Raw genomic sequence first — 57,671 nt, 5'->3', positions numbered from 1 at the left:
TCCGTACATCGCGCTCGCATTCGGACCCGAGCTCTATACCGACACGGGCAGACCTGCCGTGCGGTATCGGCTCGACTATCACGCGGACACAGATCAGTTTACATACGAAGAGGAATAAGCACGAGGAGGTGGTTGGTCGTGATCGAGGCGGCCAAGACATTCGAGGAGTATATTGAAAAGGAAAACATCACCGGTTTTGCCATCCGCGAGGTGGGCGACGACCGCGACACCACCGTCTTTGAGAGCGAGATCGAGGCAGGCGAGCGGCGGCTGCCCATCGCCGTCGTCATCGACAGCACCGCCTATGCGACCATCCGCGTCCGTCTTGCGCAGAACGCCGTCGACGACACGAACGCCATGCTGCTCACGGGCTGGCTCATGCGGCAGAACCAAGACAGCCGCCTCATCAAGTTCTACCTCACCTCCGATACCGCCATCCACGCCGACGTCGTCGTCCCGCATAACCCCGTGGCGTTTGACCCCGAGGTCATGACGAGCGTCCTGCGCGTCTTCATCCGCGACATCACAAAGCTCATGCCCGACCTCGCCATGCTCCTGCCCGAGGAGTGAGCGCGTTTGACAAACGCGGGAGAATCTGCTATCATAGCAATCACTGCGGGCGTAGTTCATCGGTAGAATGAAAGCTTCCCAAGCTTTAGAGGTGGGTTCGACTCCCATCGCCCGCTCCAGCGAAAATATAGCACCATCCAAAAGATGGTGCTTTTTTTGTGTAATATACGTTTTTCCTTTATCTTATCTCTTCCAGTTCCTGCCGATACTGCGCCCATTCATCGGCAGGGACACCAATCAACGAGAGTGCCTCATCGGTCGACATCCCCGACATAAAGACGAGTCGACGGAGGATGGCGAGGCGCTCTTCCCTCTGCCCCTCTCTTCGTCCTTCTTTTCTCTCCTCTGCAAGACTAATCGCGTAGCTCATATAACTCGCCTCCTCTTCTGCGGTAGATTTGATCGCATGAATCTCCCTGTCGATCTCCTGCACAAAGTGATCTGTCGTCACAGCGCCGTCGACGTAGCGGAGAAACGCCTTGATGGATGCGTCGATTTCGCCCGTCTCTCCCTTGGTGTTGAGAAAGATCTTTCGCGTGCCGTCCTTCAGCTGGATGTGATTATCCTCCAGACATTGATTCTCAAATGTATAGATGTACCGACCGGCATCAAATGGATCGAAGGAACAGATAAAAATAATAATCGTCGGGTTCAGACGATCGTAGTCCGCCCCTGCAGCAAGCAGGTCAGCGTCCATCATCGCCTGATAGTAGCGCGTACGCTTTGCGAGACCGTCCCCCTCAGGCTTTCTCACCTGCATCTCGATGTTGCAGACTGTGCCCTTTCCGTCCTTCACGTAGACATCCATGCGGACGCCCTTGCTTCCGTAAACGGGAATGAGTACCTTCTCCGTGCCGACATAGGACAGATCTTCAATCTCGATGTGCAGGATGCGCTCAAGCATTTGCTTGCAGATGCGTTTCCGTTTGATAATCAACTTGAACATATAGTCGTCACTGATCGTCAGGTCTTTCCAGTCCTTCATCCAAGCGCCTCCTTTCCCGTATTTTAACCGACCAAACGCTGTAAATCAACGCCGGCAAACAAATTTCTTCCTGTCGGCTCGCCATCATTTTCCAAAACACACGCTTCATCCTACCCGCGCACCTCGATCTGGCATGCTCGCATCGCGTTGAGTGCGGTCGTGTGGCTCTCGGGCGTGACGCCCGCGCAGCAGGCGGCGTCGACACTGATGCGCTTTTCGGGGCAGAACGCCTTCACGAGGAGCGCGTTCGAGATGACGCAGATATCCGTGCAGAGCCCGACGAACTCGATCTCGTCATAGTCCGCGAGGGCGGCGGGGAGTGCCGTCGCGCCGAACGTGGGCTTTTCGATCACGGCGGCCGCCGCATCGGCAAAGGGGCGGAGTGCCTCCACGATCGCCCAGCCCGCCGTGCCGCGAATGCAGTGCGGGACGGGCAGATGCTCCCCCTCCTGCGTCGTGAGATAGTCCGCGCCGTGCGTATCCATGGTAAAGACGAGTGCCGTCCCCGCCGCACGTGCCGCCGTCAGTTTCTCCACCATACGCGGCAGCATCGCTTGCGCCTCCGCCGTACCGAGTGCGCCGTCCACGAAGTCGTTCTGCATATCCACAACGACGATTGCCTTCTTCATTGTATGCCCTCCATTTTCTGATGCTCCCGCCGCTGTCGGCGCGCGGGAGCTTTTCTGTTCTCTCAGCTCTCAGTGCGCTCTCTGCTCCATCCTATAGCGCGCCTCCCATTCATCATAGATGGGACGGAGGCGGTCGTCGAGATAGGAGAGTGCCTGTTCGCGGATCGCGTCTGGGATGCCATAGTACGCCTCAGCGATCGCGCCCGTGATCGCAGCAATGGTGTCACTGTCACCGCCGAGTGAGATCGCCGTGCGGATGGCATCCTCAAAGGAGCACGACTCGAGGAAGCACTCAATCGCCTGCGGCACGGTATGCTGGCAGGTCTCGTTAAAAATATAGTCCTCCCGAATCCCGTCAATGGTAAAGTCGAGCGCGTAGTAGTGCTCCACGATATGGGCGGCGATCTCCTGCTGCGTGCATCCCGTCCGCGCCCTTGATCCCCTCGGGGTGTTTGTGCGTGACCTCCGTCACCGCCTTGGCGAGGGCGATGGCCTCCTCCATGCTGCGCGCGGCAAATCCCGCGGGACTGACGCGCATCGCCGCACCATTGCCGAAGCCGTCGTAGGGCGCAGGGTTATCGGTGATGAACATCCACCAGTAGAACCGCCCGCCATAGCCGCAGTCAGGATAATGCCGCCCGATGCTCCGCATCCAGTGCACCGCATTCGCGCGCAGGCGCGCATAAAACGCCTCCTCCGCCTCTGCCGCATCCGAGAGCCCCGCGGCATCCGCCGCAGGTGCGTCCGCTGCCTCCCTCTGCGTCTCCATGATCGCCTTCGCCACGGACAGCGTCATAATGCTGTCATCCGTCGCAAAACATCCCTCCGCAAAAAGCTCAAAGTCCTTGCTGCGGTGATTGTCGAACTCAAACCGCGAACCGACAATATCGCCAATGACTGCCCCCAGCATCGTATGGCCTCCTTAAAGGAATTACACAGGTTATTTTTCTTTTCCTTTTCTCACAGGAGCAATCTCGTTGTGCCATCTCCTGTGTGCGATGCTCGGCAGGAAGGCACAGCCCCCTGCTGAGAAAGCGTTCAGCACAGCGCTCTTACCGTACGAACAAAGCCAGCACAATCACCACACCGCCCCTGCCGTGTGCACCTCCTTATACTCCATCACGCTCTCTTCTTATTCTGTGCGTATTTTACTTCATTGCTTCTAATTATAACACAGGTAAAATACGCGCGCCATTATCACAATTTCACAGCTTTATACAGATCGCGGAAAATCCGCAAAAAAGGGTGTTTCCCCCTTGCATTTTTTTTATTTTTCTCTACAATGTGGATACTGTCACACAAGGAAAACACAGATAGGGAGGGATGTATTATGACGATGTTGCCGCGCCAGTACATGATGTTGTTCGGGATTACGATTACGGCGTTTATCTTCAACACGTCGGAGTTCATGCCGATCGCACTGCTCATCGATATCTCCAAGTCGTTCTCCATGACGGAGGCGGCGACGGGTCAGATGATCACGATCTACGCGTGGGTGGTGGCCCTGCTGTCGCTGCCGCTGATGCTGCTGACCTGCCGCATGGAGCTGAAGAAACTGCTGCTCCTGATGGTGGCGCTCTTCGGCATCGGGCAGATGATCTCAGGGATCGCGACAAGCTATGATATGCTGCTCGGGGCGCGTATCGTTGTCGCCTGCGCGCACTCGATTTTCTGGTCGATCGCCGCGCCGCTCGCGACGCGTCTCGTGACGCGCGAGCATCAGCCGACGGCACTCGGTATGATCGTGACGGGCAGCTCGGTCGCGACGATTGTCGGGCTCCCGCTCGGCCGCGTGATCGGGCTCGCCGCAGGGTGGCGCATGACGTTCCTCCTGCTCGCCGCGGTCGCTGCTGCCGCATTCGTCTATCTCGCGATTCTCCTGCCGCAGCGCACGCCGGGGGCGGGGGTCAGTGTCCGCGAGCTGCCGTCGCTCGTGCGTCAGCCTGCGCTTGCGTGCATCTACGTCATGACGGCGCTCTTTGCGACGGCGTATTTCACGATGTACAGCTACATCGAGCCGTTCCTGCATACGGTCGCAGAATTCTCGCCCAATCTGATCACGGTGGCACTCATGCTGCTCGGGGTGAGCGGCATCATCGCGAGCCTCGTGTTCTCGCGCATGTACGGCAGGTGCCGTTTCTCCCTGCTGCGCTGGTGTCTGGTCGGGGTTGCCGCCATGCTCTTTCTCTGGCAGGCGGCATCCATCTCCGTCGGCACGATGATCGTACTCACGATGGTGCTCGGCGTGCTCGCAACGCTCTACAATACGATGTTCCAGGCGGAGGTGCTCGCCACGGTTCCGCGCGACGCATCGACGGTCGCGACGGCGATCTACTCGGGGATCTTCAACCTCGGCATCGGCAGCGGAACGTACATCGGCGGGCTGGCAGCGGGGGCTGACCACATCGCCCACATCGGCTACATCGGCGCGGCCATCGCACTCGTCGCCGCCCTGCTCTGCCGGAAGATCTACCTGCCGGCGGTGGAAGTGCCTCACAGGAATCTGCGGTGAGCTAGAAAAGCACTGATAAAGCATACATAAGGGACATGACGCAGCAGCTTGAGCGACGCGGTATCCCTTTTTTTCCCATCATCTTATTCATGGAAATGTAATCTCTTATCACTAAGCAGCGTCTCGACAAGTCAGTCACTCTCATCGCCGCCGCTGCACCGGCAGCAGCTTCCCTGACAGGACAAAATCTGCACCAATCTGACGGACTTCATTTTATCAGCGGTTCCTAAATGCACACAAAATCCCGCCGCATTCGGAGCATTCCGAACGCGGCGGGATTTTTATGTGGGAATGCAGCGATTCCTTTATTCTGTTCTTTTCTTCCCGCCCATGGTCATAAACAGGAAGAAAATCGAGAGGACACAGGAAGCGAGGAGGCTGATGAAGCCGCCCGTCCAGCCGAAGTGGTCAACGACGAAGCCCATGTAGACGCCCGCGAACGCAGAGCCGACGATGTAGCCCATGAGGCCCGTGAGGCCGGTCGCGCCGCCCGTTGCGACACGCGGCACCATGTCCGCCGCCTGCAGACCGATCATCATGACCGGACCGTAGATGAGGAAGCCGATTGCGATCAGTGCGAGGTTATCCACGAGGACGTTGCCGGGCGGGTTGAACCAGTAGACAAGGATCGCGACGATGACGAACGTCATAAAGATCATCGTTGCGGGCGCACGCCGTCCGCGGAATACGCGGTCACTGAGGTAGCCGCTCACGAGCATGCCCGGGATGCCCGCCCACTCATAGAGGAAGTATGCCCAGCGCGAGCTCTCCTTGGAGAAGCCCTTGACCGCCGCGAGATACGTCGGCGCCCAATCGACGACACCGTAACGGATGAAGTAGACGAAGATGTTCGCAATCGCGAGGTACCAGAGCAGCTTGTTCTTGATGATGTACTTCATCAGAACTTCCTTTGCCGTCATCTGCTTTTCCATGACAGCACCGTGCTCCTTCGGGTAGTCGTGCTTGTACTCCTCGATCGGCGGCAGACCGCAGGACTGCGGCGTGTCACGCAGGAGGAAGAAGGTGATGAAGGCGAGGACGATGGAGATCAGCGCAGGGAAGAAGAAAATACTGTTCCATGTGCCAAAGAGGGCGATACCTGCCGTCGCCAGCGGTGCGATCAGGCCGCCGCCGAGGTTATGCGAGACGTTCCACCACGACCACCACGCGCCGCGCTCGGTCTGGGAGAACCACGTCACCATGGACTTTGCATACGGCGGGTAGCCCATCCCCTGGAACCATCCGTTCATGAAGCTCAGGGCGCACATGATCGGAATGCTCGTCATAACCCCCGGCACAACGCCGAACGCGAGCGTCACGAGCGCACTGAGCAGGAGGCCCAGCGTGGCAAAATACTTTGGATTCGAGCGATCCGAGATGTTGCCCATGACGAACTTGCTCACGCCGTATGCAACCGAAAGCATGGTCAGGACGATACCAAGATCCGCCTTGGAGTAGCCGTAGTCCTGAATCATGTAGGGCATCGCGAGACTGAAGTTCTTGCGAATCAGATAGAAGGTCGCATACCCGATGAACGTCCCGAGAAAGACCTGCCGTCGGAGTGACTTGTACCGCTCGTCAATCTGGTCGGCGGGCAGCCGCTCAATGTGCGGTGCCGGTGAAAAAATTGACATATAACTCCATCCCCCTTGAAAATTTTATGCTGTCTGCAGTATAGCGAATGCCGCATTGCCCGACCATCGGCAAAGTTCTGTTTTTCCCTCGGATTTCCCCCCATTTTTCCATCAGAAATACAAGAACCCCACATCAGAAAAAATCCGATGTGGGTTCTTTTGATATGTCTCGGCACGCTACTGTAAAAGCCCGTTCCGCAGGGCGAGCGTGACAAGATCGCTGCGCCGACTGCAGTGGAGTTTCTCGTAGATATGTTTCTTATGTGTGTCCACTGTCTTTACACTGAGATGCAGCCGCTCGGCAATCTCCGTGATCGTATACCCGTGGATCAGCTCGTCAAAGACCTCCCGCTCCCGCGCCGTGAGCACGCTGCGTGGGTCATCCGCCGCCTCCTCTGCGGGGCGGAACATGATGTCCATGAGTGACTGCTGTGCATTCGGACTGAGGTAACGCCGTCCCTGCGAAAGTGCCTGCAGCGCATCGAACAGCTCGTTGTCCGCCGAGGTCTTGGGCAGATAGCCCATCGCCCCGTACTGCATCGCCTTGTAGATATACTCCTCATCCTCGTGCATGCTCAGCACGAGGATCTTCACCGCAGGATAGTGTGCGCGGATCTCGCGGATGCAGGCGAGCCCGCCCATCCCCGGCATCGAGATGTCCATGATCACGAGGTCGATCGGCTGCGCCGCCAGCAGCCGCAGTGCCTCCTCGCCGCTCTCCGCCTCCGCCGTCACCGTATAGGCGGACGTGTTTTTGAGCAGCAGCTTCATCCCCGCGCGGATCAGCAAATGGTCATCCACAATCATCAGATTCATCCGTCAGCCCTCCCCTTCCACGCAGCTCAATGCGATAGACCGTCGTCCACTCCGGCAGCTCTGCAGAGAGCTCCATCCGCCCCGCGAGCAGGCGCACGCGCTCCACGATCCCGTAGATCCCCATGTGGTTCTCGCGCCGCGCCGCACGGATGCGCTCCTGCGTAATGCCGTCGCCGTTGTCCTTCACATAGAGCACGATGCGCTCCTCTGCGGTCAGGCGAATCTGTGCCCGCGTCGCGTGGGAATGCCGCACGATGTTCGTCAGGCACTCCTGCACGATCCGATAGACCGCCAGACTCTCCACGTCGCCGGGCACCGCCTCGACCGCGCAGACGAGCTCGATGCCCACCGCGTGCTTGCGCCGATAGTCCGCGACCAGCTTCTCAAGTGCCGCCTCAATCCCCAACTCATCCAGTGCCGGCGGGCGCAGCTCCACTGCGAGATTCCGCAGCCGCGCGAGCGTATCCGCCGTCTCGTCACGGATCGCGAGCAGCGCCTTCTGCATATTTTCATCGTCCGTCTCGTTCGCGAGCGCACGCAGGGAAAAGAGCAGTGCCGTCAGCGTCTGCCCGCTCTCGTCGTGCAGCTCCATTGCAATCCGCTTACGCTCCTCCTCCTGCGCCGTGATGATGTGCCGCAGGAGACGGCTGCGCTCCTGCGCACCCTCGCGCAGATGTCGCTCCATATCGTTCATCGCATTCGCCAGACGCCCGATCTCATCTGTCGCGGGGAACGTGATCGCACGCCCCGAGAAATGCCCCTTGGAGATATGCTCCGCACGTTCCATCAGATGATGGAGCGGACGCGTCAGGATCTCCGACAGGCGAAAGATCAGCACCGCCGCGAGGAGCAGGATGACCAGCGTTATCCCCAGCATTTTCAGCACATTGGAGACCAACAGCTCCCGCAGCGCATCCTCGCTCACACCGACGCGAACCGCGCCAAGCGCACCGCCCTCGATCGGCCAGCGGATGTCCTGGATCTGCCCGAGGCTCGTGTCCACGCGCAGCACCTCCGGCTCTGCACCATCCGCTCCGTGCAGCTCGCGCAGATGCAGCGGCATCCCCTTTGGAAAGGTATGCGCCATCACACGTCCGTCCGTGTCCAGCAAAAAGATATACGATACAAAGTCATTGTTGCGCTTCTCTGTGTGAATCAGCTCCTCGAGCGCAAAGAGATTGCCCGTCTGCAGCGCGTCGCTGCTGAGCTCCGCCACCTCTGCCGCCACGCTCAGCCCGCGCCGCTCCAGTGACGCACGCATGATGTCGGACAGCGTGACGAGCATGAGCGCACCCGAGAGAATGGCGAAGAGCAGCACAATCCCCATCACGATCACCGTCAGCTTGCCCGCAATGCGGAGCTTTGCAAAATACTGCATCAGATCCCCTCTTCCGGCGAGAACCGCGGATAGAGCTCCGGCTGCGGCGGTACGAAGCGGTCGATGAGCAGCTGCTCCATCGCCTCCTTTGCCTCCGGATCTCTGTCCAGATGCAGCAGGATCTCCTGCACCGCATCCGCCTCCCTCAGATCGCGCCGCGCCACCACAGGACCCATCCCGCTCCCCGGCAGCACCTGTACGATCCGCACCTGCTCGAGCATCGCGGGCGCATACTCCTGATAGTAGTCATATGTCAGGCTCGCAATCACGCCGCCATCCACCAGACCGTCCGCCACCGCACGCAGCGAGTCGTCGTGACTGTAGGTGAAGTAGGAGGAGCGGAAGAACGTCTCGGGATCCTCGCCCATTTTCCGCAGATATGCACGCAGCTCAAGATAGCCCGAGTAGCTCATCGGGTCCACATAGACGAACCGCCGCCCGCGCAGCTCCGCAAGCGACTCGATGCGGCTCGTACGCGGGACAATCACATACGAGAAATAGTAGTTCGTTCCGCTCCGCTCCGGCATCGCCAAGAGGCGTACATCCTCCTTTTTTCCATACACCATATATGCACCGCTCGACAGAAACGCTACATCCGCATCCCCCTTCGCCAACAGCTGATTGATCTCGGCGTAGCTGCGGCGATGCAGGAGCAGCACCGGCCGTCCGAGCAGCCGCCCGAGACTGCGCACCATCTGACTTTGATAGCCCTCCGTGCGCGCATGGTTCAGCACCGAGATCATCGCCACCCGCAGCGGCGGCTCCCGCATCTCCATCTTGTACCCCGGGATCGGCTCCACCTGCTCGAAATCGATCTGCGTCCGCTGCTCGGCACGGAGGTAGAAGAATACACCGGCCAACAAAGCAAGCACCAGTCCCGTAAAAATATATCGCCGCTGCATGATACACCTCCTTTGCCGCGCACAGTATGAGAAACACTCTCTTTGTTTTCTTCTATTATAACATATTCCGCAGCAAGAGAAAAAAGGACACGTCCAACAGCCCTGGAAAACATAAGAGCTGCTGCACGAAGGTGTTTTTCCCCATGCAACAGCTCGATTCCCTTGGGTATTATGGAAGCACTGGTAAATTCAGCAACGTCATCTTAGCGCATCTTTTTTCCCACATTTCGTTCTCCCCCACTCCACATAGCTCTGGCTATCCATCCGAGTGCCTCCTGAACAGGAAAAAATCTCCACCAATCGGACAGCCTTCATTTTATCAGAGATTCCTTAACGAATTTGCATGCCCTGTGACAAATCCGTATCCCGATCAAAACACTTCCTGTCCGCCGCCGTGAGGGTCTGCCCTTCCTCGTAGATGTAGGCATGGCTACCCGTCTGTGACATCCGTTGCAGCTCATCTACATGGCTTCGCACAGTATGTTCAATATGTGACTTCCATGCAGGCGCATCCATCACCGCACGATTCTCCCCGCAACAGCGCAGCAGCTCACGCACACGTGCAGGTACTGCGTCACCGGAAGAAAACATTGCATTAAAATACATCTGGTACTGTGCCAGTGTCAATGGAACGATCTGCAGCTCTTGCCGCACATCCTCCTTCGTATACCATATCCCATGGCGAAATGTCTCAGCCGTATTCGTATCAATTTTCACCGCAATAAAGAGTCCGTAGACCGGCTTGGGTGCCCATCGGAGAACCGCATCAGAAACATGACGACGCACCGGCTCCCCCTCCATCGCCTCCTGCCGCGAGGACGAGGACATCGTAACCTCCGTGAGAATCGCAAAATCGTCGAACTCGCTGTAGAGATCGCCCTTGCCGCCGCCTGCGGTGCTGACCGGCATAAAATCCGCATCCATCTTAAACCCGCGCACCTCATACGGCATCGTAGTCAGGTGATTGATGGCAAGAATTGCACGCCACAGAATCCACTCGAGATACACAGGCAGCTCATCCCGCGGCACCTCGATTTCGTAGTCCTCATCATAGGTCTTCTTCCCGCCGCCGCGCAGGATGAGTGTCATATAGTCAGAGATCTCACGCCACTCGTGGCATTGGCGCTGCGCATACTGCATCTCATCTGTCTGCGCCAAGAGCTGCTCCAGTCTCTGTCGTGCGACATTGATCTGTACCGCTGTCTCGAGAGGTGGCGCGGGAGGCTCAAATGCGATGTGCCGCTCCTTTAGGAGTTTTTGCAGCGCATCCAACAATTTGCGCGCAACGGGAACATCGTCCGTCGGTAGAGGAGCTCCGGCACACAATACTTTATATGAATGTAGGAGCGAATTCTCCGACACCGATGACTGCGCAAGCTGCTCCGCCAGAACACGCTTCGTCGGCAAGATCATCAGCCCTCTGCCTCTGCGTTGGAAGATGCCTGTGATCCTGAGATAGCGCATATTCATATCTGCGTAGTCGAGAAAATTATCCGCTTTCTTGTGGTAGCACTCCGCACGCCGTTCGATTTCGCCGCGATCAAACTTCCTCTTCGACGCAGCATGTTGACGGCGCTCCCTGAGGTCAAGAATGCGATCCACAACGGCAGAGAGATCGTCCTGCGGTGTTGTCGTCTGTGCCCAGAGGGCAAACTCGATACGGCTGATCTCGGACGAACCCGTGCGTCGCTCGAGCTCCAACATAATTGTCAGCACCCAACGCAGTGGTGCGAAATAGCCTCCCTCCGGCAGGATCTCCTGTGCCACGCTCATCGCACGGAGGAAGCACTCCTGCATCGCTGGATAGGTGTCTGCCATGAGGAACGTACGTCCAAACGGCGTAACAGTGTCGAGTGCACCAAGAGAGGCCTGTTTCTCCTTCATCTTTTTCAGCTTGGGGTAAATCAGTCCGTTCTTCGCGAACATCAGCCGCCACTTTCGTGCATGACTGCCGGAGGCATCCTTGCCAGCCTCATTGTGAATGATGCCGCGTTCATTGAGAAGATTCATGAAACCAATTTCGTTGTCCCGCCCGCGAAAATTCCCCACAAATGGAGACTCCGCGTAGATACGAAACCCCTCCTGAATACGGTTCGGGCTGCGCAATCCCGTATTGCCGACCAACCAGATATCGATTTCCCGCACCATCATGACATCCCCTCAATACCCGACAAAGAGATACTCCTGCACAGAGTTCCGATGTGTTTTCGCAGCCCCCTGATTGCCGAATGAGTAGCGATAGTCCACAGGAATTACCTCAACGTGCTCCTTGTATTTTGCCATCAGAGCAAGCATCTCCTCCTGGGTCGGCAGGCTGTTTGAAGAGTAAGACACAACCAGAATACTCTGAGCGAACTTACGAAACAGGCGGTCAAATGCCTCTGCCGCACCGAGACGTGAGGAGAATGGAGTTGGATAGGACTTGAATTTTTTCGTCAGCGTATGCGCCTGAATCTCCACGCCCTCCCAATCCCGTGCAAGTCCCTCAACGAAATGGTAACGGCGCACATATTCATTGTCCGAGAGCGGTGAGTAGTAGGGCGGATCCATGTAGACGAGCTCCGCCGGTGTTCGGAGCGTCATCGCATCGCCCCAGCGCGAGCGGTTCACCCGACCGTTGTCAAAAATCGCCGCATTCACCAATTCCACTGCCGCAAGGAACTGTTCTGCCAATGATTTTTTCAGATCTTTTCTGCCATCATCATAACGATGCCCTGTATATGTAAAGATGCCGCGTGGACGTTTCTTGATGCATGCGCGAATGAGTGCCGTCATCGCAATCGCTCGCTCGTACGGATTGTGCAGATCACGAATATTTGTCCGCAGCGTATCAATCAGCTCATTCTCCGCATCCGTATAGTAGATTCCTTGAAACGTTTGTGCAACAAAGTGATCCGATTCCTTCTGCGCGAGAAGCAGCTCCTCCGCCGTGCGTGACGAAAGTGTAACCGTATTATTTTCCACCATCGCCTTTGAGAACGTCGCTGACATCGCCATATAATCATTGCTCAGGACAGTCTTGCCCTGCGCCTTGAACATATAGCTGACAATCCCCGAGCCAGAAAAGAGATCTGTGATGGTCTCTGCGTCAAACTGTGACGCGACCGCCCAAACCTCATGGAGAAGCTTCTGCTTCGACCCCATGAAACGCGTCGGTGGATAGTGTGAAGCCTGCGGCGAAAGAGGTACATCGCCGAGCGTAATACGCGGATACGGCGCAGGGGTTGCTGTTACGATTACATCTTCTCCTTTACGACTCTTCCCATTGCAGGAAATATGTCGCTTCGTCTGAATGATATCAATCCGGTACGGCGCATAAAGCTCATGCACGAGCGGATGGTTCGAGTTCGTAAGGATGACATAACACCCGCGCTCATAGAGACGTGCGACCATCTCTGCGAGACGTACATGATCCTCCTCGTAGAACTGCTCCTTCGTATAGCGCTTGAAATCCGCATACGCCGAGATCGGCAGATACGGCGGATCCAGAAAGATCAGATCCCCCGCCGCCGCATGATGTTCCAATACATCCAGATAGTCGCCGCAGATGATCTCTGCACGCGAAAGGACACGCGACGCTGCATGAATCGCCGCACGATCACAGATTTTTGGATTTTTATACCGCCCAAAGGGGACATTGAACTGCCCCTTCTTATTGACACGGTAAAGCCCGTTAAAACACGTCTTGTTGAGGAAGATCATCCGTGCAGCCGCCTCTGCTGGAGGCAGCTGCTCCCAATCAAGTGCACGCACCTCATAGAAACGCTCGCCAGTATTCTCATATTGCTCCAGATATGCGATGACCTGCTCTGCATTCGATGCGACTTCACGGTACATATTGATGAGCTCCGGATTGCTGTCCGCAAGAACAGCGTGCTCCGGCTCCAACGCGAAAAAAAGAGCTCCGCCGCCAAAAAACGGCTCAATGTATTTTCCATAGTGCGGCGGCACCTTTGCAGACAACTCCCCGAGCAGCTGCGTCTTCCCGCCTGCCCACTTTAGGATGGGCTTTACCTTATATTCTTCTGCTATGTCCATATTTGTCGATGTACTCATATACACCCCCTTGGCGTTTATTATAACATATTGCAGAACATACACCGTTCCTCCACTTCAAGAGTCTACGCATCATATACAACAGACAAACACTCATCGATATAAAATTCACTGCGATTATCCAAGTGTCACTAAATCATCGATATTCAAACCACTCAACGCAACGATCTCAGATAGATTATTTTCAAATTTACTTCCAGGATAATCATCAAACTTTATAATAACTACTTTTTCTTTTGCTCTAGTTACTGCGACGTAATGATTATATATGTCTTCTTTTTTTGAAAGATTATAGTCGCCTACAAATAATATTACTTGGTCAAACTCCAAACCTTTTGATGAGTGAAGTGTGAGTGCGATATTTTGATATTTATTTGTATCAAATGCTGCATAATATCTTTTTTGGTTGATCGTTATAAATAGTTTTCTCAAATGCTCGCCCCGGTATTCATAACCAAGATATTCACATAAATCAATTACAGCGTCACAAAACTCCTGTTCTTCTGGGGATTCCGCGATCAAATCAAGTTTTTTCTTGATAGCTACTATGTTCTTACGCTCAGCTGTACCTTCAGAGGGAATTTCAGACACCAAATCATACACCGAATACTCTTGCAGGATAATATACTTTGCAATTCCTGCATATAACCAAGCCGTTTCTGTTGTGATGTCTGCAATTGGCGGCTGGGGAATGAATACAAATGGGGCTCCGGCTTGACTCAGTTCAGATGCTCCACTTTCGGCATCATTGTTTCTATAGCGTAAAAGTGCTGTCTTCTTTTCCATGTCAATGTGCCTAAGTGTGTCATTTGCCCATCTTCTCTGATTAGAGATTATCCAAATAATATTGTCGAGGCGATCCGTCGATCTGTAAAGCGCACGCGTTTCTTCAAATAATAGATTCGAGTAATTTTGAATCTGCTTACATGAACGGTAATTATCCCCCATAAATATCTTCTGAAAATTAGGCTTTCCCCAAATGCCTCGAAACGCTTCCGGATATGCCCCTCGCCATGTATAGATGGATTGCTTTTCATCCCCAACAATAAAGGTATCTATATCAAGATCATCACAAATATACATAAAGAATTTATGCATTGACTTGTCACAATCTTGGTATTCATCAATATATATCTTGAAATATTTTGCCTGAAGATACAATTTACATGCAGATGATTTACTCATAATATCAAAAGCAAGGTCAAAAATAAAATTATTTTTGTTTTCCTTATAAGAACACAACACCTTCTCCTGTTTTATTTTATCAAGGCCTTCTTCAAATGTATCGACACGAACAGAATAGTCGGTACTCATATCATCGTCATATGCAGCCCCATATACATCTTTCAAAAACGGTTTGATAATCTCCTCAATCGCAAAGCTATTATTTGTTCCAATGAAATGATTTGATATATCAATTATCAAGCGATCTTTGATCTCTTGTGCAGCTTTAATTGTAAACGTAATTGCAGCAATTACTTTATGTGAATGGTTCTGCTCAATTTCAGCAGCGATTTTCGTAACCATTGTATGTGTTTTTCCTGTACCTGCACTGGCTCGAACAACTAAATTTCCAGGTGTCTCTACAATTTTCTGTTGTACGGATGATAATGTCATTTTAGAATCTCCTTCAAACACGAAAAATTGTAATGATTGAAGATTGCGCTACAATCATCATCCGTTATCACACTTATTAATTCAACCATGTGGAAGCGTTTTGCTTTTTGCAAATATTTAACCGGAGAATCTGTATCTAAGTATTTACACAGCTGATCGTGCAAAACCTCATCCAGGTCATTCTCTAAATCAACCTTGGAAAGAAAGATGCCATAATCTTTGCGGATATTATCGAGAGTTTCTCGTTGTTCAGCATATAGGGATCTTTTTTTCTCCTCACTATTATTCATACATGATTGAATTGCAAGAAGCTCTTTCCCAATCATCTTATTACAACGCTGAAATCCATATGCCATATATTGTTTCTTTCCATGAGGACATCTTAGATCATTATCCGTTTTGATAATTAATTTTATGCCTAGCGCATTAAGTATTTCGTGATACTTCTCAAATCCAATCCCTTCTACTGATAAGATATAGATGCCATTAACCTCGTAAAAAGGATTGATTATGGATAATACTCTTTCAAAGAGCAGGACCTCGGAAGGACCTTCCACCAACAGCACTGTACTTGCAAAAACGGCTTCGGCTAAACATCGATTCAGCATTTTTCTGGTTTTTTCAAAATTCGGTAAAACTTTATAGAAATAGCTTGCGCTGTCAATTGTCGAGCCATGAAAGATTCGAATAAGACTTACATGATCCATACCATACAACACAAACGGAGAGTGGGTGGTGACAAATAGATATCGATATTTATCTTTCGCAAACAATATTTGAGATAAGGCAATTTGCATGGATTTATGCAGGTGATTTTCTGGCTCTTCAACAAGGAATATATTGATTTTTCGCTCTTCACTTTGCTCTGAAAGCAGTCCAAAAATTGAATATGATAGTAATTTCTTCCGCCCCTCTCCAGCAGTTGGATATAAATTTTCATCATTATCTTGTTTGATATACGGAACAATATTGGAGTATAAGCCTTTTACAGCAATTTCCGACTTGATTGAAATCGAAATGCCTTCGTCACGAAATTTTTGATACTCCGGTGTAATCTTCTTCTCAAACTCCTTGACACCGGATAGATTCGATATATTCATATTGAGCTGATCCAATGCTGATTGGATGTCCTGAAGTATATCATTATCATCCTCCTGATCGCTTCTAATCAACCAATTGATGTTTTTTCTAAACAGGCTATGCAGCTCTACATAGGAGTCGATATAGATTACATTGAAAACATAATCCAGCTCATATCGATATCCTTTCTGCTTGATTTCATAAAGATGATCTAAACTGTCGCCCCAAGACATGATGGGCATCGCAACTAAATCCTGGACATCATACTCAGCAATCAGTTTAATAAAAGCTTCTGTATGATTGCTACGCATAACCTCCTTCAGCTGAGCTCTCAGTTTCTGTGTATCCGAATCATCTGTATCACTTATATCTAGAACAACAATAATTTCAATGGGAGAATCTATGTTTTTTCGATGGAAATCTGAGTCTAAAAATCCATTCTTTCTTATATCTTTGTCAAATATATAACGCATGGCGTACAAGAAATTTGTTTTCCCGATATCATTCAACCCGAAAAATATATTCTTATTCGTGATATCAATTTCAATATCTTCAAAATTTCTAAAATTCTTGATCGATATTTTCTTAAACTCCATCGTTTTCCTCTCTGCAAAAGCTATTGACGTATATACTTGAAATTCATATTTTTCAAAAAATAATAGACTTAGGTCAGCAGTGCTCCTGCTGAAAAGTTAGCGCCCATAGACCATACAGAATTTAGTACTGATGTAATCATGGTACGGCATTTTTTCGTTTTAGCTTTCATAGGCAACTCCTCCTTGTCCGACATGCCAGCTTCTGTTACGAAGTCGTGCATCAAACCTATTAGGATAACTACTATGGGTGCTAAAAGCGAGAGCACAGGAATAGCTGCCCCCGGCACTGCCGACCTAAGTCTATTATTACTTTTAAATTATAACACTGCTTCGGCAGATAGTCCATCATCAATTCTCTTACCGTATAATTAGGGAAGTACTGCCATCTTGGTACATCTTTTTCGCCCTCTCTTTATCGACAGATTCTCCACATAGCCTTTGCTATGCGTCGGGCTCTCTCCTTGACAGGACAAAATCTGAACCAATCCGAGAGCCTATTTTATCAACCATTCCCTAGAAAAGCTCACTATATATCCACATCACCCCAATGATTTCAGAACGGGTAGACGGTCAACGTGATATTGTCCATATTTTATACAAAGGATATATACTCACCGTACCTAATCGAGTACATCCCAGAGAATCCGCTTGACGTCTAGGGCAGAATACAATTCATCACATACGCTTTTGCAAATGCCTCAGGTGTACTAAAACAATTTAGTCTCTATTTCTCAAAGGTCAGATTGCTCTGCTTCAAAAGAATAACGCGATCGATACTCTTGCTATTGTGATACAACAATGGCTCAGAAACCTGTCATGAAAAAACCCGGTTACCACACTGCACAGGAATGTTTCCTGAATGAGTGTCGTAAGGCTTCGATTTGCTAGTCTTTTTTACCGTGCAACTTATTCTTGCAATCTACCGCAAACAGGCCGATCCATATAAGTCTTGAATTGTCATAGGAGAAAGGCTTCGTTTCGCATCATATCAAATTAAGTATTGTATCGTTGGTTAGTTCTCATCAGAATGCTCTGTATAATTTATGCATCTTTACATCAAATGTATTTTCCTTTATTTCGCCGTATTATCCGTCGATTCCTGCATTATAATATATCCCCCAAAACGCCCGCCCCTGCATTTGCAGAGACGGGCTCTTTTCATTGTATTCTGTTACTCCGTCAGCATCTTTTCATAGAACGCCTCTCGCGCCTCGGGGCTCATGGTCATGTAGTCCTTCGAGAGGGCGCTGACCCACGAGCCGTAGGCGGGATTCGGAAAGACGATGTACTGTGTGCCGAACTCCTCCTGCGCCGCGTCGATGGCGGCATTCCGTGCGGCGCGGTTCATTCCCTTGGTCCCGAGGGGGAGGTCGCCCGCGTTGTCGCCCATATAGACGACGACATCGTAGTCCTCTGTGATCCGATCAAAGCGCGGCTGCTTGTCGCTCATCTTCCGATCCTCCATGAGGAGAACGTGCTCCGCGTCGACGGAGGGGAAGCCGAGTGCCTTGAGGTTCTCGATGGTCGGCTCGTAGTTGACTTCGCTCCAGCGGTTGCTGACGTAGAAGATGGCAACGCCGCGCCGCGCGACCTCGCGCAGGAACTCTGCCGCGCCCGGCATGGGCCTCGGAGCGAGCCTCGTGCACGGTCGCACGCCACCAGAGCGCATCGTAGCGGCCGTTGCCCGCGGCGGCAGCCTCTGCCATGGCACGCGTGTTGTCCGTGACGGTCTCATCGCAGTCGAGGACGATGGCGAGCGGCTTGCCGCTGCGGGCTGCGGGATTCGTCTGCGCGCGGTCGATTGCCATGAGCGCCGCATTGTAGCCCTGATAGCAGAGCGCGCGGTACTCACCGCGGCTTGTGCATCGAATCGGATGATACTCATGTAAAGCAGCTGTTGGACAGCTTTGTGGTACTGTACAAAGACGGAGCGTCTCCGGATTGAATCACACATCAAAAAAGTGCTGCTGCACGAAGTTTTCCAGCTTCGTACAGCAGCACTTTTCGTTACACAATCAAAGGCACTGCGGCGCCTTTTTTCACGTCGATGATCCCCTTGTCAGTCAGTTTGAAATACGGGCTGACGGGCAGCGGAATGGTGCTCAGGGACATGATGACATTGTCGTGGCGATAGCCGCAGTCCGCAAGGACATGGCGAACATGCGCGATCTGCTCGCCGAGGACGGGGAGCGGGCGGTCAGAGAGGATGCCCGCGATGGGGAGCGGTGCACACGCAGTGACGCTTCCGTCCCGTACAGCGGCAATACCGCCCTGCATGTCGATGACGGCGTTTGCTGCCGCCGTCATATCGGCTGCCGTCTGTCCGAGGACGAGCAGGTTGTGGCTGTCGTGCGCATAGGTAGTCGCCGCCGCACCGCGCGTGAGCGCTGTCCCGCCGACGAGCGCCATGCCGCAGCCGCCATTTTTGCCGTGCCGCTCAAAGACACAGGCAAGGTTGTAGGGGCTGCTCTCCCAGTCGATCACGCCGCCGCGCACGGGCAGTTCTGCCCACCCCTCCGCGACAAAGGTCGTATGCTCCTGCACCTCGAGGATGCGGCAGAGCACCGCCCCCTCCGTGATCGGCGCACGCAGAACGAAGTCCTCGGCACTGCGCGGCGCCAGATGCACGCTGCGGTAAAAATGCGCGGGGAACGACGTGTCCCGTTCCGGCTCCTCCCACGCCTCGCCGCGCGCAAAGACCTGCCGTCCCGCGCGCCAGACACGCTCGATCTCAAAGGCCCGCAGATCCGAGAGCACGACGAAGTCGGCGATGCGGCCGGGGGCAATCGCGCCCTTATCCCGCAGCCCCATATGCTGCGCGGGTGCATAGGTCGCCGCATAGACCGCCTCCTCGGGCGCAAGGCCGAGCTCCATGCTCCGCCGGACGAGGTGGTCCAGCTGCCCGCGCCGCATGAAGTCATCGGGCATCGTGTCGTCCGTGACGAGGGCAAAACGCCCCGACAGACGGTTCTCCATGAGGTAGTCGAGAAACTCTTTCTTCAGTGTCTTTTCCTGCAGCTGGATGAACATTCCATTTGCGGCGCGCTGTGCGAGCCCCTCGAGCGACTGATCCGTATGATCGGAGCGGATGCCGCGATAGAGGAGCTGCGCCAGCTCCCATCCGACGAAGCGCGGGCAGTGCCCCTCGATGGAGAAATCCGGCCGGCCGTGCTGAATCTGGCGGATCAGACGATTCGTCTTGGAGTGCGCGTCTGCAATGACCTCGCGGCAGTTCATCACCTCGCCGAGGCAGATCACCTGATCCATGTGCATGAGCGCCTCGACATCATCGTTCTCGATCGCAGCACCCGCCGTCTCGAGCGCGTCATTCGTCGACGGAACGGACGAGGGGATGGCGATGCGGACGTCGCAGGGGCCGTCCTGCGCACTCTGCATCAGCGCGCGGATGCCCGCGAGACCGAATACATTTGCGATCTCATGCGGCTCCGCGATGAGCGTCGTCACACCGCTGCGTGCCGCGCCGTTCATAAACGTACGCGGCGCACACATCGTACTTTCAATGTGCATATGGCAGTCGATCAGCCCAGGGATGACGTACTGCCCCGCGAGATCGACCGTACACCGCGGTGTGAGCGGCAGTTCGTCCATGCCGACATAGGCGAAGCGATCGCCGCTGACGGCAATATTGCCCGGGATGAATTTTTTGAGATAGCTGTTGTATATCTTCCCATCAGTCAGAAGGATGTCAATATCCATACCATACTCCTATTTTACCCCTGCAATGGCGTAGAAATAATACGCGAGCAGGAGGGCAAGCAGATAGTGTCCCTTGTGCAGCTCCGCCGTGCGCCCCATGGCAAGTTTGATAATGACGAACGAGATAAAGGCGACGGAGATGCCGTTCGCGATGTTGAACGTGAACGCGGTGAACGCAACGCAGAGAAATGCAGGGATATACTCGGCGATATCCGTATAGTCAAGATTGCGCATACCCGCCATCATACTGACGCCGACGTAGATAAGGACAGGCGCCGTCGCCGCTGCGGGGATCATGAGCGCAAGCGGCGTCACCGCGAGGATGAGGAGGAATGCGAGGGCCGTCGTGCACGCCGTCAGTCCCGTGCGGCCGCCCGCCTCGACCCCCGCGCCGGACTCGAGATAGGTGATGAGCACGGGGATCGTAAAGAGTGAGCCGATCGTCGCGGCGATGGAGTCCACGTGAAAGACCTTGTCAAGCCCCGGCAGATCGCCGTTTTTGTCGAGGAAACCTGCCTTGCCCCCGATGCCGATCGCCGTGCCGAAGCTGGAAAAGAAGTCCGGCAGGAAGAACGCAAAGAGGAACGGCAGATACGCGAGATTGAGCGCACCACCAAGGTCAAAGTTGAAGAAAATGGGGGCGATGCTGTCCGGGATACGGAAGATGCTCTCGGGAATCTTCGTAATGCCCATCGGGATGCCAATGACCGTCCCCGCGAGAATACTGATGAGCGCTCCACCGCGCACCTTACGTGCAGAGAGAACCAGCAGGATGATGAAAGTAATCGCCGCGAGGAGGACAACCGGCTGTGTGAGATCGCCGAACGAGAGCGCGACCTTCTTCGCATTTGCTGCGAGCAGCTTTGCATTGCGCATCCCGATAACCGCGAGGAAGATGCCCACACCCGCACCGATCGAGATCTTGATGCCGCGCGGGATTGTCGTGACAATAGCCTTTCGTATGCCAAGCACTGTCACGATGATAAAAAGCAATCCGCTCAGAAAAACGATCGCACTCGCCACACCAATCGGTACATTCTGCAGCTGCACCATCGTAATCGAAAAAATCGCGACACTGCCCATGCCGGGCGCGAGGGCAAAGGGACGGTTCGTATACAGCCCCATCGCCATCGTCGCAACGAAGATCATGAGCACCATGCCCGTAAGCATCGCTCCCGTCGGAACCCCTGCCTCCCCCATCATATGCGGCACAACGGCGAGCACATAGCCCATCGTTGCAAATGTCGTGAGCCCTGCGATGACCTCCGTTGTCACCGTTGTGTGATTCTCCTGCAGCCGAAACTGCCGCTCAAAGAATGAATTCATTGGACACGCCTCCCAAAGGCAATCATAAAAAATTGAAGACGCTTTATTATAAACCTGTTATCAAACTTTTCCAATAATAAAGACGAAAATATTTCCTGCGTCTCTAAAATCCTGCGTCCTTCTCAATATGAGGAGGATTATGGCACGCGCAGCCAATGCCGAACGAACGCCGGATGCCAATGCAGAGGAATGATCCCCGCAGTGAGGCTGATTAAATCTCTCGCAGTCCCAGCGACTTCAAGTATTCATACGTACCATCATAGTATTCCGGCCTGCGCGTTTCATCATCCATGTCCCCCTCAGGAACGAAGATGACGAGGCCTTGCCGGGCCCGGGTGAGGAGGACGCGATAGGCGTTCTTCAGATAGCGTTGCCCTTGTTCCTTATTGACGTGCATCCAGCGGGCTCCGCGGCAGTCAAAATAATCGAATCCACCATCACAATAGCGGAGATCTGCGTCCCACGCAAGGAGCCCATAGTCGATCTCGAGGCCCTGTACCTCAAACTCCGTAGCGGGAACCTCAAGGAAACAAGAAGCATCTGCATTCGCCGGATCATTCAAGAACCATGCAACAGGATCCCGCTGCACATTCACCCAAATGCCAACACTTCTCAAACGCTTCGCCTTTGAACTCGCAAGCACCCCAGATCGCTCCGTCCCGCGCACCTTGCTGCGCACCCACGCCTTTGCACGCGCAAGATCTCGCGTCAAAACGATGGGATAGTTCAAATAAAGCGCAGCATAGAGCTCTCGTGCCGCAGCTACATCCTCATCGAGCAGTGCCTTAACGAAATCTGCAAGCCGCTCACTCCGAAAGGAACGCAGCGATACGCCCAGATGCAGGGACGAGACAACTCGATACGCCCGATCCCCCAGCATCCGCTGAATGTCACTGCTCCCCACATACTCACTGTCTGTCATCCGATCCGATAGATGGATCTCCCAGTCCGGATATTGTTCACGTAGCGCATGCAGCCATTCCGCTATGCCGGCCTCCCCCGTATTGATCTCCTGCCCGCCGCCGATGAGACAGACGATCACCGCCCAGTCTGCATGCCGGTCCATGATGCTGATGAGAAACTCCGGCTCCGATTGGTGAAAATCTGGCACACCCTTTTTCCGCTTCATAAATTTCATCAGTGCATCAGCATCCCATGCACGCTGCGCCTCGTCAAAAATGGCAACTTTCTCGATGGGCGGGCGCAATGAGGACAACGCCTCATCACGGAATTTATGAATCACCTGAATAAAAGACTTCGTTTCTCGTCGCGCCTGCTCTTTGGTCACATTGTGCGTCGCTGCCCGATCACGTGCCAATGCCTCCTGCAGAACCGCAACGAGGGGGCCATTCCCCGAGAGAAATACGGCATGTTCATCCTCATTGAATTGATGACGCGCATTGGCAATATTCAGACCCGCAAGTGTCTTTCCCGCCCCAGGAACTCCTGTGATAAAACAGATCGCCTTTTTGTGGCGTGCCTTGCATTCATCTATGATCTGATTGATCGCTGCCGTCGTCACAGTCAGATTTTCTGCCCCCGCATCACTGCGCGATATATCACGAACTGAATGCGCGCGGTAGAGTGCCTGTGCCGCCTCAATGATGGTCGGTGTCGGCGCATAGCGCGCATCCAGCCACGTATCCATGGGTAGAGGAGCGGCATGCATCTGCGACAGGACCTGCCGAAGCACGCCCTCGATGTTATGCCGATTGCAGCAGAGCACCTGTGCAATCCCATCTTCCATCAGAGCCAGTGTATTCGTCTGATCGGCCGCCTCCGTCGGCACAATGATCGGCACGATTGTGCGGTCCCGACTCGCCTCATGAAAATACTTGAGGTCAAGGGCATAATCCATCACTTGATCTTTTGTTGATTTTGCATACGTATCATCCCCGACCTTGAACTCCAGCAGGAAAATAATTCCCTGGATGATGAGCACGACATCCACACGGTGTCCCATACGCGGAATCGTGAATTCAAAGGCGATCTCTCCGTCCGGAAAGGAGGCAAGCTGCTCCTTTAAAATCTGGATCTCCGCACGCCATGCGTTCTTTTGAATATCCTCGGTCCGAAACGAATCCTCGATCATCAACCGCCCGAGGATATGATCTTCTTTTGCCATCAAAAAAGAAGAAATTGAATCCGAATAATATGCTCTTCTCATTATGTTTCCCTATCGCAAATATAAAGACACATTCCCTCAGTAATGCCAAGGGCACAACAATCCCTCTCAAGATTGATACGAACTCATTTTGCTCAGTATAGCACACAGATGCCCGTCCTTGTTCGCTTTTTTGCGAAAAGCAGCCGCTTGGCGTAGGGATTTTACCTGCAGAAAGAGAACGAAAGGTAAGGTATCATTTCTATCGCAAGGAAGGTCTATGGGGGAGTGCGTGCGGCCGGGATACCCGGCGATTTCCCAGCCCCCAATCTTTATTCCTGCACAGGCACAGGCAATCCCCGCCAGTCTCCGAGACCGTCGGCGAAGAGCGAGGTCTCCTCATTATAGTAGTCAATGAATCCGTCGACGAGCTCGTGGCCGCGCGTATCGCTGACCATGAAGGGCTGGTAGAAGTTCTTCTCCTCCTGCTCAAAGTTCGCCCACGTCATGAGATACGGGATATGATGACGCCGCGCGACGGCTGCCGCCGCACTCGTCCAATGCGGATCGTCATTGCCCGTGAGTGCGAGCCCGCCGCCGTTTTTATGAACGCCGACCTCGGTGAGCGCAGGGAGTTTGCCGTGCGCATCCGTCGCAGACACAACCAGCGCCGCCGCATGCTCGAGCCGCTCCAAAAAGGCGGGCGTATCGTCGTCATCGTCGTAGAAGTCAAAGCCGAATACGTCCACATACGCATCGCCCGGATAGCGGTCGAGATAGTCCTCCGCCGACGAGAACGGCGCGTTCGGCGCATAGACGTAGAGCGCATTGTGCACGCCGCGTACATCGCGCAGATAGTGGACCGTGTACTGCCAGAGCGCAGTGTAGTCCGCGCCGTCCGTCCCCGCTGCGCCCCACCAGAACCAGTCTCCGTTGTGCTCATGGAGCGGGCGAAAGAGCACGGGGATGCCGCGCCTCTGCATGCGCAGCAGAAAATCCGCGACCATATCGAGGTAGGCCGTATAGACCGGATGCAGATCGCCGCCCGGAACGGCGCGGTGCAGGACATGCCCCGAGAGATCGTCCGGCGAATAGCCCGAAAAGTCATAGCCGCCAGCCGCCTGCGGTCGCTTGGCCGCGCGCGCGAGGTTGGGAATGTGCATGGAGAGCGTCAGGATCGCGCCCTCGTTCGACGCCTCTGCCGCGATCCGCTCGAGTTTGTCCGCACAGCTCATGCCCGCTGCGCGCTCCGCATCGGTCAGCTCCAGCTCCTCACCCGTCAGCGAGAGTGCGTCGAGCCCGACGATCCCTGCGAGCGCGCCCGTCATGTCCTTCGTATCGGAGTTCGTACCGCTGTCGATGCGAAAAAATTTATGATGCGCGTCGTTCTGATGTCCGTAGATCGTGTACTGCAGGCGCCCGAGCGCTGTAAGATACGCATAGAGCCGGCGCGTCTCCGCCGTCACCGCCGCATCGGCGAAATGCACCGTACGCGGAGCAGCGGCGGCCGTCACCGCCGCATCGGCGAAATGCACCGTACGCGGAGCAGCGGCGCGGAGCGTCTCGAGTGCCGGTGCGTCGCGGCGCGCCTTTGCCGCGTCGGGCAGAACCGTCCGCGCCCGGTAGACAGGATCCGCCGGATCGTCCACGGGATGTGCAGCGGCAGAGAGCGGCATAAGCCCGAACAGAGCGCCGATCAGGACATATGTGCGCATTGCCCCGGCAAAAGTGGAATATATCATCCGATTTCCTCCTTTGCAGATATTATAGCACAAAAAAACACCCGCCCCCGTAGGAGTGGGTGCCCTATGATCTCCGAATATCAGGTATTCTTCGCAATGATCGCGCCAACGACAGCGCCTGCGATGGCGGCCGTAGTCATGCTTCCCTTCGAGTAGCGCTTGCTGCCGCTCTTGCGCCGTCCGCCCCATGCGAGCTGCTGAACATCATCGCGTCCGTCAAAGCTCGTGTACGACGCGCGCTCTGCCGGTACACTGAGCGCGTGCGCGGATACCTCGGCCACGCCTGCGGCACCGTAGCTCATGGCGCCGACGATCGCGGCGATCGCAGTCCGCTTCATCATCTTTGTTGTCATCATGTGAACCACATCCTTTCAGACGGCGCTGCCGTCAACCTATCACGGTCTCTGTGGATAGAATACGATGCGCATATGGGAAATGGATATAAAATGAATTTAAGTTCTGTTAGGACTTACTGCTAATTTTTATGACTGCATAAAATGACGGGAGAATCCCGCGTCAGCTTATCGCGTCGTCCGCGGCCAAAGGGGGATCGATCAGAGCGGGCAGGAAGATGTCCGTTGAGAGCAAGGCGAACGCCATAACTGTGCTCAGTATGACGAGGAAGGAACGCCTGCGTTTTGTTCGTTCCATGATCATCCCTTGATTTCCCCAATAAAATGACCGCCGGTCATATTTGCTGAATGCATTATATGACTGACGGTTATTTTTATGGATCGGAATTTGTGAGGTACCGTGATCGTATATGAGGGTCCTCTCTGCCTTGGCAGGGCGGTCTACTTGTGCTGACGATACCACTGTGCCTTTCCTCGAAGCACGTCGCCGCCGCGCGTGCCGTCCTTCGCCCACGGGGCGAAGGCGGGGCTCTCCGCTGTACCGAGGTACTCGAGGTCCCAGCGCTCGCATGTCGTGCGCGGTCCATAGGGCGCGTGGGCACAGACGCCGTCCGCGTTGTCCGCCGCCTCGCCGTGGGTCATGATGCGTTCGATGTCGATCGTGAGCCAGAGGCCGTCAGCAAGTGCCGCAGCCGCCATCGCCAGCCCCTCGATCTGCGCGGCGGTCGGCGGCTCTGCGCCGAGATCCTCCGTCGTCGCTCCGACGCAGCCGAGGAGGGCGATGCTGACGCTCCCGCTGTTGCGCCGATAGGTCGCGGCGTGCAGCGCATCGAGTGCACCGTCCCCGATCACATAGATCGCGCCGTCCGCGTCGATCTGGACGTGGTAGTCCGCGAAGAACTGCCCGTAGTGCCCCGCCGTCCAGTGCAGGTAGAGCTTCGTCTCGCGTGCGCAGCGCGCGGCGGCATAAGCGAGCGGCAGGCGGTACGCCGCCCCGAGGAGGCGCAGCTCACGGCAGGTCACGCGCCGCATGGCAGACGCAGGAAGCACCGCACTCATCGCGTCCCCTCCTTTTCCCCGCGCATCATGACCGTGCGCCCGAGAAAGCCGATCAGCCCCGAGGCGATGTTGCTCGTCAGCTCCGCGCTCCCATAGAACACGGAGAGAATCGCGACGACGACCAGCCCCGTCCCGACCATCCAGTCCACACGCGGCAAATTGTTTCGCATAAAAAATTCTCCTTTCCTGCCTCACATTTACCTCTATCGAGAGTAGTTGCTGTGAAACGAGAAAAGGAGAGTGCCGTGGGGGTAAATTTTCCATACAAAGTCAAACAGCCCCACAAATTTTATTGTACACAGAAAAAATATGTGTATTATCTGTCTCCCCTCTTTGCTATGATGAATGCATCGCGTAGGGAAGCAGGATACAAAGGAGGTGCAGGAAATGAAACTGATCCGACGGCAGCTGACGCTCTTACGCTATTTGCAAAAGCAGCCGCAGTGGGGACAGCGAGAGCTTGCAGCGGCGCTGCATGTCGCAGCGGCAACGGTAAAAAACGACCTCCTGCAGCTCACGCCCCTGCTCAGAGAGCATGGTGTGGAGATCTCCATACGCTCGGGCGGAGGAATCCGCCTGATCGGACGGGAAAATTTGAGTTATCTGCGCAAGACCGCCCAAACAATGCAGGAGTTCTCCCTCGAAAGCCAGGTACGCCTACTCCTCTTGATGAGCGATGATTTCATGGTGCTCCAAGATATGGCAGACGCACTCTTCATTTCGAAGTCCCTGCTGGAAAAGGTTATGAGTATCTTGCTTCAAAAGTACGACGACGAGATAATATCCATGCGTCGGCATGGTATACGCATGACAAGCACCCAGTTCGAGCGGCGCAATCTGTTTGCAGAACTCCTGTTGCCGTACTTCAAGGGGATCGACTTCAAGGAGGAAACACGCCTCTTCCACAGGGATCATTTCCCGCTGCTGGATTTCGTGACGGAGGAGGAAGCGGCACGAGCCGCCAAAGCGGTCGGTCTGCTCCGTGCGCAGCGCGCATTTAGTTTCACGGATGAATCACAGCGGTTGGCATATCTCCAGATGGTCTACATCACCTATGTGCATCGGGCCTTCCGTATGGCATCACCGGGGCCCTTGGCCGGAGAGCTTTCCACAGGCATGAAAGGGGAGGCGCTTTGTCAGGAACTTGCGCAGGATGTCGTGCATGCACTCGGGCTGCCTGTCGACGAGCGGGCATATTTTCGCTATCTCTTCCTAAGTCTGCGCAAGCAAAAGATGGAGGATAGCGCATTTTATCGTGAGGAAATGCAGGGTGCATTAAATGAGATTCTCACACGCATCGAGGGGCGTCTTGTACTCGATCTCTCAGGGGATGAGGCATTGCTCTCAGGACTCGCCGTACACCTCTATACGACAGTGATCCGGCGCGACCTCCTCAAGACGACCTTTCAAGAGCACGAGGGACAAGGGATCCGCGTCGAGTACCCGATCGGCTTCGAAATGGCGGTGATCGCAGCACAAGTTTTAGCAGAGATGTATGACTATCAGGTCTTGGAGGAGGAACTTCTCTACCTGACGCTGCATTTCCAAGCGGCACTTGAACGTCTCAGGAGCACAGGCCAGCGCGTACGTGTGCTGGTCGTCTGCCACTATGGCATGGCGGCGGCAAACCTCATCGCCGAGCGCCTTACGCATCTGCACGCGGGCATCTTCATCATCGGCAGCACCTCGATGCAAAGTTTCCTCGCACATGATGCAGCGGAAGCCGATCTTGTCGTGAGCACGGAGGCCATTGCGAATACAGAGGGTCTGCCGCCCGTCCTCTATGTCTCTCCGACGCTGCCAGCGCAGGAACTAGCTGCCGTGCGCCAATTCGTGGAGACCCAAGGGCAGAGGAACGTCCTGCTGCTCTACCTGATGCGCGCACATGTCATGGATATGGAACGGGCAAACAATGCGGAGGAGGCGCTCACGCTTGCCGCGCGAAAACTCGAGGAGGCAGGGGCGGTCACGGGAGACTATCTCGGCAGCCTGTTGGAGAGGGAATATATCTCCTCGACAGATCTCGGCACAATCGCCGTACCACATGGAAATCCCGACCTCGTCCGTGAGACCGCACTCCTCATCATCCGTCTGAAACAGCCGCTCCGTTGGCGGGTCTCTGATATTTCCTATGTATTTATTTTCGCCGTCAGCCGCGTAGACATGGGCCGCCGCCTCCCACTCATCTCAAGTTTCTACAAACGTTTGGTCAGCGAGGAGCTCCGCCGTGCGCTGCCGGAGATGCAGGCACTGCCTGTACAGGAGTTCCGGCTCGAGCTGGCGCATCTTATCGCCGGATGAAATCATCACCTAATATCCATAATAGGAGCAACTGTACCTTCATACAGCTGCTCCTATTTTCACACAAGGATTTGCACGCAGAAGAAAATACGCTGTGTTTTACTCCACGCATTGTTTTGCTATTCTGTGAATAAGGAACAGAAAGGGGGATCTATAAAAAATGATTCGTGAGCCACTGATCTTTGCCAAAGAAGCCCTCAAGAACAAGGAGGATGTTATCCGCCAAATCGCAGGGGCGGCAAAAGAAGAGGGGGTGCTGAGAGATCCGGAGGAATTCATGGAAGCGGTGCTGCAACGGGAAGAAGAGGTTTCAACATCCATCGGATACGGTATTGCGATCCCACACGGAAAGACAGACGCGGTAAAAGAACCATTCATCTCCTTTATGAGCTTCGAGACACCATTTATCTGGGACCAAGAGACGGGAGACGAGGTCAAGGCAGCATTCCTCATCGGCGTGCCGGAGACGAATACAGAGATGCTGCATCTAAAGGCGATCGCCGCCATCAGCAAGAAGCTCCTCGATGACGACTTTAGGGAGAAACTCTATGCCTGTCGATCACAGCGGGAAGCATACGCTCTCCTGAGCGAGATCGACCAGAGCATTCGATAAGTATTTTATTTTAGGAGGGTTTCATATGAAAATCGTCGGTGTAGCAGCATGTATCACGGGCATTGCCCACACCTACATGGCGCAGGAAGCACTGGAAAAGGAGTGCAAAAAACGCGGCTTTGACTGCAAGGTGGAGACACAAGGCGGCATGGGCATCGAAAACGAGCTTGAACAGGATGAAATCGACGACGCGGATGTTGTTGTCATGGCGGTCGCCATCGGCATTGAGGGCGAGGATCGCTTCGAGGAGAAGGACGAAGCAGGACGCGTATTGACCCTGAACCCCGCTGATCTCATCCGTGACCCCGCCGCGACAGTGGACAAGGCGATCGCACTTGTAAAATAGAAGAGGAGGAAAAAGAAAATGGCAGAAGCAAAATCCATCCTAGCTGACTTGACAAAAGCCTTTAACACTGGCGTCAGCTACATGATGCCGGTCGTCGTGGTCGGCGGTATCTGTTTAGCCCTGTCGCTCGCCAGCGGAGACGCGACAGCCGGTGAAGGCATGGTGGTCACGAACCCTGTACTGAAAAACCTCGGAACGCTCGGCATGGCAGGCTTTGCGATGATGATCCCCGTTCTCTCAGGCTATATCGCCTACGCTCTCTGCGGCAAGCCCGGTATTGCCCCCGGCATGATCACGGGCTATCTCGCCAACACACCGTTCGGTGATAACCACGTACAGACAGGCTTCCTCGGCGCAATGCTGATGGGCATCATGGTCGGCTACATCGGTCAATGGGTAAAGAAATGGAATGTCGGCAATACACTGAAGCCCATCATGCCCATCCTGATCATCCCGATCTTCACGACACTCATCGTCGGATTTGCCTATATTTATATTCTTGTCGAACCGATCGGCTGGGTCATGCGTGAGCTGATCTCCATGCTGTCAGGGATGCAGGGCGGCAGCGCACTCATCCTCGGTCTGATCGTCGGTGCGATGGCGGCCTTTGATATGGGCGGTCCCGTCAATAAAACGGCAACAGCCTTCACACTCGCACTGATGGCAGAGGGCATCTATGAGCCGAACGGAGCCTATCGTATCGCCGTCGCTATACCTCCGCTCGGGGTCGGTCTCTCTACTTACCTTTCGCGAAAGAAATGGGAGGAAGCAGATCGGCAGATGGGCATCTCCGCAATCTTCATGGGGCTGATCGGCATCACTGAGGGCGCTATCCCCTTCGCGGTCAAGAGCCTGCGGACTGTACTTCCATCGATCATCATCGGCAGTGCAGTCGGCGCAGGACTTGGCATGATCCACGGTGTTCAGTGCATGGTTCCGCACGGCGGACTGATCGTACTGCCCGCCGTGACTCATGGTGCGCTGTGGTACGCGATTGATATGCTGATCGGTGTCTTGGTTACGGCGCTCTGCCTGCATATACTGCGCAAGGACATAGCGTCGTCAGAAAAATAATATATACATCTAAGGAGGATCTTACACATGTCAAAGATGACCCTGCATGAAGTCGTTCAGAAAATGCTGCGGCTCGAAGGCAGTGCAAAAGCGACAATGGTCGGTATCGGACCCATGAGTCCAACACTCATCAAGGCAACCATGTTGCTCGCCAAGCAAAAGGATTTCCCCCTCATGTTCATTGCGAGCCGCAATCAGGTGGATGCGGATGAACTGGGCGGCGGTTACGTCTGCCATTGGGATCAGGCGCGTTTCCACAAAGCAATCCAAGAAACAGCAAAGGCGGTCGGCTACGAGGGGCTTTACTACCTCTGCCGCGATCACGGCGGGCCGTGGCAGCGCGACAATGAGCGGAACGCTCATCTGCCAGAGGATGAGGCGATGCGCCTCGGCAAGCAGTCCTACCTCGTCGATCTCGAGAACGGTTTCGATCTCCTGCATATCGACCCGACCAAGGATCCCTACGTCGTCGGCAAGGTCATTGATATGGACGTAAACATCCGTCGCACGGTGGAGCTCATCGACTACGTCGAGACGGAGCGCAAAAAGCGCAATCTGCCGCCCGTTAGTTATGAGGTAGGCACGGAGGAGACGAACGGCGGCCTCACATCACCGGAGAACTATGAAAAATTCATCGAGAAGCTGCACGCACAGCTGGATGCGAAGGGGCTGCCGCACCCCGCTTTCATCGTCGGCAATACGGGTACACTCACGCGCCTGACAGAAAATGTTGGTCATGTCGACAGCACGTCCTGCAAAGAGCTTTCTGCGGTCGCAAAAAAGTACGGCGTCGGCCTCAAGGAGCACAACGGCGATTATCTGGACGACGCAACACTCCTTGAGCATCCCGCACTGGGCGTCACCGCGATGAACGTCGCACCTGAGTTCGGCACAGTCGAGACGCAGGCGTATCTAAAGCTCATCGAGACCGAGGAACGTCTGGTAAAACAGGGACTCATCAAGGAAGCCTCGGGGCTCGGCGCAGCGCTTCGTGAGGAATCCGTGCAGAGCGGCCGCTGGAAGAAATGGATGGTCGACGGCAAGGATCAGCTCTTACCCGAGGATATCTTCAAGGACGAGAAACTGACGCAATTGATCATAGAGATCAGCGGTCACTACACCTTCGATCTTCCGCGTGTCAAAGAGGAGATCGCAAGGCTCTATCAGAACCTGGCGGTCAGCGGCATCGACGGCGAGAAATACGTTATCTACAAGATTCAAGCGAGTGTCGATCACTACGTTGCATGCTTCAACCTTACCGGTCTTACCTCGAAACTTAAGGAATCACCGATAAAATAGGTCTTCAGATTGGGGCGTAGACTTTTCGTCTGAACGAGGAAGCACCCCGGAGACAGAGTAGTTCTCTGTGAAGGATTTTCCGACGAAGTTCGGACAAAAAAGATGCGCCGCGATGATCACGATGTATTTATCACTGATGCCCAAAAGGCTGAAGCAGTTCTTTCGACACAATTAAAAAGGGAGTATTGCACGTCAATCAGCGTGTAATACTCCCTTTTTCGCAGCGTATCGTCATGCCGCGCTTTACCATACATCTCAATGTCCATGATATCACTTCCTGCACATAAGAAAGTGATCGTTCCTGCCCCTTACGGGGTGCAGTTTTCTCCTACAGAATCGCATAGCAATATCCAGCCACACAAGAAATACCTGCCTACCGCCGCATCCGCTTGCTACGCTTCACTTTGTCGAGATACCGGCGCGTCTCGTGGACGACGACGCCCGAGAGGGCGATGAGCGCGATGAGGTTCGGGATCGCCATGAGACCGTTGACGATGTCGGCGAGGACCCAGATCGCCTCGAGTTTTAGGAAGGCACCGCAGGCGATGAGCGCGATAAAGACGAAGCGGTACGGCAGAATCGCACGCACGCCCGCGAGGTAGAGGATGGCGCGCTCGCCGTAGTAGTTCCATCCGAGGATGGTCGTAAAGGCGAAGAGAGCGAGCGAGATGGTGAGCAGTGCGCCGCCGATGTGCCCGTACGCGCCCGTGAATGCCGCGCCCGTCATCGCCGCGCCCGCCGTGTCGCTCTGCCATGCTCCCGTGAGGACGAGGACGAGCCCCGTCATGGTACAGATGATGATCGTGTCGATGAAGGTGCCCGTCATGGAGATCAGGCCCTGCTCGGCGGGCTCCTTCGTCTTTGCCGCCGCCGCTGCAATCGGCGCAGAGCCGAGACCGGACTCATTGGAGAAGACGCCGCGTGCAATGCCGTTCTGCATCGCCATCATGATCGTGGAGCCCGCAAAGCCGCCTGCTGCCGCCGTGCCGGTGAATGCCCCGTCGAGGATCAGGCCGATCGCCGCGGGGATGCCGTCGATGTGCATCACGATGATGCCGACGCTGATGACTATGTAGAGAACCGCCATAAAGGGAATGATGCGCGAGGCCACCTCGGCAATGCTCCGAAGGCCGCCGATGGTGATCGCCGCGATCAGCACCGTGAGGGCGATATCCGTCACGAGACGCGGCACGCCGAAGGACAGTTCTGCCGAGTCCACAATGGCGTTGACCTGCGGAAATGTCCCGATGCCGAAGAATGCGACAAGCACCGCCGCACACGCAAAAAATCCTGCGAGCGGGCGATATTTCTCCCCCATGCCGTGACGGATGTAGTACATCGGGCCGCCTGCGATCTCGCCGCGCTCATCCGTCGTACGATACTTCACGGCGAGCAGTCCCTCCGCGTACTTCGTCGCCATGCCGAAGAACGCCGCCATCCACATCCAGAAAATCGCACCGGGGCCGCCGACCTTGACCGCCGTCGCGACGCCGACGATATTGCCCGTACCGATGGTCGCGGCAAGCGCGACGCAGAGTGCCTTAAAGCTCGATACATCGCCCTCTCCGCGGTTCTTTGCCTTGAGGATGAGCGCAAGTGCACGCGGCAGGCGGCGCACCTGGATCAGCGAGAGACGCAGCGTCAGCATGATGCCTGTCCCCACGAGCAGGACGATGAGCGGCGCCCCCCAGAGGAAGGAGTCCACCGCATTCAGTACGGGAAGAAACGATTCCATACAAGATCCCTCCGAAAAAAAAATATGCGCACATTTTACCATGATAAAGCACTAAATGTCTATGGAATCTGTATGTATACAGGAATCAGTGTGCCCCCACCACCGCAAGCGGTCCCCCTCCCCCGTCATACGGGGGAGGCTTCGGGGAGTAACGGCATAATAGCTTCCCCATCTACGGGGAAGTGGCGAGCGCAGCGAGCCGAAGGGGGCGTGCCCCCCTTCGGGGGATCGGCCAGATGAGGCGCTGCCCCCCCCTCCGTCATTGATACGGATCGTCACATCACATATCTTCATTTTACATCCACCGTGAAATGGAGTAGAATATACCATCACGAAATGGGAAAAGGGGTGGGACGATGCTCCCCGGTATCGGAATCATCGCCAACGTCGCCGCCATCGCGCTCGGGGGCATCCTGGGGCTCGGCTGCGGCCGCTTTATCGCGGAGCGCGTGCAGGAGACCCTGATGCGCGCCTGTGCGCTCGCCGTGATGTTCCTCGGGCTCGGCGGCACGCTGCGCACGATGCTCAGCGCCAATGCGGACGGGCAGCTCGCGCTCGGCGGCATCTACATGATGATCACGAGCCTCATCGTCGGTGGTCTCGTCGGCGAGCTGCTGAACATCGAGGCGCGCATGACCGCGTTCGGCGCGTGGCTGAAGCGCGTCTCGGGCAGCGCGGGCGATACGCGGTTTATCGACGGCTTCGTCACCGCCTCGCTCACGGTCTGCATCGGCGCCATGGCGGTCATCGGCTCGATCAACGACCGCCTGCTCGGCGACCCGTCCGTCCTCTTTACCAAGAGCGTCCTCGACGGCGTCATCATCATGCTTCTCACGGCGACCCTCGGCAAGGGCTGCATCTTCTCCTCCGTCTCCGTCGGGCTCTTTCAGGGCGCGATCTTTTCCCTCGCGGGACTGCTCGCTCCCTACATGACGGACAGCGCCCTCGCCGGGCTCAGCTGCGTCGGCAACATCCTCATCTTTGCCATCGGGACGAACCTCCTCGGCCTGCCGAACATCCGCGTCGCGAACTTCCTCCCCGCCCTCGTCATCGCCGCTCTCTGGGGGATGGGGTGAGTGAAAAACAGCCTTCTGCATCATGATCGATACAGGAGGCTGTTTTCATACATATGTCGACACATCGGTCGAATCACTCCGATCCGACAATTCCAATCGAAGTGATAAAGCCATTTTATCGCACCTTCTGCGGCGCGCGTACTCCTCTTGCCAGCGCACCTCATCCCTATACAGAGGCGAGAGAGATGCTTATACACCATGTCCCGTCCGCCTCCAAAGCATCGCGGTTTTTTATCTCTTCGTGCGTCCTTCACCCCTCCCGGCATACCGTGCTGCACGCATCGGATCAATGAAAAATGCAGGGCTTTCGCCCCGCGCGTCGAATCCATATAATAATATACCGAAGAGGAGGTATCGTTATGTCCATCGTTGCCGCATATGCCGTACCGCACCCGCCGCTCCTCCTGCCGGAGGTCGGACAGGGCGAGGAGCGAAAGCTCCAACTGACACTTAACGCTTATGAACGCGCGATGAAGGAGGCGGCAGAGCTCGCGCCCGAGACGGTGATCGTCGCGAGCCCGCACACGGTGATGTACGCAGACTACTTCCACATCGCGCCGGGCGAGATGGCGTCGGGGGACTTCGCCGCGTTCGGCGCGCCCGATCTGCGCGTCATGGCGGACTACGATGAGCCCTTTGCCAAGGAGCTCGCAAAAGCGGCATCCGCCGAGGGGATCGCGGCGGGCGGCGTCGGCGGACGGGGTGCCGCGCTCGATCACGGGGTGATGGTGCCGCTCTCCTTCCTTGAGACACACACGGCGGACTTTCGTCTCGTGCGCGTCGGGGTCTCGGGGCTCTCGCCCAAGGAGCACTATGTGTTCGGCCGGTGCATCTCCCGCGTGGCGGAGGAGCTCGGACGGCGGGCGGTCTTTTTCGCGAGCGGTGATCTCTCCCACCGTCTGACGCCCGACGCGCCGCGCGGCTTTGCGCCCGAGGGGCCGCGGTTTGACAAGGCGTGCATGAAGTATCTGGAGGAGGGCGACTTTCTAAAGCTCCTGCGCATGGATCCCGCGATCTATCAGCCGGCGGCGGAGTGCGCCCTGCGCGGGCTGTGGATGCTGGCGGGCGTGCTCGACGCGCGTGCACTGAAGATCAAAAAGCTCTCCTATCAGGGGACGACGGGCGTCGGCTACGGGCTCGTGTCGTTCAAGGTGATGCGCGAAGATCCGCGCCGCAGCTTCGTGGAGCGATATGAGATGCTGGAGCGGCGCGCCCGCGAGGAACGCCGCGCAGCAGAGGACGACTACGTGCGGCTCGCCCGCCGCGCCGTGGAGACGATCGTCCGTACGGGGAAACTGCCGCCCGTGCCCGCAGAGCTCCCGGAGGAGATGGCAGGGCGCGCGGGAGTCTATGTGACGCTCACACGGGACGGCGCGCCGCGCGGGACGTACGGCACGTTCGAGCCGTCGGCAAAGAACATCGCCGACGAGATCACGCGCAATGCCGCGCACGCCGCACGAAACGACACCCACGTCGCCCCCGTGACGGAGGAGGAACTGGACACGCTCGACATCACGGTCGATGTGCTCAGCGAACCAGAGCTCGTGGACGGCGCAGATGCGCTCGACCCGAAAACCTACGGCATCATCGCCGAGTCGCGCGGGCGCAAGGGCGTCATGCTCCCCGCTGCCCCCGGCACAGAGACTGCCGAGGAGCAGCTGCGCGCCGCCCGCAAAAAGGCGGGCATCCCCGAGGACGCCGAGATCCGCATCTGGCGGTTCACGTCGGAGCGTCACGCGTGACGGCAGTATGCAGTCTCTGTCCCCACGCCTGCCGCCTGCGTGAGGATGAGACGGGCTTCTGCCGCGCCCGCACGAACGTCGGCGGCGTCATCCGTCCGACGAACTACGGGCGGCTGACCGCGCTCGCACTCGACCCCATCGAGAAAAAGCCGCTCTATCACTTCCACCCCGGCCGCGCGATCCTCTCCGTCGGCAGCTATGGGTGCAATCTCGCCTGCCCGTTCTGCCAGAACGCGGACATCGCGGCGGCAGATGCCGCCATACCGACCGAGAACGTACCGCCCGCGCGTCTCGCCGCCCTCGCACAGGAGCTGAGTGCCGCCCCGCACGGCAATCTCGGCGTTGCGTTCACCTACAACGAGCCTCTCATCAGCTATGAGTACATCATGGATACGGCGCCGCTCCTCCACGCGGCAGGGCTCGCCGTCGTCCTCGTCACGAACGGCACGATCTGCGCAGAGCCGCTCGCGCGCCTCCTCCCGCACGTCGACGCGATGAACATCGACCTCAAGGGCTGGCGCGAGGACTTCTACCGACGGCTCGGCGGCGACCTCATGACCGTGCGCGAGACCATCACGCACGCCGTCCGCGCAGGCGTCCACGTTGAGGTGACGACCCTCATCATCCCCGGCATGAACGACAGTCCCGCCGACATGGACGCCGAGGCACGCTGGCTCGCCGCCCTCTCGCCCGACCTCCCGCTCCACATCAGCCGCTATTTCCCGCGCCACCGCATGAGCGCGCCGCCGACACCGATTGCGGACATCGACCGCCTCACGGCGATCGCACGCCGCCATCTGCGGCACGTCCATCGTGGGAACTGCTGAATAAAGATTGTATTGCACAGGAAAATGCGGTATGCTGTGCACATAGGAGTGTTCATTGCAAAGGAGATGAGGCGCATCATGTTACGTACAAAACACAGGCTGCTCCGTTCCATCGCCGCATTTACAGCGGCAGGCTTCCTGTCACAAGCACCGTAGGCGAGGCGGCAAAGGAACCGATCCGCAACGCGTTCTACAGCGGCGTAGAGGTCCTGCTGGACAAGCAAAAGACAGAGCCAGCCACGAGCACCACACCGCTCTCGTTCGTACAGCAGGGCAAAAAATGGGGCGCAATCAATACCGCAGGAGAATTCGTCATTCCGCCGGAGTACGATGAGCTCACCCCCTATACATCGGGCTATGTCTCTGCGCGCCAAGGCAAAAAATGGGGCGTTTTCCGCGATACGGGCAAGCTCATCGTCCCCATGATGTACAAGAGCATCGAGCCGTTTGAAGAAAGCGACATTGTCGTACAGAACACGAACGGAACATGGGACTGCTACGACATGGAGGGCAACGTCTTCCTCCCACGCCAGCAGCGCGACATCGTCCCCGCCCTGCATGGCATTTCTCTCGTACAGGCAAAGGACAAGTCATGGACATTCTACCGTGCAGACGGGACACGCCTGACTGAGAAATCCTATCAGAACATCGGCGTCTTCTCCGAGGGACTTGCGAGCGTTGAAGACAACAAGGGACGCGTCGGCTTCATCAACATGGACGGCACAGAGGTGATTGCCCCCCAATACGGGCTCGCCATGATCTTCAGCGAGGGGCTTGCGGCAGTGGCGGTCAAAGGGAAATGGGGATTCATCGACAAAAGCGGGACAATGGTCATCGCGCCGCAGTTCCGCGACGTTGCGGGCGGATTCAGCGAGGGGCTCGCGGGCGTGCAGAGCAAAAAGAACTGGATCTTCATCGACAAGACCGGTACAAAACAATTCGATGCGCGCTATGAGACCGTTCTGCCATTCAGCAACGGTACGGCAGAGGTACATCGTAAGGTAAAATCGACCAACTTCCTCGGCGCCGCCATCGGCGTTGCCGCCTTTGCCTCGGGCTTCCTCTCACTCGGTACGGATCTATATACCGATCCGAAGATCAAGCGCGGGTACATCGACCACAGCGGCAATGAGATCGTATCGCCAAAGAACAACTACAACTCCACCTATGTGGACGGCATGGCACTCGTTGTCGTCAAGGGCAAATGGGGCTGCGTGAACGAGAAGGGCGCATACATCGTCGAACCAAAATACAACGAGATGCACCGCTTCTCCGAGGATATGGCTGCGGTGAAGGACGGCGACAAGTGGGGCTTTGTCGGGCGCGACGGACAGATCGCAATCGCGCCTGCCTACGAGGAGGCGCATGACTTCCACGAGGATCTCGCCGTCGTCTCCAAGGGAGGAAAGAGCTTCTTCATCGACAAGACGGGGCGTGTACCCTTTCTCGTCCCGAGCATGATCACGACGCTCGGTGACTTTGCATCGGAACTTGCACCCGCGAAGATCGGGGACAAGTGGGGCTTCATCGACCACGCGGGCACGATCGTCATCGCCCCTGCGTACGACGTGGCGGGTACCTTTTGACAGGCTGCACACGCACGGCTAAGACGGCACTCACCTCTCTTCAGTAAAACATCATCTTCCCTCAACAACATATAATGCGTCGAAATAGGACTGTAACGCGCAGTGTCGCACTACAGTCCTATTTGTATGCGGAAACTTTAAGAAAGCGCAGAGAACAGACAGGGCACGGCATGCGCGCCTCCACGAAATGACGGGACTCTGCTCCCGTCTAATATCACCGCCATAATGCAGCAGCCAAACGGAATGAGTCCCGCCTCATCCCCTACGTTTGCCCCATTTACGCATACGATTGGCTATGTTATCAATGGGATGGATATATTCTCATTAGAACAGGCACGTTGAAAGGAGTCAATGCTATGAATCGCAGGGGACAGATGCGTCTGGGCGCACTGATTGCAGCAGGGCTGGCGCTCGGAGGAGTGAACGCATCCGCTTCACCGATCGAGGACAATCATCACGTAACGGTGACGGATGGCAGTCAGGGCACGGTATACGGCGGCTATGCAGAGCTGCGTCATGATAACGGTGACGGCACAGCGTCATCAAGCAGTAATACGCTTGATGTACGAACCAATGACGAGCTTGGCTTCCTTGCGGGCGGGTGGGTCGAATACCAGCGCTACGACAACGCGACGACGCCGGGCGCGACCACGCTCACGGCGAGCGGGAACACCCTCACGCTCGCACAGGGAGAAACGACCCATCTCTACGGCGGCAACATCCGCATCTATAGTACGCAGGGAGGCCCCGTCAACTATCGGGCAAATAACAATACAATCCTTGTAAATGCAGGGGGCAAACAGATCGGCGACCTCTACGGCGCGCACATCGAGCAAAAGGCTGCGGGTGCGGGTACGTCCTTTACCGCCGAGGCAAAGGGGAACCGCGTGACCAACACGGGCGGTGCGATCAATCACGCCGCCGCCTCGGTCGATCTCATCGGAACGACTGCCACGCGCGTCAGCGTGACGGTCGATGACAACGACGTGATCGGCACGGGCGGAACATACTCCTACACGTTCGACGGTGGCTTTGGCTCGATCAAAACGGACAGCGGCGCGGCGGAGACAATCGTCACGAACAACGATATCACGATCGACGGCGGCACGCTCACGCATGGATTCTCCGCGCAGGGCGGCTTTGCCCGAGCCGAGACGGGAGGCGGCGCAGCAGAGGCGCACGCGGACAAAAACACTGTCACCCTCAGAAATTCATCAAGCACCAATGGCGGCTACATCGGCGGCTCAGCCTATGCCAACGCCTCGGGCGCGGGCGCAACTGCATCGGCAAATGAGAATGCCGTCGCCATCACGGGCGGCACCTATTCGAATGGGCGTAATGTCACAGGCGGCTCTGCAACTGTCCTGAACGGCGCGGGCACAAACCTTGCGACGGCAAACGCAAACCGCGTCACACTCAGCCCCACGAACGCCGCGTGGGAAGAGATCAGGGGCGGTAGGGCGATTGCGAATGGGATATCTGCCGCGTCCACGGCGACTGCGGACGGCAATATCCTGACGCTCAGCGCGGGCACCTTCGAGCAGCCTGTCTACGGCGGCGATGCGAGTGCCGCATCGAGCAGCAATACGGCAGTCGCTGCCGCAGAGAGCAATGAGCTCCATATCAGCGGCGGCAAATATGAGGACGCGATCTACGGCGGGCGTGCAACGACGGACGGCTCTGCCGGCACAACTGCCATCGTACGGGGCAATACGGTCGAAATCTCAGGGGCTCCCAACCTCAGTGCGGCACACCTCCACGGCGGCGTGGCTACGGCGGCAAATGTGACACGGGAAAACAACGCACTCATCGTACGCGAGACGAAGGGAATCACAGCCAAGAGCATTGCGGATTTTCAGCGGCTTGCGTTCTACGTGCCCGCAGGGATGACGGAGAACGACACAATGCTGCGCGTCACGGGGAGTGCGAATACGAATCTCAATGGCACAGCACTTGAGGCATACATGCCGGGCAGCAGCACGGCGAACCGCCTCCGCCTCCTCTACGCAGAGAATGCGCAGATCGATACGGACAGTGCGACCACGATGACCGTCTACGAGGGCGTCTCGGGACATCGGACGGCACGAATGGGCGTCACGGCGAATAAGAAGGAGCTCGTAGTGAAGGTCGACGGCAGCGCCATCGACGGGGGTACGACACCAACGCCAAACCCGAACCCGAATCCGAATCCTAACCCTAACCCAAACCCAAACCCGAATCCCAACCCGAACCCAAATCCGAACCCGAATCCAAATCCGAACCCTAATCCTAACCCAAATCCGAACCCGAATCCCAACCCGAATCCTAACCCAAATCCGAACCCGAATCCCAACCCAAATCCGAATCCGAACCCAAATCCGAACCCCAACCCAAATCCGAATCCGAATCCGAATCCTAACCCCGGCAATAACAACTTCGTTCTGCACGAGAACACGAAGTCCCTTGCCGAGACCATGACGGGCACAGCGGCATTTCTCGGTGCGAGCGGCGACCTCATCGCGGGCGGCGGCATGGCGAGCCGGCATGGCGAGCGCCTCAGCCGAGGCAGCGGGCGCGGGCGGATTCGCCCCCTTTGCCGCAATCGGCGGATCGAGCCTGCGCCACGAGACCGGTTCGCACGTCAACGTCCGCGGCATGAATCTCGCCGTCGGCTTCTCCCGCGAGGTCATGCGCGGCAATGACCGCATCCTCTTCGGCCCCATCGTTGAATACGGGCGCGGCAGCTACGACTCCTACCTCGACGACGGCACCCACGGCGAGGGCAATACCCACTACGTCGGCGGCGGCGCCTTCCTGCGTCAGGAGAAGAAGGGCGGCATGTTCTACGAGGGCAGCCTGCGCTTCGGGCGCATGAGCACGGACTATGAGGCAGACCTTCCCGTCGGAGGGATCACGCGCCGCGCATCCTACGATACGGACGCGAACTACATCGGCGCGCATCTCGGCGTCGGCCACACGGCAAAGGCGGCAAACGGAACGGAGCGCGAGCTCTATCTGCGCTACTTCTATACGCATCAGAACGGAGCGAGCGCAACCCTCTCGACCGGCGACCGCTATGACTTCCACGCCGTCGACAGCCACCGCCTGCGCACGGGCGCACGCTGGACGATCCCGAAGGGGAGCGGCGCACTCATCCTCGGCACTTCCCTTCAGTATGAATTCAAGGGGGACGCAGGTGCAACTTACCACACGGGCGGCTTCTCCTACGATACCCCAAGCCCTTCGCTCAAGGGCCTCTCGGGCAGCCTTGAGCTCGGTTACCGCACGAACCTCAGCAAGCGCGCCACCGCCGATCTCAGCGTCGAGGGCTGGGCCGGCAAGCAGCGCGGCGTCACCTTCAAGGCAGGGCTTGACTGGGGATTTTGACGTTCCCGCATTGTTACAAACCAAAAGACCTCCCGCACCATCCTCGGTGCGAGAGGTCTTTGTCTTGACCGAATGCCTTACATCATCTGAGAGACAGCTGCCGCCGTCGCGACGGAGCTCTGCGCCGCCTTCGACATGAGCAGCGGATCCGCGGTCTGCTCGAGGGCCTGATGCTTCATCTTTTGGATTGTTTCGGAGACGAGATCCTTGCCCGCCTCGGGATGCGAGCCGCGCGTCACAATCTGGGAGATGAGCTTCGTCCCCTGATAGATCTGCGTGATGACCGAGCCGTCCGCGAGCACGCGCGTGATGACGGTATCGCCGACCTTCTCCGCCCAGTCGCGCGCCTCTGCCGCCTTGGACTCCTTGAGGTTCTGCAACATCCGCGCAAATGTGTCGGACGTGTCCTCCTTCGCCGCATGGGTGCGCTGCTCGGATGATGTGGGCACTACTCCACGGCTGCCATAGATTTTCTCGAGTTCCATCGGTTTCCCTCCCTTCGTGCTTCCTGCATGATATTGCTGTCCTTACTGTTTCTATCGGAGAAATCCCCCCCCTCTTAACATTTTCCTTGAATCCCCATCGATTTTCCGATAATATAGAATCGTACGAAAAAGGAGATGACGAGAATGAGCGAACTGCTGTCCTTTGGCTCGGACTATCTGGAGGGGCACATGCAGAGATTCTGCGGCGGCTCATAGAGACAAATCTGGAGCAGACGGCCGGCTACGGGCTGGACACTTATTCCGATGCGGCGCGTGCGAAGATCCGAAGGGCGTGCCGCAGTCCGCGTGCGGAGATTCACTTCCTCTCGGGGGGAACGCAGACGAACCGCATCGTGATCTCATCTCTGCTGCATCCCTATGAGGGCGTGATTGCCGCAGATACGGGGCATATCACCGTACACGAGGCGGGCGCAATCGAGTGCGGCGACCACAAGGTGCTCGCGCTCCCGCATGCGGACGGCAAACTCACGGCACGCGCCATCGAGAGCTGTCTGCGTACGTATCACGAGGACGCGAACCGCGATCACATGGTGCGCCCCGGCATGGTCTACCTCTCGCACCCGACGGAGTACGGGACGCTCTACACCATGGACGAGCTCGAGGTCATCAGCGCCATCTGCCGCGCGTCACCTGCGCCATATCCATCGCGGGAACTGCTGAGTGCCTGCGGCGCACAATGTTCGAAGGAACACAAAAACCCGTACACCTTCCCCATGGTGTGCGGGTTTTTGCGACAAGGATTTTCATTTTATCCATTTCCATGGCAGGGAAAGCACTGATTCTGCGCGAATAACAGCAGGATAAGGAAATTTCCAAGAATAAAGGGGAATGAATATGACACAGAAGAAGACGCCGCGTCTGCGCACCGCCATCGCCGCGCTCGCTGCCGCAGGCCTGATCGCGGCACAGATGCCTCACGCCGCCGCCGAATCCATTCACGACAACCCGCTCTACACGGGGATGGGCATCCTGGTCGACCGCGGACAGGAGCCGTCCGCCGCCGTCCATGCGGCACCGCTCGCCCTCGTCAAGACCGCAGGGAAATGGGGCGCCGTCTCGACGACGGGTGCCGCCGTGATCGCAGCGGAGTACGATGAGATACGTCCCTATGCAGAGGGCTATCTCCTCGTGCGTCAGGGGAAGAAATGGGGCGTGCTCCGCGCGGACGGCAAGCAGGTCGTCCCCGCCGCCTATCGTCACATCGAGGAGCTGACAGAGGATCGCATCGTCGTACAGGATGCGGACAAGAAATGGGGCTGCTATGGGACGGACGGCACGCTGATCCTCCCCGTCGTCCACCGCGACATTGTCCCCTATCATAACGGCGCCGCCATCGTGCAGGGCACGGACAAGCGATGGAGCTTTTACCGTGCGGACGGCTCCCGCCTGACGGAGAAGTCGTACACGTCGGCGGGTATCTTCTCCGAGGGGCTGGCGAGCGTCATGGAGGACAAGAAGCACGTCGGCTTCATCGACAAGACGGGCGCAGAGGTGATCGCGCCGCAGTACGCCTCGGCGAGTATTTTCTCCGAGGGACTGGCCGCTGTCGAGGTCGGGGGCAAGTGGGGCTTTATCGACAGGACGGGCACGATGGTGATCGCGCCGCAGTATCGGGACATCCCCACGGGATTCAGCGAGGGGCTCGCCGCCGTGCGCGGGAAGAAGGGGCTCGCCTACATCGACAAGACGGGCACGCAGGTCTTTGCCGCGCCGTACGACAGCGCACTGCCCTTTCATGACGGGCTCGCCGAGGTGCGCCGCAAGGTAAAATCGACGAACTTTCTCGGCGCGGTGTTCACCATCGTCGCCGGCACAGCAGGCCAGTACATCTATGACCCGCTCATGCTCGACGATGAAAATGTGAAGCGCGGCTACATCGACAAGACGGGCACGATGATCGTCTCGATCAAGAACGACTACAACAGCACATTCGTTGACGGCATGGCACTCGTCAAGGTAAAGAGCCGCTGGGGCTGCGTTGACCGCACGGGGGCATATCTCGTTCCCGCAAACTACCGCATGATGCGCCGCTTCTCCGAGGACCGCGCCGCCGTGCAGGATACGGCAGAGCTGTGGGGCTACGCGGCAAAGGACGGCAGTGTTGCCATCGCGCCCACGTACAATGCCGTGCAGGACTTTCACGAGGGGCTGGCCGCCGTCGTCAAGGGCGGAAAGCCGTTCTTCATCGACAAAACGGGGCGCGTCCCCTTCCTCACGCCGAGCACAGTGACGGAGCTCGGCAGCTTCGCCGCAGGGCTTGCCCCCGCCAAGGTCGGCGACAAGTGGGGCTACATCGACCACAGCGGCAGTATGGTGATCGCACCGCAGTACGAGGACGCGGGCATGTTCTTTGGCGCTCCGGCGAAGAAATAAGGGCTCTGGCGGATTTTTAGGGAAACACTGATAAAATGAGGTCTGCCAGATTGGCGTAGATTTTTTCGTCCGAACGAGGTGGGAAACCGGACGCAGAGTGGTGCTCTGTGGAGGATTTTCCGCCGAAGTGCGGGCAAAAAAGATGCGCTGGGAAGTACTGATAAAATAAAGTCCGTCGAATTGGTGCAGATTTTTTGTCCTGTCAAGGAGACAAACCGGACGCATAGCAGAGGCTATGTGGAGGATTTGTCGACACAGACAGGGCGAAAAAGATGTACTAAGACGGCGGTGCTGAGTTTATCAGTACTTCCCTAAGATGGTTGTACCGAATTTATCAGTGCTTCCTTAGCACAGCAAATGAAAAAGCACGGCTTTATCGCTAATCCGTGCTTTTTGATTGTCTCCGTCGCCCTGCCTCACTCCAAAAGGTGTGGATCGATGATAATGCGGCGCACGCCATGCCGGCGGAACTCCTCGGCGAGCTCCTTCGTGGTGAGGCTCATCAGCGCCAGCGAGGTGGCGAGCACCATCTTTTTCATGTGGACGCTCCCATCGTAGAAAAATGACCGGCTCACCGTCCCGTCGTGCAATACGATCTGCATCTTGCCCGTATGCGAGACCGGGCTGCGCACCCAGTGATGGGTAAAGCGCACCTCACGGATCTGATCGAGCGCGTATGTCTTCTCGTGCATCCCCGGGAAGGAGTAATAGAATACGGTCAGCCGTCTGTTCTCAAAATGGAGGAATTTTTTGGTCGCCCCGCCGCTCAGCCCGCGGTACATCGACCACAGCGCTGCTCCACATGCCACCACGCCGAACAGAATCAGGACAAACATCGATGTCGTCATCTATCGCCATGCCTCCTGGGGGATCCCTGTGACCGAATTGCTTTGACCATCATGATAGCATCGACGGATTAGATTCGTCTTACGAAAAAGCACGGCCTTGCCATCTGCCGTGCTTTTTTGATGAATCCAACCGCCGCCGTTCATCGCGCCGATGGAAAAGTGATGCGTGAAGCGCTGTGGAGGATCACAGGAAAAACTGGAGAAGCCCCCCTGTGCCCTATGCAGGAAAGCGCGTCTTTTCCGCGAAATAGAACAAAATGAAACGATTGCGCCATGACAAAGGAGAACGAAATGACACGGATGAACATGACACGCCTGTGCACCGCCGTCGCCGCGCTCAGCACCGCCCTCCTCCTCAGCACGGGCATCGGACAGGCGGCAGAAAAACCGCAGGAGGAGCTGTCCTCCGCCGTCATCATGACGGACACCGCACGTACCGTATTCCAAGTACAGAAAAACGGAAAATGGGGTTCCATCACTGCCGATGGAACGGAGGTCGTCCCCCTTGTGTATGACCGCATCGTCACCTATGCAGAGGGTTATCTCATCGTCCAGAAGGGGGACGGACTGGGCATCATCCGTACCGACGGCACGCAGATCGTCCCCGCGGCCTACGTGAATATCAAACCGCCGATGGATGACATCATCGTCGTACGCGACGAGAAGGGCAATATGGTCATCCCCCCTTCGTACGATCGCGCAGAGCCATTCCACGAGGATCGCGCCGCCGTCAATATCGACAAGAAATGGGGCTTTATCGACAGGAGCGGTGCAATGGTGATCGCGCCGCAGTTTCGCAAACTAGGCCATCCGAAAGAATTTCATGAGGGGTATGCCTTGGTCATGAAAGGAAAAAAGATCACCTTCATCGACAAGGCAGGAAAGACACCGTTCAAAATGCAGTGGACCAAAGCCCGCTCCTTCTATGACGGGCTTGCCGCAGTTTCCCATTCCCGTGATACAAGTACACTGGCCGATTTGGGTTCAGCAATTACATGCGCGCTCTCTCTTGCCGCAGGAGCGCCGCTCTATGAAGATGACGGCAGCATCATCGACGATGGGGCTCGACGCGGGTATATCAATACCTCCGGCACGGAGGTTATCCCATCCACGAACGACTATACCACCATGTTCAAGGACGGCATCGCCCTCGTCAAGGTGCATGGACAATGGGGTGCCGTCGATCGAAGCGGTGCCAATATCATCCATCCGCAGTACAGCAGGATGCACTATTTTTGCGATGATCTGGCTGCTGTGTACGACGGCAGAAAGTGGGGCTACGTCGGCAGGGACGGCATCATGCACATCCCTCCTGCCTACGATGAAGCAGACGATTTCCATGAGGGGCTCACGCGCGTACGTGCGGCAGACGATGTCCTTATCATTGACAAGACCGGACAGATTGCCTTTCATCTCCCTGCGGGGCTGGAGTTCCCGTGGCATTTCTCCGCCGGAATTGCCCCGATCATAAAGGACGGCAAGTGGGGATTCATTGATCGGAGCGGCAGCATTGTCGTCTCCCCACAGTATAGTGCGGTACTGCGATACGACGTGGTGTGGATGATGGGATCGTCAATGTAATACAGCGGATAAAAGGCACGACAGGGATGCAGAAGTCTCGATCTGATCTGACTGATCCATGCTCCCCCATACACAAAACGACCTCTCACACATTCCACTGGGTGAGAGGTCGTTTTGGCAATGTTATGATGTTATAACGTATTGCTGATGTGTTCCGTGCGTTCGGCCGCCCCCTGCGGTGTCAACGATGCGAGCATTGCAGCGGCGGACTGTGCTGCACCGGGCAGATAGGTCGCCTGCTCCGCGATGAGCGCCTTGCTCGGAGTGAGACGATTGCCGTGTGTCGTTGTCTCAGAAATGAGACGCGCTCCCTTGTAGGCGCGGGTAACAACGGACCCATCCGCGAGCACACGCGTGACAATCGTATCCGGCTCGCTGTTCTCGGGGTTTTGGAGTTCCGCTTCTGCCGCGTCGCGTTCTTCCTGCAGGATACGCGCAAAAGTGTCGCCCGTATCCTCGCCGAGATGCGTGGTGCGGCGCACAGGAGTCGGTGCTGCAATACCTCGCCCGACATATATTTTATCGAATTTCATATTCTTCCCTCCTTTCGCGCTCCCTGCGAGATAGTAACCTCCTATCACTGTTATCGGAATGACGCAGATATTCTTAAGTAGATTCAGAAACTTTAGTTAAATTCTAAGGAATTGTCACGTCCATGTAACAAAACGCGTATTGTTTCACAGATGGAAAACAGAGCAGTGGGGCGGGAGAGACACAGCGACCTCCCGTCCGCATAGGATAGGAGGTCAGCTGCATGGATCAGTCGGATGATACCGCAGTGCCAATGAGTGCCGCGATGCCCTGTGCACCCTGCGCTGCGTGCGAGTCAAGCAGGGGGTTCTGCGCCGCATCCTCGTCAAGCTTCAGCTGCTCGACACGCTCGGAGATGAGTGCCTTGCCCGCCTCGGGGTTCGTCCCGGGCGTCGTCGTCTCAGAGATCAGCGTCGTTCCCTTATAGATCTGTGTGATGACTGAGCCGTCCGCGAGCACGCGCGTGACGACGGTATCGCCCTCAAGGTCCTCACGTCCATAGCTGTTGACGGGCTTGGCCTCGCGCATGTTCTGCAGCATCCGTGCAAATGTGCCGGAGGTGTCCTCCTTCGCACGGGTGCGCCGCGCAGATGATGCGGGCACTGCTCCGCCGCTGCCATAGATTTTCTCAAGTTCCACTTCAATCCCTCCCTTCTTGCATCCTGTGCTGTACGATTGTCCTTACCATTTCTATCGGAAAAAAAGTTCCCTTTCTTAACAAATCTCCTTGAATCCCCGTATGCTGTCCGATGGTATAGAATCGTGCAAAAAAGGAGCCGATGAAATGGGCGAACGGCTTTCCTTTGCCTCGGGCTATATGGAGGGAACGCACGCGGGACGTGGAGCGGCTGACTGCGGTGTTATAAAGAAAAAATCCGCTTGCATCGGAGCAGGCGGGCTGTTATAGTAAGCATAGAAAGAACCGTCCTTGACGGCATCTTTCCAAGGCTGCTTAATATTCTTTCGAATAACCGCTCACTCGGTCAAAAGCTGGGCGGTTACTTTTTTTATCGCTAAAATATAGTCTGTGGCAGCGACCAACAAGAGAATCGCACCGATTTCAGACATATCCGCTCACCCCCTTTCGGGGGAAAGACACCGCCGCGGGATTGCTCCCGCCCCGGATGTTCAAATACATGGCAACACCGTCGAATTTAAAATACAAACATATTTTCGCCCTTGGATCCATCGCGTCCAAGGGCGTTTTATATGACCGACCGCTTGAATTTCCGCACGGCGGTGCCGAAGAAGACGAGGATAAAGAGGGCGAGAAAGGCGGTCTGCTGATAGAGCGCCGTGATGCCGCCGCCCTTGAGGAAGATCATGCGCAGGATCTCGATGTAGTGTGTCATGGGGATGGCGAGGCTAAGGTACTGAAAGAATGTGGGCATCGCCTCGCGCGGGAACATGAAGCCCGAGAGGAGGATGCCCGGCAGGAGCGTTGCAATGCTCATGAGGCCTGCCTGCAGCTGGTTCTGCGCGAGCGATGCGATCATGAGCCCCATCGTGAGCGAGGCGAGCAGGAAGAGGGTCGTGAGCGCATAGAGGAGCAGGATGCTCCCGCGCAGGGGCACGCCGAAGACCGCAAGGGCGATGAGGACGCAGATCGTCGTCTGAATGTAGCCGAGGATGATGTAGGGCAGGATCTTGCCGATGAGCAGTTCCCATATATGCAGCGGCGTTACGAGGAGCTGCTCAAGCGTGCCCGCCTCGCGTTCGCGCACGATGGACATGGAGACCATGAGCACCATGGTGATCGAGAGGATGATGCCCATGAGTGCGGGCAGCATGTAGTAGGCGGTGACGGCATCGGGGTTGTACCATGCGCGGATGCGCACGTCGTAGGCAGGCGCAGCCACGGGCGCCCCGCGCACAGCGACGGGCTGCACCCGCATGCCAAGCCCCGTCAGGGCGGCGATGGCAGAGGTCGAGGCGATGGAGTCCGAGGCGTCGACAATCGCCTGAATCGGCACGGTGTGCCCCGCGTTTGCCTCCCGTACAAGATCGGGCGAAAAGACAATGCCGATCTTTGCATCGCCGCGCTCGATCCGCTCGTTCAGCTCATCGTAGCTCCACGCGATATAGCGCAGGTCGAAATAGCTGCTCGCCGTCATCGCAGCAAGGAAGCTGCGGCTCTCCTCGCTCCGCGACTGATCAAATACGACCGTGGACTGGTGCCGCACGTCCGTACGGATGGCAAAGCCGAACACAACGAGGTAGATGACGGGCAGGAGGAAAGTCACGCCGATCGTGATCGGGTCGCGCCGCATCTGAATGAGCTCCTTCGCGAGCAGTGCAAGAATGCGCGTCATCCCTGTGCCTCCCTCTGCCGCCGGTCGTAGTAGATAAAGACGTCCTCCATCGTGAGATCCCACGGTGCCGCGTGCAGCTGCTCCGGCAGCACAGTCTCCCGCGGAACGAGTGCACGCACCTGCCGTCCGAATACATAGACCTCATCGCAGGGCACACCCGCCGCCCGCAGCGCCGCCGCCCCCTCCTCCGCACTGTCCTGCGGCAGGATGTAGAGCCGCGCGGGCAGCTCCTCCTTGAGCGCAAACGGGGAACCGGAGGCGATCTTCTTCCCGCGCTGCAGAAAGGCAATCTCATCGCAGTGCTCCGCCTCATCCATAAAATGCGTCGTGACAAAGATCGTCGTCCGCTCCGTGCCCGCCATCTCCGAGAGCAGGTTCCAAAAGAGCCGCCGCGAGGTTGGGTCAACGGCGGAGGTCGGCTCGTCGAGCACGAGGAGCGCGGGGCGGTGGAGAATCGCGCAGCCGAGCGCGAGGCCCGTCTCTTATACACCTCTAGATGGGTATAAGAAACAGGTCGTTGTCTCAGAAATGAGACGCGCTCCCTTGTAGGCGCGGGTAACACTCTCTGCCGATCTGGCCTCGTCAACGCCGCCATGGATCAGCTCTGCGTCCATGAGGTGTTGCTCGGTGCGTGCGCTGTCTCTTATCCTCATCGAGATGTGTATAGGAGCCAGCCCGAGAGGCCGCCCGCGAGCACGTCGGCGCGGTCCGTGAGCTGCATCCGTGCAATCACCTCCGCGACGCGCGTGCGCCGCTCCTCCCGCGGCAGACCATAGAGCCCGCCGTAGAACATCATGTTTTCACGAACGGTCATATTCGCATAGAGGCTGAACCGCTGCGACATGTAGCCGAGCGCCTGCCGCGCGCGCTCCGGATGCACGGCGGTATTGCAGCCGAGCACGAATGCCGTGCCGCTCGTCGGCGGGAGGAGCCCGCAGATCATGCGGATGGCCGTGGACTTCCCCGATCCGTTCGAGCCGATGAAACCGTAGATCGCCCCGCGCGGCACGGAGAGATTCAGCCGGTCCACCGCAGTGTAGCTGCCGAATACGCGCGTGAGGTCGTGCGTCTCGATCACGGGCGCATCGTCCGCGCGCGGCTCACGTTCCATTCCGGGGCTCCAAGTCCACATCCGCGGGCATGCCGGGCTTTAGAATGCCCGCGGCATTATCCACCGCGACCTTTACACCAAAGACGAGGTTCGCGCGCTCGTTCTTCGTGATGCTCTGGCGCAGGGTAAACTCCGCCGCATCGCTGATCTCCTTGATCGTGCCGTCCAAAGGCTCCGTCTGTCCGTCGATGTAGACCTTCGCCGGATCCCCGATGCGCAGATCGCCGAGCACGTCGGTCGGCACATAGACCTTGACCCAAACGTCCTGCGGGTCGATGAGCGTTGCAATCGGCGTGCCCGCACGGACAAACTCGCCCCGTTCATAGTTCTTTGACAGGACGATGCCGTCCTTCGGCACGCGGACCGTGAGATCGCTGACTGCAGAGGCGTCGATTTCGAGGATTGCCTGCTGGCGCCGCACATCCTCCTCCGCCATGCGGATATCCTCGGGACGGCTGCCGCTCTCCGTGAGCGCCTGTTCCTGCTGTGCCGCGCGCAGGTTCGCATTCGCCGCGTCGCGCGCCTCGCGCAGGCCATCAAATGCCTGTTGGGAGATTGCTCCGCCCGCGATGAGCTCCGCGCCGCGCGCATAGTCGGCATCTGCTTTCTCTGCGGCAGCGCGTGCGGCATTCGTCCGCTCCGCCGCCGCACGAATCTCCTCCGCACGGTTGCCGCTCTGCGTCCGCTGGAGGCTCGTCTCGGCATGAGCGAGCGCCGCCTCATCGCGCAGAACTGCGGCGTCCAGATCACGCCGGCCAATGCGTGCCGCTGGATCGCCGGCACGCACCGTCATCCCCTCCTGCAGAAAGAGCTCCTCGATGCAGCCGCTCTCCTTCGTGCTGACCTCCACCCGCGTCGCCTCGACCGTCCCCGTGAGGAGCTGCGCGCGCAGCTCCTGCGCCGCGTATTCGCGATGAGCAAATACGGCGAGCAGGATAAGCGCGCCAAGGAGCAGAACGATCCGTGCCATCTTCATCTTCATGCAGCGCTCTCCTTTCCGCAAAATCATATAATCCTATACAGTATATCATTGGCGTGCGCTCAGAGGAATTGATATGTGATTAAAATGGTCTGGTGCTCCGCAGTGTCTTCAAATTTGTCTCCTGCGATTCGAATACAAACATAGTTTCACTCAAAAGAGCCTATCCGCAGACAGGCTCTCTCTTTTTATCTGAAATTACGATGTGCGCCGCGCCCTCTCGAGGTATACGAGCAGGACGGAGATGTCGGCCGGCGAGACGCCGCTGATGCGCGACGCCTGTCCGATGGAGCGCGGGCGGACGGCTGCGAGTTTCTCTGCCGCCTCGAGGCGCAGGCTGCCGATTGCCGCGTAGTCTGTATCGGCGGGGATGCGCCGTGCCTCGAGGCGCTCCATGCGCGCGATCTGCTCCTCCTGTTTCCGTATGTAGCCGTCGTAGCGCGCCATGATCTCGACCTCTTCGCGCACGTCGTCTGCGAGTGCAGGCAGATCAAAGAGCGCGGCGAGCACGCGATAGTCTCCCTCGCGCGCGAGCAGGGCAAAGAGGGTCATGGGTGTCCGCAGTGGAGGGATGCCCGCGCCTGCGAGCAGCGCCTCTGTCTCGGCGCTCGGGCTGAGCCGCCGCTCCCGCAGGAGACGGAGCGCCGCATCGATCGCGCCGCGCTTTGCCGTAAAACGCGCCCAGCGCGCATCCGAGACGAGTCCGATGCGGCGTCCGATGGGCGTCAGCCGCAGGTCGGCGTTGTCCTGCCGCAGGACGAGACGGTACTCGGCGCGGCTTGTCATCATGCGATAGGGTTCGTCCGTGCCCTTCGTCACGAGATCGTCGATAAGGACGCCGATGTAGCCGTCGCTGCGCCGCAGGATGAGCGGCTCCTCTCCCATGCAGGCACGTGCGGCGTTGATGCCCGCAACGAGGCCCTGTGCCGCCGCCTCCTCGTAGCCGCTCGTCCCGTTCGCCTGTCCCGCAGAGTAAAGCCCTGCGATCTCTTTGACCGCGAGGCTCGCCTCCAGCTGCAGCGGGTCGAGGCAGTCGTACTCGATGGCATAGCCGGGGCGCATCATGCGTGCATGGTGCATTCCCGGAATGGTGCGGAGAAACTCCTCCTGCACATCTGTTGGCAGACTGGTAGACATACCCTGTACATATATTTCATTGGTATGCAGTCCCTCCGGCTCAAGAAAGAGCTGATGCCGCTCCTTGTCGGGGAAACGCGCGATCTTCGTCTCGATCGAGGGGCAGTAGCGCGGACCGATGCCCTCGATGACGCCGTTCGCCATCGGCGCACGGTGCAGATTTGCACGGATGACGGCATGGGTCGCCTCGTTCGTGTAGGTGAGCCAGCACGGTGTCTGCTCCGCGGGCATCTCCTCGGTCAAAAAGGAGAATGCCGGCGCAGCGGGGTCGCCCTCCTGCATGGAGGTCTTTGCAAAGTCGATGCTCCGCCGATCAACGCGCGCGGGCGTGCCTGTCTTGAACCGCATGAGGCGAAGCCCTGCCGCGCGCAGGGAGTCCGAGAGCGCCATCGCCGGGCGCTGCCCGTTCGGGCCGCCGTCATAGATCGTCTCTCCGAGGATGATGCGCCCGCGCAGATACGTTCCCGTCGCGAGGATGACGGCGTGTGCCGTCAGGCGTTCCCCCGTCTCGCAGACGACGCCGGTCACACGCTTTTCTCCCGTACTCTCCTCCGTGATGAGCTCCGTTACGAGCAGCTGGCGCACGTCGAGGTTTTCCGTGTTCTCGAGCGTCTCCTTCATGATGCGCTGATAGAGGAACTTGTCCGCCTGCATGCGCAGGGCATGGACGGCAGGTCCCTTGCCCGTGTTCAGCAGGCGCCGCTGGATGCTCGCATGGTCCGCCGCGAGCCCCATCTCACCGCCGAGCGCGTCAATCTCGCGGACGAGGTGGCTCTTGCCGGGGCCGCCGACGGATGGATTGCACGGCATCATGGCGATGTTGTCCAGCGACAGTGTGACGATGAGTGTACGCTGTCCCATACGTGCCGCTGCAAGTGCCGCCTCGACGCCCGCATGGCCTGCGCCGATGACGATGATGTCGTAGTTTGTACTGCTGTTCACGTATATATTTTCCCCTATTTTTATAACATAAATCTGATTTTATTCGTGTTATGTTTACTTCCCGATGCAGAACTCGCTGAAGATGCGGTCGATCAGGTCGGTATCGACGGTCTCGCCGAGGATCTCGCCGAGCGCATCGTAGGCGGCGCGCAGGTCGATGGAGACGAAGTCCGTCCCAAGACCTGCGGCGAGGGTCTCTGCCGCCGCCGCGAGATGCGCCTCCGCGCGGCGCAGTGCCTCGATCTCGCGCTCCTTGTTTGGGAGCGCCCCATCGCTGAGGTCGCCCTCCCGCCGAACGATGTGCGCGGCGATCTCCTCCCGCAGGGCATCAAGCCCCGTGCCCTCCTGCGCCGAGATGCGGAGGACGGGCGCAGCGACGGCGGCAAAGTCCGCCGCACTCAGTACGGAGGGGCGATCCTCCTTGCTGCAGAGAATGATGGTATCTGCCGCTGCTGCCGAAAGACGCGCAAGGAGCGCGTGATCCTCCGCGGTCAGCGGCTCTGACGCGTCAAAGACGGCAAGGATCAGCTCTGCATCCATGAGGTGTTGCTCGGTGCGTGCGACGCCGATCTGCTCGACGGCGTCCTCTGCCGCGCGCAGTCCTGCCGTATCGAGAAGCCGCAGGGGGATGCCCGCCACATTGATCTCCTCCTCGATGACGTCACGCGTCGTGCCCGGCACATCGGTAACAATGGCGCGCTCCATGCCGAGGAGGGCGTTGAGGAGGCTCGATTTTCCGACGTTCGGCCGCCCGACGATGACGGTCTTGACCCCGTCGCGCAGGATGCGCCCCGTATCCGCACCCGCGAGCAGGCGGCGGACGGCGGCAGAGGCGGCGTCGATCTCCGCCGCAAGGTGTTCGGCGGAGGCCGCGGGAATGTCGTCCTCAGGGAAGTCGATCCCTGCCTCGATGTGCGCGACGGCACCGAGGATCTGCGTGCGGATGTCCGTCACTGCATGGGAGAATGCACCTGCGAGCCGCTCCCGTGCGGCATGCGCGGCGCGTGTGCTCTTTGCCGCGATCAGCTCCATGACGCTCTCGGCGCGCGCGAGGTCAAGCCGCCCATGGAGAAAGGCGCGCTTCGTGAACTCTCCCGCCTCTGCGGGACGCGCGCCCGCCTCCCATGTCCTGAGGAGCACCTCGCGCAGGACGACCGCGCCGCCGTGACACTGCAGCTCTGCCGTATCCTCGCCCGTATAGGAGTGCGGCGCACGCATATAGAGGAGGATGCACTCGTCGATCACCGTGCCGTCCGCCGCCGTGATATGACCGTAGCGCGCGGTATAGGGCGCCATGTCGCCGAGCGTGCCGCCCGCCGCAGGCCGAAAGACGCGCTGCGCAACGCCGAGCGCATCCCCCCCGCTCACGCGGATGATGCCGATGCCGCCCGCGCCGTGCGGGGTTGCGATCTGGCTGATGGTATCCTCAGTCATGGCGCGCGTCCTTTCTGTCGTTGTTTGGTGCACTGTGCAAAAAAAGGCTGCTGCACGAAGGTTCCCTCCGTATAACAACCCTATAAGTATCTGCATCAAAATTCTACATCAAAACATTACGACGGCATACTCCACGCAAACACCTCGTTGCACAAGCGGGCGTGCGCGTGTACGCTTATGATCAGCGATTCCCTAGGAGCATTGCCGTCCCCATTTCTCAGTGGAGCGAGGCAGTCACTGTTCGTACGCCTCATAGCCGTCCTCGCTGCGTCCGTAGCGGCGGCGCTTCGGGACGATGACGACGTAGCGGCGCGGGTTGTCGCCCGCGCTGTAGGTCGTGACACGGCGATTGTCCTGCAGTGCCATGTGGATGATCTTGCGCTCGTGGCGGCTCATCGGCTCGAGGTGGATCTCCTCGCCGATGCGGCACGCCTTGTCCGCGAGATGTCCCGCGAGGCGGATGAGCGTCTCCTCGCGGCGGGCGCGGTAGTCCTCCACGTCGAGGATGATGCGCGCAAAGCCCGTCTCCGGGATTTTGTTCACGACGAGGTTCGTGAGGTACTGGAGCGCGTCGAGCGTCGCACCATGCTTGCCGATGAGGATGCCGAGGTTCTCCCCGTGCATGTTGAAGATCGTGCCCGTGGGCGTATCCGCGCGGTTCAGTGTGACGGAGAGTCCCATCGCGGCAAAGATCTTGCCGAGGAAGCCCTCTGCTGCCGCCGCCATCTCATCGGTGAGCGGGAGGAGCGGTACGTCACTGCGCTCGCGGCGCGGGCGCGGCGGATAGCCGCCCTCACGCTCGCGCGGCCCCTCGTAGCGCGGACGCGCATTGCCGTAGCCGCGCGGCGCGTCGTCCCGTGCAGGACGCTCTCGCCG

Annotated in this window: 49 protein-coding genes, 1 tRNA gene and 4 pseudogenes (1 of these 54 only partly in view); 22 read left to right on the top strand and 32 right to left on the bottom strand. The window is 57.2% G+C overall.

The window, feature by feature from the left end; genetic code table 11:
• The 3 genes from C1713_RS01955 to C1713_RS01945 all read left to right on the top strand — a co-directional run.
• Positions 1–118: the 3' end of a hypothetical protein gene (locus C1713_RS01955; RefSeq protein WP_102492856.1), read on the top strand. It extends 515 nt beyond the left edge of the window; 118 of the gene's 633 nt are visible here — the last part of the coding sequence; the start codon falls outside the window, past its left edge; it ends in the stop codon at positions 116–118.
• Positions 119–138: 20 nt separating this feature from the next.
• Complete coding sequence (locus tag C1713_RS01950; protein ID WP_061945656.1) at positions 139–570, top strand: hypothetical protein; 432 nt, start codon at positions 139–141, stop codon at positions 568–570.
• A gap of 45 nt (positions 571–615) precedes the next feature.
• Positions 616–689 (top strand) — tRNA-Gly (locus tag C1713_RS01945).
• A gap of 59 nt (positions 690–748) precedes the next feature.
• Here C1713_RS01945 and C1713_RS01940 read toward each other — a convergent pair.
• The 4 genes from C1713_RS01940 to C1713_RS01930 form a co-directional block, all read right to left on the bottom strand.
• Positions 749–1,555: an Rpn family recombination-promoting nuclease/putative transposase gene (locus C1713_RS01940; protein WP_102492855.1), complete on the bottom strand. Its 807-nt coding sequence runs from the start codon at positions 1,553–1,555 to the stop codon at positions 749–751.
• Positions 1,556–1,665: 110 nt separating this feature from the next.
• Entirely contained in the window at positions 1,666–2,184 is a 519-nt protein-coding gene (locus C1713_RS01935) for a cysteine hydrolase family protein (protein ID WP_102492854.1), read from the bottom strand.
• 69 nt (positions 2,185–2,253) lie between these two features.
• Positions 2,254–2,574: an ADP-ribosylglycohydrolase family protein gene (locus tag C1713_RS12280; RefSeq protein ID WP_245870914.1), complete on the bottom strand. Its 321-nt coding sequence runs from the start codon at positions 2,572–2,574 to the stop codon at positions 2,254–2,256.
• Entirely contained in the window at positions 2,540–3,094 is a 555-nt protein-coding gene (locus C1713_RS01930) for an ADP-ribosylglycohydrolase family protein (RefSeq protein WP_245870913.1), read from the bottom strand. Before C1713_RS01930 ends, C1713_RS12280 begins: the two co-directional genes overlap by 35 nt.
• Before the next feature lie 420 nt (positions 3,095–3,514).
• Here C1713_RS01930 and C1713_RS01925 point away from each other — a divergent pair, with 420 nt between their 5' ends.
• Positions 3,515–4,696, top strand: coding sequence for an MFS transporter (locus C1713_RS01925; RefSeq protein ID WP_102492853.1), 1,182 nt, complete (start codon positions 3,515–3,517; stop codon positions 4,694–4,696).
• Between the two features lie 305 nt (positions 4,697–5,001).
• Here C1713_RS01925 and glpT read toward each other — a convergent pair whose 3' ends face one another.
• From glpT to C1713_RS01875, 9 genes are all read right to left on the bottom strand, one after another.
• Positions 5,002–6,330: a glycerol-3-phosphate transporter gene (glpT, locus tag C1713_RS01920; RefSeq protein WP_006690701.1), complete on the bottom strand. Its 1,329-nt coding sequence runs from the start codon at positions 6,328–6,330 to the stop codon at positions 5,002–5,004.
• 177 nt (positions 6,331–6,507) lie between these two features.
• Positions 6,508–7,146, bottom strand: a complete 639-nt coding sequence (locus tag C1713_RS01915) for a response regulator (RefSeq protein WP_102492852.1) — start codon at positions 7,144–7,146, stop codon at positions 6,508–6,510.
• Positions 7,124–8,524, bottom strand: a complete 1,401-nt coding sequence (locus tag C1713_RS01910; RefSeq protein ID WP_102492851.1) for a histidine kinase — start codon at positions 8,522–8,524, stop codon at positions 7,124–7,126. The genes C1713_RS01915 and C1713_RS01910 overlap by 23 nt, the downstream gene beginning before the upstream one ends.
• Positions 8,524–9,426, bottom strand: coding sequence for a substrate-binding domain-containing protein (locus C1713_RS01905; RefSeq protein WP_102492850.1), 903 nt, complete (start codon positions 9,424–9,426; stop codon positions 8,524–8,526). Before C1713_RS01905 ends, C1713_RS01910 begins: the two co-directional genes overlap by 1 nt.
• A gap of 330 nt (positions 9,427–9,756) precedes the next feature.
• Positions 9,757–11,577 carry an AlwI family type II restriction endonuclease gene (locus C1713_RS01900; RefSeq protein ID WP_245870911.1) on the bottom strand — a complete coding sequence of 607 codons (1,821 nt, stop codon included), beginning with the start codon at positions 11,575–11,577 and terminating at the stop codon, positions 9,757–9,759.
• A gap of 9 nt (positions 11,578–11,586) precedes the next feature.
• The gene (locus C1713_RS01895) at positions 11,587–13,482 is read right to left on the bottom strand and encodes a Dam family site-specific DNA-(adenine-N6)-methyltransferase (RefSeq protein WP_102492848.1); all 1,896 of its coding nucleotides are present in this window, start codon (positions 13,480–13,482) and stop codon (positions 11,587–11,589) included.
• A gap of 117 nt (positions 13,483–13,599) precedes the next feature.
• Positions 13,600–15,099: a UvrD-helicase domain-containing protein gene (locus C1713_RS01890; RefSeq protein WP_102492847.1), complete on the bottom strand. Its 1,500-nt coding sequence runs from the start codon at positions 15,097–15,099 to the stop codon at positions 13,600–13,602.
• A complete protein-coding gene (locus C1713_RS01885; RefSeq protein ID WP_102492846.1) occupies positions 15,096–16,775 on the bottom strand; it encodes an ATP-dependent nuclease in 1,680 nt (559 codons plus the stop codon). The genes C1713_RS01890 and C1713_RS01885 overlap by 4 nt, the downstream gene beginning before the upstream one ends.
• Positions 16,776–17,946: 1,171 nt before the next feature.
• Positions 17,947–18,396, bottom strand: a complete 450-nt coding sequence (locus C1713_RS01875; RefSeq protein ID WP_212669083.1) for an HAD family acid phosphatase — start codon at positions 18,394–18,396, stop codon at positions 17,947–17,949.
• Here C1713_RS01875 and C1713_RS12130 point away from each other — a divergent pair.
• A complete protein-coding gene (locus C1713_RS12130; protein WP_212669082.1) occupies positions 18,395–18,664 on the top strand; it encodes a hypothetical protein in 270 nt (89 codons plus the stop codon). The genes C1713_RS01875 and C1713_RS12130 overlap by 2 nt on opposite strands.
• Positions 18,665–18,782: 118 nt before the next feature.
• Here C1713_RS12130 and C1713_RS01870 read toward each other — a convergent pair whose 3' ends face one another.
• From C1713_RS01870 to C1713_RS12030, 7 genes are all read right to left on the bottom strand, one after another.
• Positions 18,783–20,492: an adenine deaminase C-terminal domain-containing protein gene (locus C1713_RS01870; RefSeq protein WP_102492844.1), complete on the bottom strand. Its 1,710-nt coding sequence runs from the start codon at positions 20,490–20,492 to the stop codon at positions 18,783–18,785.
• A 9-nt stretch (positions 20,493–20,501) separates the two neighbouring features.
• Positions 20,502–21,818 (bottom strand): NCS2 family permease, encoded by a 1,317-nt coding sequence (locus C1713_RS01865; RefSeq protein WP_102492843.1) that lies wholly within the window; start codon positions 21,816–21,818, stop codon positions 20,502–20,504.
• Between the two features lie 211 nt (positions 21,819–22,029).
• Positions 22,030–23,943: a DUF2075 domain-containing protein gene (locus C1713_RS01860; protein ID WP_245870910.1), complete on the bottom strand. Its 1,914-nt coding sequence runs from the start codon at positions 23,941–23,943 to the stop codon at positions 22,030–22,032.
• 311 nt (positions 23,944–24,254) lie between these two features.
• Positions 24,255–25,664 carry a glycoside hydrolase family 26 protein gene (locus C1713_RS01855; RefSeq protein ID WP_102492841.1) on the bottom strand — a complete coding sequence of 470 codons (1,410 nt, stop codon included), beginning with the start codon at positions 25,662–25,664 and terminating at the stop codon, positions 24,255–24,257.
• An 80-nt stretch (positions 25,665–25,744) separates the two neighbouring features.
• Positions 25,745–26,020: a hypothetical protein gene (locus tag C1713_RS01850; protein ID WP_006690722.1), complete on the bottom strand. Its 276-nt coding sequence runs from the start codon at positions 26,018–26,020 to the stop codon at positions 25,745–25,747.
• 438 nt (positions 26,021–26,458) lie between these two features.
• Positions 26,459–27,076, bottom strand: coding sequence for a peptidoglycan recognition protein family protein (locus tag C1713_RS01845; protein ID WP_102492840.1), 618 nt, complete (start codon positions 27,074–27,076; stop codon positions 26,459–26,461).
• Positions 27,073–27,246, bottom strand: coding sequence for a hypothetical protein (locus tag C1713_RS12030; protein ID WP_050342103.1), 174 nt, complete (start codon positions 27,244–27,246; stop codon positions 27,073–27,075). The genes C1713_RS01845 and C1713_RS12030 overlap by 4 nt, the downstream gene beginning before the upstream one ends.
• Before the next feature lie 217 nt (positions 27,247–27,463).
• Between C1713_RS12030 and C1713_RS01840 the strand changes: the two genes are divergently transcribed.
• From C1713_RS01840 to C1713_RS01820, 5 genes are all read left to right on the top strand, one after another.
• The gene (locus C1713_RS01840) at positions 27,464–29,377 is read left to right on the top strand and encodes a BglG family transcription antiterminator (RefSeq protein WP_170950746.1); all 1,914 of its coding nucleotides are present in this window, start codon (positions 27,464–27,466) and stop codon (positions 29,375–29,377) included.
• A gap of 160 nt (positions 29,378–29,537) precedes the next feature.
• Complete coding sequence (locus tag C1713_RS01835; protein WP_102492838.1) at positions 29,538–29,990, top strand: PTS sugar transporter subunit IIA; 453 nt, start codon at positions 29,538–29,540, stop codon at positions 29,988–29,990.
• 25 nt (positions 29,991–30,015) lie between these two features.
• Complete coding sequence (locus tag C1713_RS01830) at positions 30,016–30,336, top strand: PTS fructose transporter subunit IIB (RefSeq protein WP_061945524.1); 321 nt, start codon at positions 30,016–30,018, stop codon at positions 30,334–30,336.
• Between the two features lie 18 nt (positions 30,337–30,354).
• A complete protein-coding gene (locus C1713_RS01825) occupies positions 30,355–31,410 on the top strand; it encodes a PTS fructose transporter subunit IIC (RefSeq protein WP_102492837.1) in 1,056 nt (351 codons plus the stop codon).
• Between the two features lie 27 nt (positions 31,411–31,437).
• Positions 31,438–32,709 carry a class II D-tagatose-bisphosphate aldolase non-catalytic subunit gene (locus C1713_RS01820; protein ID WP_061945516.1) on the top strand — a complete coding sequence of 424 codons (1,272 nt, stop codon included), beginning with the start codon at positions 31,438–31,440 and terminating at the stop codon, positions 32,707–32,709.
• Positions 32,710–33,082: 373 nt separating this feature from the next.
• Here the strand turns inward: C1713_RS01820 and C1713_RS01810 are convergent, their stop codons facing one another.
• The gene (locus tag C1713_RS01810; RefSeq protein ID WP_102492836.1) at positions 33,083–34,444 is read right to left on the bottom strand and encodes an alanine/glycine:cation symporter family protein; all 1,362 of its coding nucleotides are present in this window, start codon (positions 34,442–34,444) and stop codon (positions 33,083–33,085) included.
• Between the two features lie 356 nt (positions 34,445–34,800).
• On the opposite strand from C1713_RS01810, the gene C1713_RS01805 reads away from it, so the two are divergent.
• The 7 genes and pseudogenes from C1713_RS01805 to C1713_RS01780 all read left to right on the top strand — a co-directional run bounded on the left by C1713_RS01805 (position 34,801) and on the right by C1713_RS01780 (position 43,041).
• Entirely contained in the window at positions 34,801–35,520 is a 720-nt protein-coding gene (locus tag C1713_RS01805) for a DUF554 domain-containing protein (protein WP_102492835.1), read from the top strand.
• Positions 35,521–35,879: 359 nt separating this feature from the next.
• On the top strand, positions 35,880–37,262 hold the full coding sequence (locus C1713_RS01800; RefSeq protein WP_102492834.1) for a class III extradiol ring-cleavage dioxygenase family protein: 1,383 nt from the start codon (positions 35,880–35,882) through the stop codon (positions 37,260–37,262).
• Positions 37,259–38,089: an AmmeMemoRadiSam system radical SAM enzyme gene (gene amrS, locus C1713_RS01795; RefSeq protein WP_102492833.1), complete on the top strand. Its 831-nt coding sequence runs from the start codon at positions 37,259–37,261 to the stop codon at positions 38,087–38,089. The genes C1713_RS01800 and amrS overlap by 4 nt, the downstream gene beginning before the upstream one ends.
• Positions 38,083–38,427: pseudogene (locus C1713_RS12630) on the top strand (WG repeat-containing protein); the annotation flags it as partial. The gene amrS and the pseudogene C1713_RS12630, both read left to right, overlap by 7 nt.
• Positions 38,428–38,511: 84 nt before the next feature.
• Complete coding sequence (locus C1713_RS01790) at positions 38,512–39,675, top strand: WG repeat-containing protein (protein ID WP_245870908.1); 1,164 nt, start codon at positions 38,512–38,514, stop codon at positions 39,673–39,675.
• A gap of 356 nt (positions 39,676–40,031) precedes the next feature.
• Positions 40,032–42,356, top strand: a complete 2,325-nt coding sequence (locus C1713_RS12270) for an autotransporter outer membrane beta-barrel domain-containing protein (RefSeq protein WP_245870906.1) — start codon at positions 40,032–40,034, stop codon at positions 42,354–42,356.
• Positions 42,256–43,041, top strand: coding sequence for an autotransporter outer membrane beta-barrel domain-containing protein (locus tag C1713_RS01780; RefSeq protein ID WP_245870940.1), 786 nt, complete (start codon positions 42,256–42,258; stop codon positions 43,039–43,041). Before C1713_RS12270 ends, C1713_RS01780 begins: the two co-directional genes overlap by 101 nt.
• Positions 43,042–43,118: 77 nt before the next feature.
• Here C1713_RS01780 and C1713_RS01775 read toward each other — a convergent pair whose 3' ends face one another.
• Positions 43,119–43,526 (bottom strand): hypothetical protein, encoded by a 408-nt coding sequence (locus C1713_RS01775; protein WP_050342119.1) that lies wholly within the window; start codon positions 43,524–43,526, stop codon positions 43,119–43,121.
• 135 nt (positions 43,527–43,661) lie between these two features.
• Between C1713_RS01775 and C1713_RS01770 the strand changes: the two are divergent.
• From C1713_RS01770 to C1713_RS12265, 3 genes and pseudogenes are all read left to right on the top strand, one after another.
• Positions 43,662–44,185, top strand: a pseudogene (locus C1713_RS01770) (threonine aldolase family protein); the annotation flags it as partial.
• A gap of 196 nt (positions 44,186–44,381) precedes the next feature.
• Positions 44,382–45,920, top strand: a complete 1,539-nt coding sequence (locus tag C1713_RS01765; protein ID WP_245870904.1) for a WG repeat-containing protein — start codon at positions 44,382–44,384, stop codon at positions 45,918–45,920.
• Between the two features lie 165 nt (positions 45,921–46,085).
• On the top strand, positions 46,086–46,235 hold the full coding sequence (locus C1713_RS12265) for a secretion protein HlyD (protein ID WP_071884711.1): 150 nt from the start codon (positions 46,086–46,088) through the stop codon (positions 46,233–46,235).
• 101 nt (positions 46,236–46,336) lie between these two features.
• On the opposite strand, the gene C1713_RS01755 is transcribed toward C1713_RS12265, so the two are convergent.
• A complete protein-coding gene (locus C1713_RS01755) occupies positions 46,337–46,768 on the bottom strand; it encodes a hypothetical protein (protein ID WP_102492831.1) in 432 nt (143 codons plus the stop codon).
• Positions 46,769–47,041: 273 nt separating this feature from the next.
• Between C1713_RS01755 and C1713_RS01750 the strand changes: the two genes are divergently transcribed.
• The gene (locus C1713_RS01750; protein WP_102492830.1) at positions 47,042–48,349 is read left to right on the top strand and encodes a WG repeat-containing protein; all 1,308 of its coding nucleotides are present in this window, start codon (positions 47,042–47,044) and stop codon (positions 48,347–48,349) included.
• A 131-nt stretch (positions 48,350–48,480) separates the two neighbouring features.
• Here the strand turns inward: C1713_RS01750 and C1713_RS01745 are convergent, their stop codons facing one another.
• Positions 48,481–48,882: a hypothetical protein gene (locus C1713_RS01745; RefSeq protein ID WP_009753484.1), complete on the bottom strand. Its 402-nt coding sequence runs from the start codon at positions 48,880–48,882 to the stop codon at positions 48,481–48,483.
• A gap of 226 nt (positions 48,883–49,108) precedes the next feature.
• Positions 49,109–49,519: a hypothetical protein gene (locus C1713_RS01740; protein WP_102492829.1), complete on the bottom strand. Its 411-nt coding sequence runs from the start codon at positions 49,517–49,519 to the stop codon at positions 49,109–49,111.
• Positions 49,520–49,664: 145 nt separating this feature from the next.
• Here C1713_RS01740 and C1713_RS12550 point away from each other — a divergent pair, with 145 nt between their 5' ends.
• Positions 49,665–49,787, top strand: a complete 123-nt coding sequence (locus tag C1713_RS12550; RefSeq protein WP_009753482.1) for a hypothetical protein — start codon at positions 49,665–49,667, stop codon at positions 49,785–49,787.
• A gap of 298 nt (positions 49,788–50,085) precedes the next feature.
• Here the strand turns inward: C1713_RS12550 and C1713_RS01735 are convergent, their stop codons facing one another.
• From C1713_RS01735 to jag, 7 genes and pseudogenes are all read right to left on the bottom strand, one after another.
• On the bottom strand, positions 50,086–51,192 hold the full coding sequence (locus C1713_RS01735) for an ABC transporter permease (protein ID WP_102492828.1): 1,107 nt from the start codon (positions 51,190–51,192) through the stop codon (positions 50,086–50,088).
• A pseudogene (locus C1713_RS01730) lies at positions 51,189–51,677 on the bottom strand (AAA family ATPase); the annotation flags it as partial. The pseudogene C1713_RS01730 and the gene C1713_RS01735, both read right to left, overlap by 4 nt.
• A 183-nt stretch (positions 51,678–51,860) precedes the next feature.
• Positions 51,861–52,303, bottom strand: a pseudogene (locus C1713_RS01725) (ABC transporter ATP-binding protein); the annotation flags it as partial.
• Positions 52,293–53,285, bottom strand: coding sequence for an HlyD family secretion protein (locus C1713_RS01720; RefSeq protein WP_245870900.1), 993 nt, complete (start codon positions 53,283–53,285; stop codon positions 52,293–52,295). The pseudogene C1713_RS01725 and the gene C1713_RS01720, both read right to left, overlap by 11 nt.
• A gap of 195 nt (positions 53,286–53,480) precedes the next feature.
• Positions 53,481–55,361 (bottom strand): tRNA uridine-5-carboxymethylaminomethyl(34) synthesis enzyme MnmG, encoded by a 1,881-nt coding sequence (gene mnmG / locus C1713_RS01715; RefSeq protein ID WP_102492826.1) that lies wholly within the window; start codon positions 55,359–55,361, stop codon positions 53,481–53,483.
• A gap of 54 nt (positions 55,362–55,415) precedes the next feature.
• Positions 55,416–56,795, bottom strand: coding sequence for a tRNA uridine-5-carboxymethylaminomethyl(34) synthesis GTPase MnmE (mnmE, locus tag C1713_RS01710; RefSeq protein ID WP_102492825.1), 1,380 nt, complete (start codon positions 56,793–56,795; stop codon positions 55,416–55,418).
• Positions 56,796–57,029: 234 nt separating this feature from the next.
• Positions 57,030–57,671: RNA-binding cell elongation regulator Jag/EloR (gene jag / locus C1713_RS01705; RefSeq protein WP_245870897.1), on the bottom strand; the 642-nt coding region annotated here is incomplete at its 5' end.

Source organism: Centipeda felix, from assembly GCF_900186465.1.
In the GTDB taxonomy this organism is placed as follows: Bacteria; Bacillota; Negativicutes; order Selenomonadales; family Selenomonadaceae; genus Centipeda; species Centipeda felix.
The sequence above is the reverse complement of the archived record's forward strand: the minus strand, read 5'-3'. Positions and strand labels throughout refer to the sequence as shown.

What these genes read in the sequence shown, in the direction of transcription:
- C1713_RS01940 (WP_102492855.1), bottom strand. Translation starts at nt 1,555, where the DNA reads ATGAAGGACTGGAAAGACCTGACGATCAGTGACGACTATATGTTCAAG.
- C1713_RS01935 (WP_102492854.1), bottom strand. Translation starts at nt 2,184, where the DNA reads ATGAAGAAGGCAATCGTCGTTGTGGATATGCAGAACGACTTCGTGGAC.
- C1713_RS01930 (WP_245870913.1), bottom strand. Translation starts at nt 3,094, where the DNA reads ATGCTGGGGGCAGTCATTGGCGATATTGTCGGTTCGCGGTTTGAGTTC.
- C1713_RS01925 (WP_102492853.1), top strand. Translation starts at nt 3,515, where the DNA reads ATGACGATGTTGCCGCGCCAGTACATGATGTTGTTCGGGATTACGATT.
- glpT (WP_006690701.1), bottom strand. Translation starts at nt 6,330, where the DNA reads ATGTCAATTTTTTCACCGGCACCGCACATTGAGCGGCTGCCCGCCGAC.
- C1713_RS01915 (WP_102492852.1), bottom strand. Translation starts at nt 7,146, where the DNA reads ATGAATCTGATGATTGTGGATGACCATTTGCTGATCCGCGCGGGGATG.
- C1713_RS01910 (WP_102492851.1), bottom strand. Translation starts at nt 8,524, where the DNA reads ATGCAGTATTTTGCAAAGCTCCGCATTGCGGGCAAGCTGACGGTGATC.
- C1713_RS01905 (WP_102492850.1), bottom strand. Translation starts at nt 9,426, where the DNA reads ATGCAGCGGCGATATATTTTTACGGGACTGGTGCTTGCTTTGTTGGCC.
- C1713_RS01900 (WP_245870911.1), bottom strand. Translation starts at nt 11,577, where the DNA reads ATGATGGTGCGGGAAATCGATATCTGGTTGGTCGGCAATACGGGATTG.
- C1713_RS01895 (WP_102492848.1), bottom strand. Translation starts at nt 13,482, where the DNA reads ATGAGTACATCGACAAATATGGACATAGCAGAAGAATATAAGGTAAAG.
- C1713_RS01890 (WP_102492847.1), bottom strand. Translation starts at nt 15,099, where the DNA reads ATGACATTATCATCCGTACAACAGAAAATTGTAGAGACACCTGGAAAT.
- C1713_RS01885 (WP_102492846.1), bottom strand. Translation starts at nt 16,775, where the DNA reads ATGGAGTTTAAGAAAATATCGATCAAGAATTTTAGAAATTTTGAAGAT.
- C1713_RS12130 (WP_212669082.1), top strand. Translation starts at nt 18,395, where the DNA reads ATGGGCCTCGGAGCGAGCCTCGTGCACGGTCGCACGCCACCAGAGCGC.
- C1713_RS01875 (WP_212669083.1), bottom strand. Translation starts at nt 18,396, where the DNA reads ATGCCGGGCGCGGCAGAGTTCCTGCGCGAGGTCGCGCGGCGCGGCGTT.
- C1713_RS01870 (WP_102492844.1), bottom strand. Translation starts at nt 20,492, where the DNA reads ATGGATATTGACATCCTTCTGACTGATGGGAAGATATACAACAGCTAT.
- C1713_RS01865 (WP_102492843.1), bottom strand. Translation starts at nt 21,818, where the DNA reads ATGAATTCATTCTTTGAGCGGCAGTTTCGGCTGCAGGAGAATCACACA.
- C1713_RS01860 (WP_245870910.1), bottom strand. Translation starts at nt 23,943, where the DNA reads ATGGCAAAAGAAGATCATATCCTCGGGCGGTTGATGATCGAGGATTCG.
- C1713_RS01855 (WP_102492841.1), bottom strand. Translation starts at nt 25,664, where the DNA reads ATGATATATTCCACTTTTGCCGGGGCAATGCGCACATATGTCCTGATC.
- C1713_RS01850 (WP_006690722.1), bottom strand. Translation starts at nt 26,020, where the DNA reads ATGATGACAACAAAGATGATGAAGCGGACTGCGATCGCCGCGATCGTC.
- C1713_RS01845 (WP_102492840.1), bottom strand. Translation starts at nt 27,076, where the DNA reads ATGAGTGCGGTGCTTCCTGCGTCTGCCATGCGGCGCGTGACCTGCCGT.
- C1713_RS12030 (WP_050342103.1), bottom strand. Translation starts at nt 27,246, where the DNA reads ATGCGAAACAATTTGCCGCGTGTGGACTGGATGGTCGGGACGGGGCTG.
- C1713_RS01840 (WP_170950746.1), top strand. Translation starts at nt 27,464, where the DNA reads ATGAAACTGATCCGACGGCAGCTGACGCTCTTACGCTATTTGCAAAAG.
- C1713_RS01835 (WP_102492838.1), top strand. Translation starts at nt 29,538, where the DNA reads ATGATTCGTGAGCCACTGATCTTTGCCAAAGAAGCCCTCAAGAACAAG.
- C1713_RS01830 (WP_061945524.1), top strand. Translation starts at nt 30,016, where the DNA reads ATGAAAATCGTCGGTGTAGCAGCATGTATCACGGGCATTGCCCACACC.
- C1713_RS01825 (WP_102492837.1), top strand. Translation starts at nt 30,355, where the DNA reads ATGGCAGAAGCAAAATCCATCCTAGCTGACTTGACAAAAGCCTTTAAC.
- C1713_RS01820 (WP_061945516.1), top strand. Translation starts at nt 31,438, where the DNA reads ATGTCAAAGATGACCCTGCATGAAGTCGTTCAGAAAATGCTGCGGCTC.
- C1713_RS01810 (WP_102492836.1), bottom strand. Translation starts at nt 34,444, where the DNA reads ATGGAATCGTTTCTTCCCGTACTGAATGCGGTGGACTCCTTCCTCTGG.
- C1713_RS01805 (WP_102492835.1), top strand. Translation starts at nt 34,801, where the DNA reads ATGCTCCCCGGTATCGGAATCATCGCCAACGTCGCCGCCATCGCGCTC.
- C1713_RS01800 (WP_102492834.1), top strand. Translation starts at nt 35,880, where the DNA reads ATGTCCATCGTTGCCGCATATGCCGTACCGCACCCGCCGCTCCTCCTG.
- C1713_RS01790 (WP_245870908.1), top strand. Translation starts at nt 38,512, where the DNA reads ATGATGTACAAGAGCATCGAGCCGTTTGAAGAAAGCGACATTGTCGTA.
- C1713_RS12270 (WP_245870906.1), top strand. Translation starts at nt 40,032, where the DNA reads ATGAATCGCAGGGGACAGATGCGTCTGGGCGCACTGATTGCAGCAGGG.
- C1713_RS01775 (WP_050342119.1), bottom strand. Translation starts at nt 43,526, where the DNA reads ATGGAACTCGAGAAAATCTATGGCAGCCGTGGAGTAGTGCCCACATCA.
- C1713_RS01765 (WP_245870904.1), top strand. Translation starts at nt 44,382, where the DNA reads ATGACACAGAAGAAGACGCCGCGTCTGCGCACCGCCATCGCCGCGCTC.
- C1713_RS01755 (WP_102492831.1), bottom strand. Translation starts at nt 46,768, where the DNA reads ATGACGACATCGATGTTTGTCCTGATTCTGTTCGGCGTGGTGGCATGT.
- C1713_RS01750 (WP_102492830.1), top strand. Translation starts at nt 47,042, where the DNA reads ATGACAAAGGAGAACGAAATGACACGGATGAACATGACACGCCTGTGC.
- C1713_RS01745 (WP_009753484.1), bottom strand. Translation starts at nt 48,882, where the DNA reads ATGAAATTCGATAAAATATATGTCGGGCGAGGTATTGCAGCACCGACT.
- C1713_RS12550 (WP_009753482.1), top strand. Translation starts at nt 49,665, where the DNA reads ATGGGCGAACGGCTTTCCTTTGCCTCGGGCTATATGGAGGGAACGCAC.
- C1713_RS01735 (WP_102492828.1), bottom strand. Translation starts at nt 51,192, where the DNA reads ATGACGCGCATTCTTGCACTGCTCGCGAAGGAGCTCATTCAGATGCGG.
- C1713_RS01720 (WP_245870900.1), bottom strand. Translation starts at nt 53,285, where the DNA reads ATGAAGATGAAGATGGCACGGATCGTTCTGCTCCTTGGCGCGCTTATC.
- mnmE (WP_102492825.1), bottom strand. Translation starts at nt 56,795, where the DNA reads ATGACTGAGGATACCATCAGCCAGATCGCAACCCCGCACGGCGCGGGC.